This window comes from Curtobacterium sp. AC273, assembly GCF_979253735.1.
The window spans coordinates 163,811-220,735 of record NZ_CEEDDU010000009.1 but is presented as its reverse complement, the minus strand read 5'-3'; the positions used below and the strand labels follow the sequence as shown (position 1 = coordinate 220,735).

45 protein-coding genes, 1 tRNA gene and 17 pseudogenes (2 of these 63 only partly in view) are annotated in these 56,925 nt (G+C 72.1%); 22 read left to right on the top strand and 41 right to left on the bottom strand.

Going from position 1 to position 56,925, the window contains the following annotated elements:
- On the top strand, positions 1-979 hold the 3' portion of the coding sequence (locus ACZ8AI_RS16160) for a sensor histidine kinase (protein WP_175477465.1). 248 nt of this gene lie to the left of the window's left edge; the window shows 979 of its 1,227 coding nt (coding positions 249-1,227); its start codon lies beyond the left edge, outside the window; the stop codon is at positions 977-979.
- Entirely contained in the window at positions 976-1,650 is a 675-nt protein-coding gene (locus ACZ8AI_RS16155) for a response regulator (RefSeq protein WP_464859005.1), read from the top strand. The genes ACZ8AI_RS16160 and ACZ8AI_RS16155 overlap by 4 nt, the downstream gene beginning before the upstream one ends.
- Before the next feature lie 11 nt (positions 1,651-1,661).
- Here the strand turns inward: ACZ8AI_RS16155 and ACZ8AI_RS16150 are convergent, their stop codons facing one another.
- Positions 1,662-2,357, bottom strand: coding sequence for a TetR/AcrR family transcriptional regulator (locus ACZ8AI_RS16150; RefSeq protein ID WP_464859238.1), 696 nt, complete (start codon positions 2,355-2,357; stop codon positions 1,662-1,664).
- Between the two features lie 122 nt (positions 2,358-2,479).
- Here ACZ8AI_RS16150 and ACZ8AI_RS16145 point away from each other — a divergent pair, with 122 nt between their 5' ends.
- Entirely contained in the window at positions 2,480-3,322 is an 843-nt protein-coding gene (locus tag ACZ8AI_RS16145) for an SDR family oxidoreductase (protein ID WP_464859004.1), read from the top strand.
- On the opposite strand, the gene ACZ8AI_RS16140 is transcribed toward ACZ8AI_RS16145, so the two are convergent.
- The 9 genes and pseudogenes from ACZ8AI_RS16140 to ACZ8AI_RS16100 all read right to left on the bottom strand — a co-directional run bounded on the left by ACZ8AI_RS16140 (position 3,315) and on the right by ACZ8AI_RS16100 (position 11,839).
- On the bottom strand, positions 3,315-3,641 hold the full coding sequence (locus ACZ8AI_RS16140) for a triose-phosphate isomerase (RefSeq protein ID WP_464859003.1): 327 nt from the start codon (positions 3,639-3,641) through the stop codon (positions 3,315-3,317). The two genes, ACZ8AI_RS16145 and ACZ8AI_RS16140, sit on opposite strands and share 8 nt — an antisense overlap.
- A gap of 94 nt (positions 3,642-3,735) precedes the next feature.
- Positions 3,736-4,047: pseudogene (locus ACZ8AI_RS16135) on the bottom strand (triose-phosphate isomerase); the annotation flags it as partial.
- A gap of 23 nt (positions 4,048-4,070) precedes the next feature.
- Complete coding sequence (locus ACZ8AI_RS16130) at positions 4,071-5,777, bottom strand: dihydroxyacetone kinase family protein (protein ID WP_464859237.1); 1,707 nt, start codon at positions 5,775-5,777, stop codon at positions 4,071-4,073.
- Entirely contained in the window at positions 5,774-7,165 is a 1,392-nt protein-coding gene (locus ACZ8AI_RS16125) for an MFS transporter (RefSeq protein ID WP_464859236.1), read from the bottom strand. Before ACZ8AI_RS16125 ends, ACZ8AI_RS16130 begins: the two co-directional genes overlap by 4 nt.
- A gap of 193 nt (positions 7,166-7,358) precedes the next feature.
- Positions 7,359-8,048 (bottom strand): annotated as a pseudogene (locus ACZ8AI_RS16120) (SDR family NAD(P)-dependent oxidoreductase); the annotation flags it as partial.
- 11 nt (positions 8,049-8,059) lie between these two features.
- A complete protein-coding gene (locus tag ACZ8AI_RS16115) occupies positions 8,060-9,013 on the bottom strand; it encodes a 3-hydroxyacyl-CoA dehydrogenase family protein (protein ID WP_464859235.1) in 954 nt (317 codons plus the stop codon).
- Between the two features lie 234 nt (positions 9,014-9,247).
- Positions 9,248-9,961: pseudogene (locus ACZ8AI_RS16110) on the bottom strand (sugar phosphate isomerase/epimerase family protein); the annotation flags it as partial.
- Positions 9,962-10,110: 149 nt separating this feature from the next.
- Positions 10,111-10,827, bottom strand: coding sequence for a GntR family transcriptional regulator (locus tag ACZ8AI_RS16105; RefSeq protein WP_071291619.1), 717 nt, complete (start codon positions 10,825-10,827; stop codon positions 10,111-10,113).
- 46 nt (positions 10,828-10,873) lie between these two features.
- Complete coding sequence (locus tag ACZ8AI_RS16100) at positions 10,874-11,839, bottom strand: matrixin family metalloprotease (RefSeq protein WP_464859002.1); 966 nt, start codon at positions 11,837-11,839, stop codon at positions 10,874-10,876.
- 153 nt (positions 11,840-11,992) lie between these two features.
- On the opposite strand from ACZ8AI_RS16100, the gene ACZ8AI_RS16095 reads away from it, so the two are divergent.
- Complete coding sequence (locus ACZ8AI_RS16095) at positions 11,993-13,099, top strand: NAD(P)/FAD-dependent oxidoreductase (protein WP_464859001.1); 1,107 nt, start codon at positions 11,993-11,995, stop codon at positions 13,097-13,099.
- Here the strand turns inward: ACZ8AI_RS16095 and ACZ8AI_RS16090 are convergent.
- The 6 genes from ACZ8AI_RS16090 to ACZ8AI_RS16065 form a co-directional block, all read right to left on the bottom strand.
- Complete coding sequence (locus ACZ8AI_RS16090; protein WP_464859000.1) at positions 13,096-13,293, bottom strand: GNAT family N-acetyltransferase; 198 nt, start codon at positions 13,291-13,293, stop codon at positions 13,096-13,098. The genes ACZ8AI_RS16095 and ACZ8AI_RS16090 overlap by 4 nt on opposite strands.
- 777 nt (positions 13,294-14,070) lie before the next feature.
- Positions 14,071-15,252 carry a DedA family protein gene (locus ACZ8AI_RS16085; RefSeq protein ID WP_464858999.1) on the bottom strand — a complete coding sequence of 394 codons (1,182 nt, stop codon included), beginning with the start codon at positions 15,250-15,252 and terminating at the stop codon, positions 14,071-14,073.
- 10 nt (positions 15,253-15,262) lie between these two features.
- Positions 15,263-16,291, bottom strand: coding sequence for an alpha/beta hydrolase family protein (locus tag ACZ8AI_RS16080; RefSeq protein ID WP_464858998.1), 1,029 nt, complete (start codon positions 16,289-16,291; stop codon positions 15,263-15,265).
- Positions 16,242-17,117: a TolB family protein gene (locus tag ACZ8AI_RS16075; RefSeq protein ID WP_464858997.1), complete on the bottom strand. Its 876-nt coding sequence runs from the start codon at positions 17,115-17,117 to the stop codon at positions 16,242-16,244. Before ACZ8AI_RS16075 ends, ACZ8AI_RS16080 begins: the two co-directional genes overlap by 50 nt.
- 104 nt (positions 17,118-17,221) lie before the next feature.
- Positions 17,222-18,790, bottom strand: coding sequence for an N-acetylglutaminylglutamine amidotransferase (locus ACZ8AI_RS16070; RefSeq protein WP_464858996.1), 1,569 nt, complete (start codon positions 18,788-18,790; stop codon positions 17,222-17,224).
- A gap of 228 nt (positions 18,791-19,018) precedes the next feature.
- Positions 19,019-21,607, bottom strand: a complete 2,589-nt coding sequence (locus ACZ8AI_RS16065) for a glutamate--cysteine ligase (RefSeq protein ID WP_464858995.1) — start codon at positions 21,605-21,607, stop codon at positions 19,019-19,021.
- Between the two features lie 124 nt (positions 21,608-21,731).
- On the opposite strand from ACZ8AI_RS16065, the gene ACZ8AI_RS16060 reads away from it, so the two are divergent.
- Together ACZ8AI_RS16060 and ACZ8AI_RS16055 are read left to right on the top strand one after the other, a co-directional pair.
- Positions 21,732-23,081 carry an alpha/beta fold hydrolase gene (locus ACZ8AI_RS16060; RefSeq protein ID WP_464858994.1) on the top strand — a complete coding sequence of 450 codons (1,350 nt, stop codon included), beginning with the start codon at positions 21,732-21,734 and terminating at the stop codon, positions 23,079-23,081.
- Positions 23,082-23,738: 657 nt separating this feature from the next.
- Positions 23,739-24,665 (top strand): GMC oxidoreductase, encoded by a 927-nt coding sequence (locus ACZ8AI_RS16055; protein ID WP_464858993.1) that lies wholly within the window; start codon positions 23,739-23,741, stop codon positions 24,663-24,665.
- Positions 24,666-24,778: 113 nt separating this feature from the next.
- On the opposite strand, the gene ACZ8AI_RS16050 is transcribed toward ACZ8AI_RS16055, so the two are convergent.
- The 6 genes and pseudogenes from ACZ8AI_RS16050 to ACZ8AI_RS16025 form a co-directional block, all read right to left on the bottom strand.
- Complete coding sequence (locus ACZ8AI_RS16050; protein WP_071291626.1) at positions 24,779-25,657, bottom strand: ABC transporter permease; 879 nt, start codon at positions 25,655-25,657, stop codon at positions 24,779-24,781.
- Entirely contained in the window at positions 25,654-26,568 is a 915-nt protein-coding gene (locus ACZ8AI_RS16045) for an ABC transporter permease (RefSeq protein ID WP_139199835.1), read from the bottom strand. The genes ACZ8AI_RS16050 and ACZ8AI_RS16045 overlap by 4 nt, the downstream gene beginning before the upstream one ends.
- Entirely contained in the window at positions 26,565-27,770 is a 1,206-nt protein-coding gene (locus tag ACZ8AI_RS16040) for an ABC transporter substrate-binding protein (protein WP_464858992.1), read from the bottom strand. Before ACZ8AI_RS16040 ends, ACZ8AI_RS16045 begins: the two co-directional genes overlap by 4 nt.
- Before the next feature lie 5 nt (positions 27,771-27,775).
- Positions 27,776-28,963: an ABC transporter ATP-binding protein gene (locus ACZ8AI_RS16035; RefSeq protein WP_464858991.1), complete on the bottom strand. Its 1,188-nt coding sequence runs from the start codon at positions 28,961-28,963 to the stop codon at positions 27,776-27,778.
- A 23-nt stretch (positions 28,964-28,986) separates the two neighbouring features.
- Positions 28,987-29,646 carry an aldehyde dehydrogenase family protein gene (locus ACZ8AI_RS16030; RefSeq protein WP_464858990.1) on the bottom strand — a complete coding sequence of 220 codons (660 nt, stop codon included), beginning with the start codon at positions 29,644-29,646 and terminating at the stop codon, positions 28,987-28,989.
- Between the two features lie 122 nt (positions 29,647-29,768).
- Positions 29,769-30,412: pseudogene (locus tag ACZ8AI_RS16025) on the bottom strand (aldehyde dehydrogenase family protein); the annotation flags it as partial.
- Between the two features lie 113 nt (positions 30,413-30,525).
- On the opposite strand from ACZ8AI_RS16025, the pseudogene ACZ8AI_RS16020 reads away from it, so the two are divergent.
- The 5 genes and pseudogenes from ACZ8AI_RS16020 to ACZ8AI_RS16000 all read left to right on the top strand — a co-directional run.
- Positions 30,526-30,999: pseudogene (locus ACZ8AI_RS16020) on the top strand (Lrp/AsnC family transcriptional regulator); the annotation flags it as partial.
- 117 nt (positions 31,000-31,116) lie between these two features.
- Entirely contained in the window at positions 31,117-32,448 is a 1,332-nt protein-coding gene (locus ACZ8AI_RS16015) for an aspartate aminotransferase family protein (RefSeq protein ID WP_464859234.1), read from the top strand.
- 2 nt (positions 32,449-32,450) lie between these two features.
- Positions 32,451-33,815: an NAD(P)/FAD-dependent oxidoreductase gene (locus ACZ8AI_RS16010; protein WP_464858989.1), complete on the top strand. Its 1,365-nt coding sequence runs from the start codon at positions 32,451-32,453 to the stop codon at positions 33,813-33,815.
- Positions 33,815-35,251 (top strand): flavin monoamine oxidase family protein, encoded by a 1,437-nt coding sequence (locus ACZ8AI_RS16005; RefSeq protein ID WP_464858988.1) that lies wholly within the window; start codon positions 33,815-33,817, stop codon positions 35,249-35,251. Before ACZ8AI_RS16010 ends, ACZ8AI_RS16005 begins: the two co-directional genes overlap by 1 nt.
- Before the next feature lie 204 nt (positions 35,252-35,455).
- Positions 35,456-36,109, top strand: a complete 654-nt coding sequence (locus tag ACZ8AI_RS16000; RefSeq protein WP_464858987.1) for a hypothetical protein — start codon at positions 35,456-35,458, stop codon at positions 36,107-36,109.
- 12 nt (positions 36,110-36,121) lie between these two features.
- Here ACZ8AI_RS16000 and ACZ8AI_RS15995 read toward each other — a convergent pair whose 3' ends face one another.
- Both ACZ8AI_RS15995 and ACZ8AI_RS15990 read right to left on the bottom strand, forming a co-directional pair.
- On the bottom strand, positions 36,122-36,799 hold the full coding sequence (locus ACZ8AI_RS15995) for an SDR family oxidoreductase (RefSeq protein WP_464858986.1): 678 nt from the start codon (positions 36,797-36,799) through the stop codon (positions 36,122-36,124).
- A complete protein-coding gene (locus ACZ8AI_RS15990; protein WP_464858985.1) occupies positions 36,727-37,038 on the bottom strand; it encodes an SDR family NAD(P)-dependent oxidoreductase in 312 nt (103 codons plus the stop codon). Before ACZ8AI_RS15990 ends, ACZ8AI_RS15995 begins: the two co-directional genes overlap by 73 nt.
- 125 nt (positions 37,039-37,163) lie before the next feature.
- On the opposite strand from ACZ8AI_RS15990, the gene ACZ8AI_RS15985 reads away from it, so the two are divergent.
- The 5 genes and pseudogenes from ACZ8AI_RS15985 (at position 37,164) to ACZ8AI_RS15965 (ending at position 43,531) form a co-directional block, all read left to right on the top strand.
- Positions 37,164-38,006 carry a helix-turn-helix transcriptional regulator gene (locus ACZ8AI_RS15985; protein ID WP_464858984.1) on the top strand — a complete coding sequence of 281 codons (843 nt, stop codon included), beginning with the start codon at positions 37,164-37,166 and terminating at the stop codon, positions 38,004-38,006.
- A 206-nt stretch (positions 38,007-38,212) separates the two neighbouring features.
- Positions 38,213-39,266, top strand: a pseudogene (locus ACZ8AI_RS15980) (nitrilase-related carbon-nitrogen hydrolase); the annotation flags it as partial.
- A 255-nt stretch (positions 39,267-39,521) separates the two neighbouring features.
- The gene (locus ACZ8AI_RS15975; RefSeq protein ID WP_464859233.1) at positions 39,522-40,538 is read left to right on the top strand and encodes an agmatine deiminase family protein; all 1,017 of its coding nucleotides are present in this window, start codon (positions 39,522-39,524) and stop codon (positions 40,536-40,538) included.
- A 216-nt stretch (positions 40,539-40,754) separates the two neighbouring features.
- Positions 40,755-42,100 (top strand): annotated as a pseudogene (locus ACZ8AI_RS15970) (APC family permease).
- Between the two features lie 8 nt (positions 42,101-42,108).
- Positions 42,109-43,531, top strand: a pseudogene (locus tag ACZ8AI_RS15965) (NAD-dependent succinate-semialdehyde dehydrogenase).
- Here the strand turns inward: ACZ8AI_RS15965 and ACZ8AI_RS15960 are convergent.
- Positions 43,503-44,351, bottom strand: a complete 849-nt coding sequence (locus ACZ8AI_RS15960) for an SDR family NAD(P)-dependent oxidoreductase (RefSeq protein ID WP_464858983.1) — start codon at positions 44,349-44,351, stop codon at positions 43,503-43,505. The pseudogene ACZ8AI_RS15965 and the gene ACZ8AI_RS15960 overlap by 29 nt on opposite strands.
- 77 nt (positions 44,352-44,428) lie before the next feature.
- On the opposite strand from ACZ8AI_RS15960, the gene ACZ8AI_RS15955 reads away from it, so the two are divergent.
- Positions 44,429-45,025, top strand: coding sequence for a TetR/AcrR family transcriptional regulator (locus tag ACZ8AI_RS15955; protein WP_464858982.1), 597 nt, complete (start codon positions 44,429-44,431; stop codon positions 45,023-45,025).
- Between the two features lie 32 nt (positions 45,026-45,057).
- Here the strand turns inward: ACZ8AI_RS15955 and ACZ8AI_RS15950 are convergent, their stop codons facing one another.
- From ACZ8AI_RS15950 to gabT, 8 genes and pseudogenes are all read right to left on the bottom strand, one after another.
- Positions 45,058-45,219 (bottom strand): hypothetical protein, encoded by a 162-nt coding sequence (locus ACZ8AI_RS15950; protein WP_464858981.1) that lies wholly within the window; start codon positions 45,217-45,219, stop codon positions 45,058-45,060.
- Positions 45,220-45,353: 134 nt separating this feature from the next.
- Entirely contained in the window at positions 45,354-46,718 is a 1,365-nt protein-coding gene (locus tag ACZ8AI_RS15945; RefSeq protein ID WP_464858980.1) for a flavin monoamine oxidase family protein, read from the bottom strand.
- A 63-nt stretch (positions 46,719-46,781) separates the two neighbouring features.
- Positions 46,782-47,326, bottom strand: a pseudogene (locus tag ACZ8AI_RS15940) (aldehyde dehydrogenase family protein).
- 115 nt (positions 47,327-47,441) lie between these two features.
- Positions 47,442-47,558, bottom strand: a pseudogene (locus ACZ8AI_RS15935) (aldehyde dehydrogenase family protein); the annotation flags it as partial.
- Positions 47,559-47,640: 82 nt separating this feature from the next.
- Positions 47,641-47,685: pseudogene (locus tag ACZ8AI_RS15930) on the bottom strand (hypothetical protein); the annotation flags it as partial.
- Positions 47,682-48,074 carry an aldehyde dehydrogenase family protein gene (locus tag ACZ8AI_RS15925; RefSeq protein WP_464858979.1) on the bottom strand — a complete coding sequence of 131 codons (393 nt, stop codon included), beginning with the start codon at positions 48,072-48,074 and terminating at the stop codon, positions 47,682-47,684. The gene ACZ8AI_RS15925 and the pseudogene ACZ8AI_RS15930, both read right to left, overlap by 4 nt.
- A complete protein-coding gene (locus ACZ8AI_RS15920; protein ID WP_464858978.1) occupies positions 47,959-48,303 on the bottom strand; it encodes a hypothetical protein in 345 nt (114 codons plus the stop codon). Before ACZ8AI_RS15920 ends, ACZ8AI_RS15925 begins: the two co-directional genes overlap by 116 nt.
- A pseudogene (gabT, locus tag ACZ8AI_RS15915) lies at positions 48,300-49,644 on the bottom strand (4-aminobutyrate--2-oxoglutarate transaminase). The gene ACZ8AI_RS15920 and the pseudogene gabT overlap by 4 nt, the downstream one beginning before the upstream one ends.
- Positions 49,645-49,736: 92 nt before the next feature.
- Between gabT and ACZ8AI_RS15910 the strand changes: the two are divergent.
- The 5 genes and pseudogenes from ACZ8AI_RS15910 to ACZ8AI_RS15890 all read left to right on the top strand — a co-directional run.
- A pseudogene (locus ACZ8AI_RS15910) lies at positions 49,737-50,066 on the top strand (PucR family transcriptional regulator ligand-binding domain-containing protein); the annotation flags it as partial.
- A gap of 394 nt (positions 50,067-50,460) precedes the next feature.
- Entirely contained in the window at positions 50,461-50,865 is a 405-nt protein-coding gene (locus ACZ8AI_RS15905; RefSeq protein ID WP_464858977.1) for a hypothetical protein, read from the top strand.
- A 147-nt stretch (positions 50,866-51,012) separates the two neighbouring features.
- Positions 51,013-51,315 carry a helix-turn-helix domain-containing protein gene (locus ACZ8AI_RS15900; protein ID WP_464858976.1) on the top strand — a complete coding sequence of 101 codons (303 nt, stop codon included), beginning with the start codon at positions 51,013-51,015 and terminating at the stop codon, positions 51,313-51,315.
- 9 nt (positions 51,316-51,324) lie between these two features.
- Positions 51,325-51,945: a TetR/AcrR family transcriptional regulator gene (locus tag ACZ8AI_RS15895; protein WP_464858975.1), complete on the top strand. Its 621-nt coding sequence runs from the start codon at positions 51,325-51,327 to the stop codon at positions 51,943-51,945.
- 322 nt (positions 51,946-52,267) lie between these two features.
- Complete coding sequence (locus ACZ8AI_RS15890; RefSeq protein ID WP_464858974.1) at positions 52,268-52,630, top strand: hypothetical protein; 363 nt, start codon at positions 52,268-52,270, stop codon at positions 52,628-52,630.
- Positions 52,631-52,717: 87 nt separating this feature from the next.
- Here the strand turns inward: ACZ8AI_RS15890 and ACZ8AI_RS15885 are convergent, their stop codons facing one another.
- The 8 genes and pseudogenes from ACZ8AI_RS15885 to ACZ8AI_RS15850 all read right to left on the bottom strand — a co-directional run.
- On the bottom strand, positions 52,718-52,957 hold the full coding sequence (locus ACZ8AI_RS15885) for an LPXTG cell wall anchor domain-containing protein (protein ID WP_464859274.1): 240 nt from the start codon (positions 52,955-52,957) through the stop codon (positions 52,718-52,720).
- 48 nt (positions 52,958-53,005) lie between these two features.
- Positions 53,006-53,185, bottom strand: a pseudogene (locus ACZ8AI_RS15880) (hypothetical protein); the annotation flags it as partial.
- A 374-nt stretch (positions 53,186-53,559) separates the two neighbouring features.
- Positions 53,560-54,417: pseudogene (locus tag ACZ8AI_RS15875) on the bottom strand (Ig-like domain-containing protein); the annotation flags it as partial.
- An 88-nt stretch (positions 54,418-54,505) separates the two neighbouring features.
- Positions 54,506-54,676, bottom strand: a pseudogene (locus ACZ8AI_RS15870) (hypothetical protein); the annotation flags it as partial.
- Positions 54,677-54,860: 184 nt separating this feature from the next.
- Positions 54,861-55,232 (bottom strand): annotated as a pseudogene (locus ACZ8AI_RS15865) (Ig-like domain-containing protein); the annotation flags it as partial.
- Positions 55,145-55,756, bottom strand: a complete 612-nt coding sequence (locus ACZ8AI_RS15860) for a hypothetical protein (protein WP_464858973.1) — start codon at positions 55,754-55,756, stop codon at positions 55,145-55,147. The gene ACZ8AI_RS15860 and the pseudogene ACZ8AI_RS15865, both read right to left, overlap by 88 nt.
- Positions 55,757-56,007: 251 nt before the next feature.
- A complete protein-coding gene (locus ACZ8AI_RS15855) occupies positions 56,008-56,550 on the bottom strand; it encodes a hypothetical protein (protein WP_464858972.1) in 543 nt (180 codons plus the stop codon).
- Positions 56,551-56,912: 362 nt separating this feature from the next.
- Positions 56,913-56,925: transfer RNA gene (locus tag ACZ8AI_RS15850), tRNA-Leu, on the bottom strand; it runs 73 nt beyond the window's last position.

The window sequence follows — 56,925 nt, the reverse complement described above, 5'->3', positions numbered from 1 at the left end:
CGTGGACCTGGCGATGTTCGTGGTGATCGGCACGACGGCCGTCGTCGGGAGCCGCGGCGAGGTCGTGGCGTCCGGCGTCCTGGCGTTCGTCGCCGGCGTGAGCGCGACGGTGTACCTCGCGTCGACCGGCTTCCGCTTCCTGCTCCTCATCAACGGGCCGCGCGACCAGGCGTTCCTCGCGATGGCCGCACCCGTCACGGCGCTCCTCGGCGTCTGGGCCGGCGGGATCGCCCTGCGGGCCTTCCGGTCCCGCGACCGTGAGTCCGAACGACGGGCCGATGCCGAAGCCGCAGCGTTCCGCGCCGAGGCCGTCGCGACCGAGGCCGCCGCCACCGCCACCCGTGCGATCGACGAAGCCGAGTCGGAGCGCATCCGGGCGGACATCGCGCGGGACGTGCACGACGTCGTCGGGCACTCCCTCGCCGTGATCATCGCGCAGGCCGACTCGGTGCCGTTCCTCGACGACGAGGCCCGCATCCGCGAGGTCAGCGCCACCATCGCCAGCACCGCCCGGAGCTCCCTCGTCGAGGTCCGACAGGTCCTCGGGCACATCGACGGCTCCGGCACGGACACCGACCCGGGGTCGCTCGACGAGATCGTGCAGGGCATCCGCGAGGCCGGGGTCGACGTCGACCACAGCCGTCGCGGAGCGCTCGTGACGCTCGGCCCGGACAGCGGGACCGCCGCACGCCGTGTGTTGCAGGAGATGCTCACGAACGCGCTCCGGCACGGCGCCCCGGGACACCCGGTGGTCGTCCGCGAGACCTGGCGGAGCGCCGACCTCGTGCTCGAGGTCGAGAACCAGGTCGTCGATTCGGCCGCCGCGGTGCCGAGTACGCGCGGCTCCGGCCGGGGACTCACCGGGATGCAGTCCCGGCTCACCACGCTCGGCGGGTCGTTCGATGCCGCCGTCCTGGACGCCGTGTTCGCCGCGCGCGCCCGCATCCCGTTCGACGTCCATGGGGGGACCATCCGATGACCGATCCGATCCGCATCCTGCTGACCGACGACCAGGCGCTCTTCCGCGCCGGCTTGCGCGTCGTGCTCGACGCGCAGGACGACATGGTCGTCGTGGGCGAGGCGTCCGACGGGGCCGAGGCGCTCGCGCGCATCCCGGAGCTCCGACCGGACGTGATGCTGCTCGACATGCGCATGGCCGGCATGGACGGCGTCGAGACCGTCCGCCAGCTCTTCTCCGGTGCCGTGGACGGTCCGCTCCCGCGCGTGGTCGTCCTCACCACCTTCGGGCTCGACCCTGCCGCGGCCACGGCGATCCGCCTCGGGGCGAGCGGGTTCCTGCTGAAGGACACGACGCCGCCGTTCCTGTTCGCGGCCGTCCGGGCCGTGCACGAGGGCAGCTCGGTGATCGCGCCGAACGACCTGTCACAGCTGTTCGGCGCGGACGTCGAGCGGGCTCCCTCGCCGCAGCCGTCGGAGTTCCAGGCGCTGACCGACCGGGAGCGCATCGTGTTCGGCTGGGCGTCGCGCGGGCTGTCGAACGCCGAGATCGCGGCCAAGGAGTTCGTCACCGAGTCCACGGTGAAGACGCAGATCTCGAGCATCCTCGGCAAGCTCGCCCTGCGCGACCGGGTGCAGCTCGTCGTGTACGCGCACGACCACGGGCTGGCCGGGGCGCGCGGCGAGGCCTGACCCGCCGGACCTCAGCCCGCGGCCGCCGACGAACCTGCGGCCACCCGGTCGAGCCACTCGCCGAGCATCGCGCGCTCGGCGACGGACAGCGCGTCGAGGTCCGACACCGCGGCACGGAGGGTGATGGCCGCACTCGTGATCGCGTCCCCCGCTCCGGCCGGGGCGGACCCGGGTACCAGGATCCGTCCGAGCACCGCCTGGAACGCCTCGTCCGCCAGCCCGGGATCGCGGTCCTCCGGCGCAGTCGCCAGGATCGCCAGCACCGCGCCGGTCCCGGCGGCGTGCACGAGGTCGACCGCGCGGCGCTCCGGAACCGCGAGCCGACCGGCCTCGGCGACCCGCCGCACCCGTTCGGCCAGCAGTGCCGTGCCGGCTCGCACGGCGACCGAGCGACGTCCGCGTTCGGGATCGGCGAGCAGGACGAACAGGTCCGGGTTCGCCAGACCGAAGGCGATCGTCGTCTCCCACCCGGTGCGGAAGTCCTCGACGGGGTCGGTGTGCTCGATGCGTGCCGCCCGGACGGCCTCGGCTTTCTGGGCGGAGAAGGTCGTCATCGCGTGCTCGGCGACGGCCTCGAGCAGCCCGTCCTTGTCGCCGAAGAGCCGGTAGATGGTGGGCGCCTGGACCCCGGCACCGTCAGCGACCGCACGTGTGGTGACGGCAGCGGCGCCCTGCTCGCGGAGCATCGTGCCCGCGACCTCGACGATCCGCGTTCGGGTCCTCGTCGCGCTGCGTGCCCTGCTCGATCACGGAACAACGATAACAACTCCGCGCTATCGCTGTGTTACCGTCGTAAACACAATAGCGTTACCAACGATACGGAGTCAGCATGATCGTCATCACCGGAGCCACGGGAGCACTCGGCGGCCTCACCACCGACCACCTCCTCGAGCACCTCGCCCCGCACGAGCTCGCCGTCGTCGCCCGCGACCCCGGGAAGGCCGAGCGGTTCGCCGCCCGCGGGGTGGAGGTCCGCCACGGCGACTACGCCGAACCGGCCACGCTCCCTGCGGCGTTCGCCGGCGCCGACCAGCTCCTCCTCGTGTCGTCGAGCGACCCGAGCGCCGACGCGGTCGCCCTGCACCGCGCGGCCGTCGACGCCGCCGTGAGCGCCGGCGTCGGACGCGTCCTGTACACGAGCCACCAGGGCGCGGCCCACGGCTCCCCGTTCGGACCGGCCGACGACCATGCCGCGACGGAGGACCTGCTCCGCGACTCCGGACTGCCGTGGACAAGCCTGCGGAACGGCTTCTACGCGCACAGCAGCGCGTGGCTGATGGGGCCGTGGCAGCAGACCGGTCTCGTGTCCGTGCCCGCCGACGGACCCGTGTCGTGGACCGCTCGAGAGGACGTCGCCGAGGCAGCGGCGCGGATCCTGCTCGCCGACCGCACGTTCGACGGACCGGTCACGCTCACCGCGTCCGCCGCGCCGACCTTCGCCGACCTGGCCCAGTACGCGTCCGCGGCCAGCGGTCGGCCGGTCGGCTTCGAGGTCCTCGGCGAGGACGAATGGCTGGACCGCGCCGTCGCCGGTGGTCAGGACCGGCACATGGCCGCGTTCCTGCTCGGGATGTACCGGGCAGCGGCGCAGGGCCTGTTCGCCGGGACCGACCCGCTGCTCGCAGAGCTCCTCGGTCGCGAACCGCGCCCGGTGCAGGACCAGATCAGCTGAGGCCGACGACCTCGTCGAGGATCGACTCGACGGCAGCCGGGTCGTGCGCGAACCGGCCGAGGAACAGCCCGCCGATCCGCCCCTGGCCACGCGTGAGCAGTCCCGGACCGGCACTGCCCCCGTAGACGACCCGCGAACCGGCCAGCTCGGGTCGCGTCGTGAGGTGCGCCGACACCCCGGCCAGCACCTCGACGACGTGGTCGTCGGGGGCCGGGGCCGGGGCGCCGATCGCCCACACCGGCTCGTACGCGACGGTGAGCGGTCCGGCCTGCCCGGCGGCGACCGCCACCGAGACGGCACGGTCGAGCTGCGCCGTCACGTCCGCGATCGCCTCCGACCTGGAGGCGCGGGTCGCCTTCGCCGACGCAGACCAGCGGACGCAGGTGGTTGCGGTACGCCGCGTGCACCTTGCGCGCGACGTCCTCGTCCGTCTCGTGGAACAGGGAGCGCCGCTCGGCGTGGCCGATCTCGACCAGGTCGACCCCGATCTCGCGGAGCTCGGCGCCGGACACCTCGCCCGTGTACGCCCCCTCGTCGGCCCACGCCAGGTCCTGCGCGCCGAGCAGCACCGGGGCGTCGCCGAGGACCTGCCGGACGGGCACGAGCGCGGGGAACGTCGGGATGACGAAGAGCTCGGCCGCACCGGAGCGCACCGCGGGGTGTCGCCGGGCGATGTCCCCGACGGCCGCCGCCCACGACAGGGTGCGGGCGTGCGAGAAGTACATCTTGAGCGACACCCCGACGGTGATCACCGCGCGACCGCCGCCACGATGAGCGCGAACGACACCGCACCCGGGTCGGCCGTGCCGACGGCCTGCTCGGCGTGCGTGCGGGCGCGGCCCTTCTTCGGCATGAGTGCGGCCGTGCCGTCGGCGGCCTCGCGGGCGGCGGTGACCGCCGCTGCCCAGGCCTCGGGGAGCGCGGAGCCGGCGTCGACCCGCTCGCGCAGCACGTCGTCGAACGGGACGAGCGCGTCGACCATCGTCTTGTCGCCCACGGTCGCTCCGAAGGCGAGGACCGCCTCGGTGGCGGCGTGCACCGCGTCCGCGACCTGCGCCGACGACGGACGGGACTCGTCGCCGAGGACGCGACCCAGTGCCTCCAGGGCGGCTCCCCAGATCGCGCCGGACGTGCCACCGGCCTTGTCGGACCAGGCGTCACCGGCGATCCGGAGGACGGATCCTGCTCCGGCCCCGTGCTCGAGGGCGTCGGCGGCGGCGGTGTCGGCCGCGTGCGCGCCGCGCTGCATGCCGATCCCGTGGTCGCCGTCACCCGCGATCGCGTCGATCCGGCCGAGTTCGTCGGCGTGCTCGTCGATGACGGCGCGGACGGCTGCCAGGCCGGACGCCACGCGTCCGGCGACCGCTCGCGACTCGTCGCTGGCCGGGCCGATCGCCTCGGCCGCTTCGTCGGCCGAGGCGACGGACGGGTCGACCCGCTCCTGCTCGATCGCACCGCCCTTCCGGAACGCCGGGGTGTCCGCGGGCGCTGCCCACAGCTGCTCGAGTTCGTCGTCGAGCCAGAAGAGCGTCAGCGAGACGCCGGCCATGTCGAAGCTCGTGACGAGCTCCCCGACCTCGGGCTCGACGATGACCACGCCCGCGTCGGCGAGCAGTCGCTGCACCGACCGGTAGACGACGAAGAGCTCCTCGTACTTGACGCTGCCGAGGCCGTTGAGGATGGGGACCACCTTCTGGCCGGCGAGCGAGACGCCGTCGGGGAGCTCGTCGAGGAGCTTCCCGACGAGCAGCTCGGCCAGTCCCTCGGCCGTCGGCACGTCGGTCTCGTCGATCCCGCGTTCGCCGTGGATGCCCATCCCGATGGCCATCCGGCCCTCGGGCACCTCGAACAGCGGTTCGTCGGCCCCCGGCAGCGAGCAGCCCGAGAACGCGACGCCGAACGACCGGGTGCGGTCGTTCGCCCGTCCGGCGACGGCGGTGACGGTCTCGAGGTCGTCGCCACGCTCGGCGGCGGCCCCGGCGACCTTGCAGACGCAGAGGTCACCCGCGATCCCGCGCCGTTCGTCCGCACGGTCGGTTGGCGCGGAGACGACGTCGTCCGTCACGCGCACGGTCCGGACGGGGATGCCGTCCGCCTCGAGCGTCCGGGCCGCCGCGTCGAAGTTGAGCACGTCGCCCGCGTAGTTGCCGTAGCTGAGCAGCACGCCCCCGCCGTGCTCGGCCGCCCGTGCCACCCCGGCCACCTGCTGGGCGCTCGGGCTGGCGAACAGGTTGCCCATCGCGGCGCCCGCGGCGAGACCCGGCCCGACGAGCCCACCGAACGCGGGGTAGTGGCCGGAGCCACCGCCGATGACCACGGCGACGGTCCCCTCGGGGCTGGTGGTGGCGCGCGCGACGCCACCGTGCACCTTCCGCACCCAGCGCGCGTTGGCGGCGACGAAGCCGTCGGTGGCCTCGTCCGCGAAGTCCGCGGGTTCGTTGAACAGTCGGGTCATCGGCCCGTCTCCTTCCGGTCGGCCGTGGCGACGTGCGAGGTGTCGAGCAGCTCGTCCGCCTTCGCCCCGCGGAAGAACTTCGTGCAGAAGATCATCACCGCGGCCACGAACGCCAGCACCCCGAGCGACACGATGCCGAACGCTCCGCTCTCCGTGGGGACGACCTCGTTGATGGCGGTGCGCATGATCGGTGCCACGAACCCGCCGAGGTTGCCCAGCGAGTTGATCAGGCCGATGCCCGCGGCGGCCGCGGCACCCGTGAGGAACGCCGTCGGGTACGCCCAGGTGATCGGGCCGACGGCCAGGAAGCTCGCGACGGCCAGGGTGATGAACACGATGCCGAGGATCGGCTGCCCGTTCGCGCCGGCCCACGCCGACCCGAGGATCGACAGGCCGGTGGTGATGTAGAACATGGAGCCCCAGCGACGACGGCGACCCACGGTGTCCGCCCGCGAACCGACCAGGTAGCAGGCGACGAGACCGACGAGCCACGGGATGGCCGCGACGAGCCCGACCTGCCAGCCGACGTCCTGCCCGAGCAGCGCGGAGACCTGCTGCGGCAGGTAGAACGTCGTGCCGTACACGGCGACCTGCAGGCAGAAGTAGATGATCGTGAAGTACCAGACGCGGCCGCTGGCCATCGCCTTCCAGATGCCCGTCGGGCCGTCCTCGCTGCGCGCCGTGTCCTCGCGGGCCATCGCCGCGGTGAGGGACTGCTTCTCCCCCGGCTCCAGCCACTTCGCCTGCTGCGGACTGTTCGTCAGGAACACGAGCGCGGCGATGCCCGCCAGCACGGCGAGGATGCCCTCCCCCGCGAACATGACCTGCCAGCCGTGGAACGGGGTGGCCTGGTCGCCGAAGCTGATGAGGCCGCCGGACAGCGGTGCGCCGATCATCTGCGAGAACGGCTGCGCCAGGTAGAAGATCGCGAACATCCGCACGCGGACCTTGTTCGGGAACCACTCGGACAGGTACATGATCACGCCCGGGAACAGCCCCGCCTCGGTCACACCGAGGATGAAGCGCAGGATGATGAACATCGTGTCGTTCGTCGTGAAGGCGAACAGGGCGGCGACGATGCCCCACGTGACGGCGATGCGGGCGAGCCAGAAGCGCGCCCCGAACCGCTTGAGCAGCAGGTTCGACGGGATCTCGAAGATCGCGTAGCCGATGAAGAAGATGCCGGCGCCGAGCGCGAAGGCCGCGTCGGAGATGCCGCGGTCGACGCTGAGCGCCTCCTCCGCGAAGCCGACGTTGGTGCGGTCGAGGAAGGCGACGAAGTACAGGATGACGAGCATCGGCATCAGGTGCTTGGTCGCCTTGCCGATGGCGGACTTCAGGCCGGGGTCGTTCGTCGACCCGAGCGCTGGTGCAGGGGGAAGTGACACGGGGTTCGCTCCTTTGCGAGCACGGTGCGGTTGCAGGGGCGTCCGCCGGCTGGTCGGCCGGCCGGACAGGAGGCACGGATCGCGTCGCGCGTTCGGCGCACGATCCGCAGGCGGCCGGGCCTAGGTGCATGTACAGGCCGCCGTCGACGTTGAGGGTCTGACCGGTGACGAACCCGGCGTCCTCGCTGATCAGGTAGGCGATCGCGGCGGCGATGTCGCGCGGGGTGCCGATGCGGGGCAGGACCCCGTCGGCGGCCATCTCGGCCTTCCGTTCCTCGGAGAGGGTGCCGCCCATGATGTCGGTGTCGATCGGCCCCGGAGCGATCGCGTTCACGGTCACGCCCTTCGGCCCGAGCTCGCGAGCGAGGCCGCGGGTGAGGCCGATCACGCCGGCCTTCGCCACCGTGTACGGCGTCTTGCTGAACGTGCCGCCGCCGCGCTGCGCGGAGACGGAGGACAGGTTGACGATGCGCCCGTACCCGTTCCGCACCATCGACTCCGCCGCGCGCAGGCTCGCGAAGTGCACGCCGTCGAGGTTGATCGACAGCACGCGGTGCCACTCCCCCTCGGGCAGGTCGAGGTAGGCGTGCGCCGAGGACACCCCGGCCAGGTTCACGAGCGCGGTCACCGGTGGCAGCTGCGACTCGATCGTGTCGAACGCCGCCCGGACGGCGGACTCGTCGGCGACGTTCGCACCCGCGCCGACGGCCTGCACGCCGTACTGGTCGCGGAGTTCGGCGGCGACGGCCTCGCTCGCGGCCTGGTCGAGGTCGATGACGCCCACGTTCCACCCGGCCTCGGCGAGGTGGTGGGCGGTCGCCCGGCCGATGCCCCGCGGTGAGGCGGCGCCGGTGAGGACGACGGTGCGGTCCTGGTTGCTCATGCTCGTGCCCCTCAGTGGATCGGCGCCGGGCCGAGGTCGTCGAGGAGCTTCTGCATGGCGACGTAGGCCTTGTTGCGGTAGGCGACGAGTTCCGGCGTGCGGTCGGCCGGCACCTCGAGGTAGCCCGCGCCGGACTTCGTGCCGAGCTCGCCGGCGTCGACGTGCTGCTGCAGCGAGGCCGGGGTCGCGAAGCGCTCGGGCCACCGGGTCTGCAGCGACTCGAAGCAGAACGCGTAGACGTCGAGGCCGGCCATGTCGGCGATCGCGAACGGGCCGAAGAACGGCAGGCGGAAGCCGAAGGTCGTGCGGACGATCGTGTCGATGTCGTCGGGGCTGGCGATGCCCTCGTCGACGATCTTGGTCGCCTCCTCGAACAGCGCGTACTGCAGGCGGTTCAGGACGAAGCCGGTCGAGTCCTTCACGCGGGCGGACTGCTTGCCGGTGGCCGCGACGACGGCTTCGCCGACCTGGATCGCGTGCTCGCCGGTGGTGGGGTGCGGGATGAGCTCGACGCCGGGGATGAACGGCGCGGGGTTCGAGAAGTGCACCCCGAGGAAGCGTTCCGGGCCGGTGACGGCCTCGGCGAGGGACTCGATGAGGATCGTCGACGTGTTCGAGCCGATCACGGCATCGGGACGGGCTGCCTCGCTGATGCGCCGGAGGGTGGCGTGCTTGATCTCGAGCTTCTCCGGCACTGCCTCCTCGATGAAGTCGGCCTGCGCGACCGCTTCCTCGATGGACTCGGCGGCGCTGAGGTGCGCACGCACGCGCTCGACAGCGTCCGCGGGGAAGAGCCCGTCGGCGACGAACTGCTCGGTCTCCCCGATCAGCCGCGCGAGGTTCTGCTGCGCGATCTCCGCCGAGACGTCGGCGATGCGGACGGTGTGGCCGGCGAGGGCGAGGACCTGGGCGATCCCGCCGCCCATGTAGCCGGACCCGACGACGGCGATGTCGAGGGTGCTCATCGAGTTGCTCCTTCGTGCTTCGTGCCCACGCTCGTGGTGGCGAGGACGGATCGGATGTACTGCTGGTTCGTGGCGCAGACGCCGAGGCTGTCCCCGCCGTACTGCTCCGTCATGAGGATCCCGCGGAACCCGTCGGCGACGGCGTCGCGGAGGACCTGGCGGTAGTTGATGAGGCCCGTCTCCATGGTGCTCGGCACGCTCGTCGCCCAGCTCCCCGTCGGCGGCCTCGTCGCGCGTGTAGTTCTTCACGTGCAGGTAGTTCGTGACCGGGAGCGTCTTGGCGAACAGCTCCTTCCAGTCCTCCACCGGGCGGTGCAGGCGGATGAGGTTCGCGACGTCGGCGTTGAGGCCGACGTTGTCGAGCCCGATCTCCTCGATCAGCCGGACCGCGCTGTCCGCGGTGCCGAGGTAGGTGTCCTCGTAGAGCTCGAGCGCCATCGGCAGACCGACCGACGCCGCGTGCTCGCCGAGCTCGCGGAGTCGGGAGACCGCCGCCGCGCGGACCTCGGGGTCGTCCGGGTCCTTCGGGCCCTGCGCGGTCCAGAACCACAGCGCCCGCTGCTGGTCCTCGTTGAACGGCTGGTGGAGTCCGGTCGAGAAGACCTGCATGCCCCACTCGGCGGCCGCGTCGATGGTGCGGTGGGCGTACGCGAGGTTGTCCTCCTCGTGCCCGGGCTGCACCACGCTCTTGCGCTGCAGGTGCACCGACGGGATCCCGACGCCGTGGGCCTTCGCGATGGCGAACAGCTCGTCACGACGGGTCCGCTCGAGGTCGGCCGGCCGGATGTGGCTGTCGGCGAGCTCGGCGAGCGAGAAGCCGACGGCCTCGATCTGGGCGAAGACGTCGTCCCAGACCTCGGGGTCGGCGTCGTGGAAGGCGACGCCGTCGCGGGTGACCGGGGGAACCCGTGCAGGCAGGTGGCGATCGGCCAGGTGTCCGACGTCCAACTGGTGGGGTTCCAGTCCTGGTCGACCCAGTCCTGTGGTGTGCTCACGGAATGCTCCCTTGCATGTGTCGGTTCGGCGATGAACCTCTTTCCTATAGGAAAGATACTCGTATGACGATCCGGCGCAAGCCGGGTCGCGTGATCTGGTGTCTAGCCGGTGTGCGTCGCGTCCGCACGCGAGCGCAACCGAACCGCGTCGATGTGGTGCCGCATCGCCGCGACCGCTTCCGCCGGCCCCGTGCCGAGCGCGTCGAGCACGGCGCGGTGCTCGTGCACGGCCCGGTCGGTGTCGTCCCCGCCACCCTCGATGATCTGGCGCATCCGGTGGACCCGAGTGGTGATGATCTCGGACATCTCCTCGAGGAAGGGGTTCCGCGTCGCGTCGAAGATGAGCTGGTGGAACTGCCAGTCGCTGCGGAAGAACCGGGCCATCAGCTCCTCGGACGCCGACCCGACCCCGACGGCCGCGATCTCCTCGGCCACCGCGGACTGCTCGGCCAGCGCGGCGGTGAGTCGTTCGCGCAACAGGTCGACGTCACCACGGGCGGCGAGTTCGACGGCGCCGCTCTCGACGATGAGCCGGGCGTCGAACAACGCCTCGAGCTGGTCGCCGGCGAGCGGCGGGGACACCCGGTACCCCTTGTTCGCCTCGCGGGTGACGAGCCCGGTGCGTTCGAGCTGCACGAGGGCTTCGCGCACCGGGGTCGGTGAGACGCCGAGGGTCCGGGCGAGGCCGTCGATCGACAGGCGCATGCCCGGCTCGACGTCGTGGCCCATCAGGACCTCGAGCACCCGGTCGTAGACGCGGTCCCGCAGCCCGAGCTGCGTGATGCGCTCCGTCCCGAAGCCCGGCATGGTCGTCGACATGTGTCGATCCTAGAGAATCGACGATCCGACATCGTTGCGCGCGGGCTCAGTAGACCGAGTCGATCCCGAGCACGTCGCCGAGCCCGAGGGTCCGCTGCCCGGTCTCGCACGTGGTCGACGCCGGCTTCATGACGAGGCCGCTGTTCTGCGCCGTGTGCCCGAGGCCGAAGGCGTGCCCCCACTCGTGCGTGGCGACCCCGCGCAGGTCGAAGCGGGCGCCCGAGCACGTCGTCGCGACGGACCACTGCTGCCCCGTCGTGTACCGCTGGTCGACCTCGACGGCGACGCCCGACCGCGACCACACGCACGTGACGGCGAGGGTGCCGGACGGCAGGGAGCCCCACCCGACGACGCTCGCACCGCTCGACCCGCCGCAGCCCCCGGTCGCCGTGACCCCGCTGGTCCTGTTGGTGTTGCCCGCCAGGCGCTCCCCGGCCGACGTGGTGACCTTCTTGCCGCAGGAGGCGATCCCGCCCGTCCAGGCGTCCGCCCCCGCACGGATCGCCGCCGCCCCGGAGACCTTCTGCCCCGCGGGGTTGTAGCTCCAGTTCACCGGCGCGGACCACTTGAACCCGAGCTTCGAGTAGGTCTTGTTCGTGCAGCTCGACGGCTTCGCGGCCGTCGTGGTCGTGGCGGCCTGCGGGGTCGCGGCGAGGCGTGCGCGCAGTGCGGTCCGCTCCTGTCGGACGGCCGCGGGCGAGCCCTTCCAGACCTCGTCGACGTGTACGGCGACCCCGGCGCGTCCGGTGTTCGTGATCGCGACGTCCCCGTCGTCCGACGCCCCGGTCGCCGCCACCGGCAGCGCGGCCACGGTGGTACCGGGCGCGGGGAGGGCGAAGTGCCGACCGTCGGGCAGGACGACCGTGCCCGAGGACACGGCGCAGCCGGTCGCGAGGTCCGCGACCGTGATGCGCTCCCCACGGCAGGTCGGTGCCGCGGATGCCGGCGCCGCTCCGGTCGACGTGACGACCGCGACCAGCGCGATCCCGAGTGCGACCGCCCCTGCGGTCACGGACGACGTCCGCACGATGATGCCTCCTGATCCGGGCGCCGAGCCCGCTCGGCACAACGGAAGACAGTGTGCGGAGCGTCCGGCGCGGGGGTCAACCCCCCGAACTGGCCTGAGCACGAACCCGGGGAGTGTGCCGTCCGGCAGGATCGACGCATGGGATCACGCTCCGTCGTCGTCATCGGGTCGGGCATCGCCGGCGCCGCCACGTTCTTCGCGCTGACACGACGCGGGGCCGAGGTCACACTCGTCGACGACGGTGCCACGGGCCAGGCGACCGCGGCGAGCGCCGGCATCCTGCAGCCGTGGTCGTCGGCGGTCGAGGGCCCGTTCGCCGACCTGTACGTGCGCGGGGCGGCGTTCTGGCCGGAGGTCATCACACGCCTGGCGGAGGTCGGCGTCACGCACACCGACCACCGCCGGAGCGGAGCACTGGTGGTGAACGCGGACCCGGCCGAGGTCGACGCCGCCGAGGCGCGGGTCGAGCGGCGTCGGGCGGCCGAACCAGCGGTGGTGGGACGCGTCGAGCGGCTCCGCGGTGACCGTGCACGCGAACTGTTCCCGCCGCTCGCCGCGGGGCTCGACGCGCTCTGGATCGAGGGCGGCGGCCGGGTGGACGGCCGCACCGTGCGGGACGCGCTGCTCGACGCCGGGGAACGGCTCGGCGGTGCGCGTCGGAGCGGGCGGGCCGTCCTCGAGGGAGCCGATCGAGTCCGGGTCGGCGGCGAACTGCTCGAGGCCGACGCCGTCGTCGTGGCGGCCGGCGCCTGGACGAACGACCTGCTCGACGCCCTCGGTCTGCGGGTGCCGGTCGCGCCGCAGCGGGGGCAGATCACGCACCTGACGCTGCCCGGGGTCGACACCACGCACTGGCCGTCCGTGCACCCGTTGTCCCACCACTACCTCGTGGCGTTCGACGGCTCGCGGATCGCGGTCGGGGCGACGCGCGAGACCGGCAGCGGCTTCGACGCCCGGGTCACGGCCGCCGGGCAGCTGCAGGTGCTGCGCGACGCGCTGTCGATCGCCCCGGGCCTCGCCGACGCGACCGTCCTGGAGACCCGGGTGGGACTCCGCCCGCTCGCCGACGACGCGATGCCGATCGTCGGAGCGGTCCCCGGTCACCAGGGGCTCTTCGTCGCCACCGGGTACGGCGCGGCCGGCCTCACGATGGGGCCGCTCCTCGGGGACGCCCTCGCCCGGCTGGTCCTCGGCGAATCCGCCCCCGAGCTCGACGCCCTGCAGCCGGAGCGCGGACGCGGCTAGGGCACCTGCATGAACCGCGGCGCTCCCCGGTCCCGCAGCCGGAACCCGAGGTGCTGGTACAGGCCGATCGCCCCGGTGTTCCCCGCGGCGGCGTGCATGAGCGGGACCTCGCCGCGCTGCCGGATGCCGTACGCGACGTCGAGCACGAGTCGACGCCCGAGCCCCTGCCCGCGGAACGCCTCGTCGGTGCACACCGCGCTGATCTCGGTCCACCCCGGCGGGTGCAGCCGCTCCCCGCCATCGCGATGAGCCGCCCCTCGCGCTTGACGCCGACGTACCGCCCGAGTTCGATCGTGCGCGGCAGGAACGGCCCGGGCTTGGTGCGGGCGACGAGCTCGGTCATCTCGGGGACGTCGTCCGCCGTGAGCTCGACGGCCTCGGCGTCCGGGGCTCCCTCGATCGCCTCCCCGGTGAGCTGCACGCCGCCGGAGCCCTCGACCGCGTGCCACCCCTCCGGGACGGCGACGGAGGCACCGACGCCGAACACGGCCCCGGACCCGATGAGGGCGCGGACGTCCTCCCAGTCCTCGCCCGTCGGGTGTTCCGGGATGCCGGTCCAGACGGACACGTCGGGCAGGTAGCGGGCGATCTCCCCACGGCGTTCGGCGAACCGGGCGTGCTCCCCGTTGAGCGAGGCGAGCGCCGGGTTGTCGAGCAGTCGGGTCGGGGTGCCGTCATCGGCGATCGTCAGGTCCAGTGTCCGGAGCGCCGCCCCGCGGGGGTCGCCGCCGCGGAACCCGAGGTCCTCGAGCCGTCGTCGGTCCCCGTCGGCCCACCCGGTCGTGTCGGCGAGCACACCGGCGGCGTACCGGTTGCGTGCGCGCTCGACGACGTCGCCCACGTCGGCCACCGTCGCGAGGACGACCTCACCGGGTCGCGTCAGGGTGGTCGGACGGGCGCTGGTGGTCATGCGTCCATCTTCCGTCCGCCGGCGCGGCCGCGACGAATCGTGGCAGCGGTGCCGGCCGGCGTCAGTCGGCTCCGGGGACCGCGACGGCGATCGTGCTCGCGCCGGCTCGTCGGCGCAGGTTGACACCGGCCGCGACCGCTCCCACGACGACCACGGCGAACGACAGGACGGACGCGACGGCCACGAGCGCGGAGAGCGGCCCCCACGCGTACGGTGCCGCGTCGATCGCGAACGCCCCGAACGCCATCGCGAGCACGATCCGTTCGAGTGGGCGCAGCGCACCGCCGACCGGACGCGTGAGTTCGACCGCGAAGAGCATGCCGACGACCACGAACGCGATGCTGAACGGCAGGGCGTGGACGGCCGTGAGCGCCGAGGCCGCGGCGGTCGCGATGCCGAGCCGGGCGACGACGGCGACGACCGTCGTCCCCGTCGCCAGGGACGGGGCGTGCGGGACGACCAGCACCCCGACCCAGCCGAGGACCGCGACACCGGCGAGCGCCGCCACCACCCACGAGTCGGAACCCACGGCGGTCAGGACCACGGCTGCTGTGAAGGCCGCGGTCGCGACCACCTGCACCACGGCACCGACCAGGCGCGGCGCCGACGGCGGGACGAGCGGCAGCCCGGCACGCCGGCGGCTCCGGATGCCGCGGACGAGCAGCACCACGAGGACCACGGTGCCGATGACGGCGAGGACCACCCAGGTGCTCTGCCCGAGGATCTGCTCGGCCAGCCCGAGGGACGACCGGAGGAGGAAGCCGGTGCCGCCCCACGCGATCGACCACGTCAGGCTGCCGATGAGCGACGCCACCGTGAACCGCGGCTGCGGCATCCCGCTGACCCCGGCAGCGATCGGGGTCAGGGAACGGACGACCGGTACGACCCGGGTGGAGACGACGGCCCACGCCCCCCGTCGTTCGACCACACCGATCGCAACGTCCCACTTCTCGACACCGATGGCCCGGACGAGTCGCCCCTTGCGGAGTCGGGGTCCCACCTTCCGGCCGAGCAGGTAGAGGACGTGGTCACCGGCGGAGGCGCCGACGGTCACGCCCGCGATGAGCAGGAGCAGGCCCGGCACGTCGTCGAACGAGGCGCCGAGGAAGAGGACCGCGAGCTCACCGGGGAAGAAGGGCCCGAGGCCCATGACCTCGAGACATGCGAAGACCGCGGCGATCCCGGCACGGAGTGCTTCCGGGGTGTCGCTCGCGGTCTGCGTGATCCAACCGAGGATGTCCATGGCCCCCAACTTATCGCATGTGAAATACCGAAACGTCAGTCGGAGGGATGACCCTGCCCGAGCCGGTCCGCCACGAACTCGACCATCTGCCGCACGAGCCGAGCCCGCGACGACGCCCGTCGGTACTCGTGCCCTCGCCCTCGAGCTCCAGGTACGACACGTCGTGCGACCGGGCCCGGAGCGCCGCCACGACCTGGTGCGCCTCACCGACGGGCACGTTGGTGTCGAGTTCACCGTGCACGACGAGCAGCGGCGCGGTGACGTCCGCGATCGCCCGCATCGGCGACAGGGCCGCGAGCAGTTCGGCGTCGTCCACCGGGTGCCCGTACTTGGTGGCGGCGGCGGCGGCGATCCACGGCTCGGTGTCGCGGTAGAACGTCGCGAAGTCGCTCATCCCGCACACGGCCACGCCGGCCGCGAAGACGTCGGGCGTGAACGCCAGGGACGCGAGGGTCGCGTAGCCGCCGTAGGACCGGCCCTCGACGGCGACGCGGGTGCGGTCCGCGTACCCGTTCGACACCAGGAACCGTGCGCAGTCCACGACGTCCGCGAGCGCGTTCCACCGCAGCCCGAGGTCGTCGGCGTGCACGAAGTCGCGTCCGTAGCCGGAGGACCCGCGGATGTTCGGTGCGAACACCGTCACCCCCGCGGCGGCGAGCGCCTGGTGCTGGGGCGAGAAGGTGGGCCGTTCCTGGGACTCCGGTCCGCCGTGCAGGTGGACGAGCGCTGCGCGCCGGCCGGGAGGCACGGTGCCGGTCGCGTCGTCCGCCTCCGCCGGCGGGACGGTCGGCTCCACGGCCCGGTACAGCCAGCCGGTGATCTCGAGTCCGTCACGCGCCGCGAAGCGCTCGAGGGTGGGTTCGACGAGCGGCACGTCGGGCAGCTCCGGCACGCCGGTGACCCGGCTCCAGGTGAGCGCGTTCGTGTCGAGCCGCCACAGCTCTCGCGGACGTGCGGGCCCCTCGACGGCGAGGATGACGCTCCGGCCGTCACGGCTGAGGACCGGGTCGGTGACGACGTACCCGGGCAGGTCCGGCACGGGGGTGCGCGAGGCGTCGTGCGTGTTGATGAGGTCGAGCTCGCTGCGGCCGTCGACGTTCCAGCCGAGCAGCAGCGTGCGCCCGGCGTCGTCGGCGTCGAGTGATTCGAGCTCGGCGTCGGGGCGCTCGGTGATCGGCCTGGCCCTGCCCCGCCAGCCGTGCGGGCCGACCGGCTGTGCGATGAGCCCGCGGCGGGGCATGCCCGACTCGGTCGCGACGTAGGCGACGAGCGGACTGGTCCTCGCTGGCGGGGGCCGGGCGGAGGAACGCGATCTCGGCCGACCCGTCGGGCTGGTCGGACAACAGGGCGTGGCTCTCGTCCGTGAGGCGGTCGACCGCGACGACGAACTCCTGCCCGCGCTGCCCGTCGCGGAGCACCACGAGGCGCTCCTCGACGGAGAGGTCGAGGATGTGGATGAGCTCCCCCACGGCGAGGTCGTCGCGGTCGCCGGACACCGGGTCGACCAGGTACGAGCGCGCGGGCTGGTCGGCCTCGGTGGACGGCAGGGTGATGACGACCCGGTGGCCGCTGCGGCTCCACGGCCCGAGCTCGGCGTGCTGGTACCGCGAGCCGGCGACCTGCGCGGCGTCGGAGCCGTCGGGGCGGACCACCCAGACCTGCTGCTTCACGCCGCCGTCGGTCGCGATGGCCACGGCCAGCCACTCGCCGTCGGACGACCACGTGACGCGGATCACCGGGTCGTCGGACAACCGGATCCTGGTCGGCTCCGGCAGCGCGCCGTCGACCACGACGTCCTGCACGAACACCTCGGGGGTGCCGTGCCGGTCGCTGACGAACGCCACCCGCCGGGCGTTCCGGGTCATGGTGGGACCCCACGATCCCCAGGCCGCGGCGAGGCGCTCGCCTAGGCCAGCCGCCTGCTCGACGCGGGCCGACGGGCGGGCGTGGGTCGTGCCTCCAGGCCCGCTCACCGCACCCCCTGGTGCTGCAGCCACATCTCGATGAGGCCGAGCTGCCAGAGCGCGTTGGCGCCGATCTCGGTCCGCGTGCTGTTCGGGTCCTGGAGCATCCGCTCGACCGTACCCGGGTCGAACAGGCCGCGCTCCCGAGCCTCCGGTGCGTGCAGTGCCTGGCGGACGCGCTCGAGGTACGGACCCTCGAGCTGCCGGATCGCCGGCACCGGGAAGTAGCCCTTCGTCCGGTCGATGACGGCATCCGGGACGATGCCCCGGGCCGCGCGCTTCATGACGCCCTTGCCGCCGTCCGCCAGCTTCAGCGACGGCGGGATCGCGCCGGCGAACTCGACGAACTCGTGGTCGAGGAACGGCACGCGCGCCTCGAGCCCCCACGCCATCGTCATGTTGTCGACGCGCTTCACCGGGTCGTCGACGAGCATGATCGTGGTGTCGCTGCGGAGTGCGGCGTCCACGCTCGTCTCCGCGCCCGGCCGGGCGAACTCCGCGTCGACGAAGGCCGACGGGGTGTCGTCGTCGCTGCGCCAGCGCTCCCCGAGCAGCCCCTGCAGGGCGGGCCAGCGACGGTCCATGAACACGGAGCGGTAGACCTCGGCGGCCTGGTCGCGCGGTGTGGCGGCGAGCGGCGGGTACCAGCTGTACCCACCGAGCACCTCGTCCGCACCCTGTCCGGACTGCACCACCTTGACGTGCTGCGAGACCTCCTGCGAGAGCAGGTAGAACGCGACGCAGTCGTGGCTGACCATCGGTTCGCTCATCGCCTGGATGGACCCGTCGATCCCGTCCAGCAGCCGCGACGACGGGATCCGGATCTTGTGGTGGTCGGTGCCGAAGTGGCGGGCGACCTCGTCGGAGTACTCGAACTCGTCGCCGGACTCGCCGCCGGCCGACTCGAAGCCGATGCTGAACGTGGCGAAGTCCTGCTGGCCGGCCTCGGCGAGCAACGCGACGACGAGGGACGAGTCGATGCCGCCGGAGAGCAGCACCCCGACCGGCACGTCGGCGACCATGCGGCGTTCGACGGCGGTGCGGAGCTTGTCGGTGAACGCCTCCTGCCAGTCCTGGTCGGACCAGTCGGCCTTGCCGGGGTCGCGCTCGAAGCGGGGCTCCCAGTACGTCTCGTCGTGGGAGCTGCCGTCGGGTTCGATCACCCCGACCGTCGCGGGCGGGAGCTTGCCGACGCCGGACAGGATCGTCCGGGGTGCCGGGACGATGGAGTGGAAGGACATGTACGAGGCGAAGGCGACCGGGTCGATGGACGTGTCGACGCTGCCGCCGGTCCCGTTCCCGGCCAGGATCGCCGGCAGGGACGACGCGAAGCGGAGCCCGCCGGGGACCGGTGCGACGTACAACGGCTTGATGCCGAGCCGGTCGCGCGCCAGCACGAGTCGTCCGCTGGCGTGCTCCCAGATGGCGATCGCGAACATCCCGATCAGGTGCTGCACGAAGTCGGTGCCCCACTCGGCGTACGCGGCGACGATGACCTCGGTGTCCGACGTCGAGTCGAACGTGTGCCCCTTGCCGTGCAGCTCGTCGCGGAGCTGACGGTAGTTGTAGACCATGCCGTTGTAGGCGATCGTGGAGGCCCGCGCGCGGCACCACCATCGGCTGCGCGCCCGCGGTCGACAGGTCGACGATCGACAGCCGGCGGTGCCCGAGCGCGACCGGCCCGCGCGCCCAGAGTCCGTCGCCGTCCGGGCCGCGGTGCACCATGCACCCGGTCATCCTGGCGACGGCCCCGACGTCCGGTGCCGTCCCGTCGAAGCGGATCTCGCCCGCGAGTCCACACATCAGTTGTCTCCCTCGGTGGTGCCGGTGCCGGCGCCTGCGGCCGTGCCGGGCTCGGGTCCGACGATCCAGGTGTCCTTCGCGCCGCCACCCCGTGAGGAGTTGACGACCATGCTGCCCTCCGGCGCGACGCGGGTGAGCGCGACGTCGGCGAGGTGCGTGTCGCCCGGACCGGTGCCGGTGACGTACACGAACGCCCGGAGGTCGACGTGCCGCGGGTCGAGCCCCGCGGGTCCGATCGTCGGGTGCGACGAGAGCTGCACGACCTCCTGCCCCACCCAGCCGGCGGGGTCCGCGGCGATCTGCCGACGTCGCTCGGCGACCTCGGGGGCGCTGGCACTCGGGCCGATCAGGACGTCCCGCCCGCCCTCGCCGTCCACCGGCTTCGTGACGAGTTCGCCGACGCGGTCGAGCACGGAGAGCCGTTCGCCCTCGATGCTCGTGCGGTACGTCGGCACCGACTCGAGCAGGGGCTTCTCGTCGAGGTAGTACCAGATGAGGTCGGGCACGTTGACGTACATGGCCTTGTCGTCGACGAGCGCGTTGCCGGGAGCGTTCGCCAGGTACACGGTGCCGGCCTCGGCCGCGTCGAGGATGCGGGCGCCGAGGTCCGGCGCGTGCTCGTTCGACAGGGCACTGGCGTCGCGGTCGACGCGCAGGTAGAGGGCGTCGAGCACGTCACCGGTCGCGGCCTCGACCACGCGTCCGTCGCGGACGTCCAGGTCGGACTCGGACAGGAGGCGCATCCCGGCCCCGTCGGACAGCCGTCGGTGCTCGTACCAGGCGCCGGCGGCGGGGCCGTCCGACACCAGTGCCAGGACCGGGTCCGGGTTGCCGGTGACCGCGGTCGCGTCGGTGCGGAGGGTCTCGCGCAGGCGGTCGAGGACGGTGTGCGGATCGCGGAGCCGCGCGGGACGCGGGGCGTCCGGCACCACCTCGTCCATCAGCTCGCGGAGGGCGAGACCGTACGCGACGCCGGAGGGCGACCGGACGTTGTCCTCGAGCACGCGCCACCCGCCGAACTCGTTGCGCACGAGGTCGAACCCCATCACCGGCGCGCGGACCGCGGTCTCGGGCAGCCGTGCGGCGTCCGGGTCCCAGCCGTTCGCACCGACGAAGTCGTCCGCGTCCATGGCGCCGTCGGCGACGATCCGCCGTGGTCCGTAGGCATCGCGGAGGAACAGCTCGATCGCCCGGGCACGCTGGGCGAGCCCGGCCTCGAGCTGCGCCCACTCGTACGCGCTCACCGTGCGCGGGACGAGGTCGCAGCCGAAGACCTGCACGCCGCCGTCGACCACGAAGCCGACCTCGTGCTCGCGGGTCCAGACGTCGCGCACCGCACAGCGGTCGATCGTCGTCTCGGCGTCCCAGCCGCGGAAGAAGGTCGCGAGCTCGCGGAAGGCCGGACGGGGACGGGCACCGGGTCCGACGGCCTCGTCGCCCGCGCGGACGCGGTAGGCGGGGATCGCGACGACCGGGTGCTGGTCACGGCCGGACGGCGTGCCGGCGGTGTCCTCGACGACCTGCGTCACGACGTCGTCGAGGTCGCCGCGCTCGGCGTAGGCGGTGCGCTGCCGGTCGGTGGAGTTGCCGCGCGCGAGGGTGTCCTCCAGTAGCTCGCTCACCGTGCCCCAGTCGCCGAGCTCCTCGAGCTCCGGGCGCAGCCGTGACACCAGCTGCCGGACGGCGACCTCGGCCGGGAACCGTTCCGGGTGCTGCCCGAGCCCGAGCAGTTCGCCGCTCAGGCCGCTGCGCGCCGCCTGCCACATCGCCGCGCGGTGCAGGGGCTCGCTGCGCGGGTGCCACGCGGTGCCGGCTTCCACCGCGATCTCGGCCTTGCGCACAGCGGCGCGGAACAGCCCGGCGATGAGGACCGCGTCGTCCACCACGGGGGTGGCGTCGCAGACCCGGAGTTCGAGGGTGGGCGCGTGCGAGGACGGCCGCACGTCGAAGTAGGCCATCTTCTTGTCGGCGATGACGCCCGAGGCGATGAGGTCGTCGAGCACCTTGTCGTACTCGGCCGCGCTCTCGACCCGGCCGAAGCTGCCGGCGGACGGCCAGCGCTGCCAGATGATGCTCCGGAACGAGGCGTACCCGGTGTCCTGCCCGTTCCAGAACGGACTCGAGGCGCTGAGGGCGAGCAGGACCGGCAGCACCGGGGCCACCCGCTGGGCGATCTGCACCGCCAGGTCGCGGTCGCTCACGCCGACGTGCACCTGCAGGCCGCAGATGAGCTGTTCGTCGACCAGCATCCGGTACTGCTCCTGCATCCGCCCGTAGCGGCCGCCGGAGGTCAGCTCGAAGTCGGCGTACTCGGACCGGGGTGCCGTGCCGACCGCCGCGATCGTGACGCCGGCCGGGGCGATCGCCGCGCTCAGCTCGCTGCGGAGGTCCACGATCACCCGGCGCAGGTCGTCGAGGGTCCGCACGACGGGGGTGTTCGTCTCGATGGTCGTGCGCTGGAGCTCGGCGCCGAACCGGTGGGCGGGCAGTCGGGGGAGGAGGCGCGGGGCCTTCGCGGACAGTCGGCCGGACTCGAGGTCGATGAGGTGCAGCTCTTCCTCGGCGCCCAGCGTCAACTCTGCACTCATGTACGGAACCTACTGCTGCGAGCCGCGGGTCCGCCCGCCCCGGGCGAGATCGTCGCACGCCCGAAACAATCCGCGGGGTACACGGGGCTGTGAGCGGGCGCGGCCGGCACCGTAGGAACGAGGGATGCCGACCACCGTGTTCTGCCTCCACGCCCTCGGGTCGAGCTCCGAGGAGTTCGTGGGCCTGCGCACCCGGCTCGCCGGCACCCTCGACCTGGTGGGCATCGACCTGCCCGGGTTCGGTCGGTCGTCGTCCGCGACCGGCACGACCGTCGAGGAGATGACCGAGCTCGTCGAGCGCGCGATCGGGCGGAGCGGCGCGACGGAGTGGGCGCTGATCGGACACTCGATGGGCGGCAAGGTCGCCTCGATCGTCGCCGCCCGGACCGTCGACGGCTCGAACGGGCTGTTCGGGCTCCGCGCCGTCGTCCTGCTCGCCGCCTCTCCGCTGTCGCCCGAGCCGATGAACGAGGAACGACGCGCGACGATGCTCGGCTGGGCAGCGGACGGCGAGATCGGACCGGACGAGGCCGAGACCTTCGTCGACGCCAACACCGCGGCACGCCTGCCCCCCGAGCCGCACGCCCTGGCCGTGCACGACGTGGAGCGGGCCGTCCCGCAGGCCTGGACGGACTGGCTCGTCCGGGGCAGCCGCGAGGACTGGTCCTCCGCGTACCCGCCGAACCCGGTGCCGGCGCTCGTGCTCGCCGGTGCCGAGGACGGCGACCTCGGGCCGGACGCCCAGCGCGAGCTGAACCTGCCGCACTGGCCCGCCGGCGAGTTCGCCGTGGTCCCCGGAGCAGCGCACCTGCTGCCGTGGGAACAGCCGGACTCGGTCGCCGAGCGCATCCGCGACTTCTGGGACCGTCGCGTCGACCACGGACCGGTCGTGCCGGAGGACACCGCGCGACTGATCGCGTCGCCCCGGGTGAGCGCCCGCACCCGCGGGATCCTCGCCGTGCGGGCACTGCCGGACGATCCGGACCGTGCATCCCGAGCCCTGAGCCGCGAGCAACTCGACACCCTGCGCGCCGTCGCCCGGGTCGTCGTGCCGCAGCCCGGTGACCGGACCATCGACCTCGCGCTCCGCGTCGACGACCAGCTCGCCGACGGCCTCGGCGACGGATGGCGGCCCGACGGACTGCCCGCCGACGTCGACGCCTACCGGGCGGCACTCGACGCACTCCGGGCTTCGGCAGCGAAGGGCGACGACCACCTCGCCGATGTCCTCGCGTCGATCGACGCGGGCGAGTACACGCCGGCGTCGGGCGGCCTGGATGCCGCACAGCTGCAGGCGTGGGCCGAGGACGCCGGCGTGGACCTCGCGAAGCAGTGGGTCGCCCACCCGGCGACGATGGCCGAGATCGACTACGACGGCTTCGCCAACGGTGGCGACGGCCTGCGGAAACAGGGCTTCCTGCTCCTCGGAGCCGGACAGCGCGAAGCATGGGAACCGGCAGGAGCCGAACGATGAACCTCTCCGGACAGCGCCACCACGACGAGGACGACGTCGTCGACGTGGTCGTCGTCGGCACCGGTGCGGGCGGCGCACCGCTGCTCGCGACCCTGGCACGCTGCGGCCTGCGGGTCGTCGCGCTCGAGGCCGGACCGAACACCGAGCCGGGCGACCACACCCCCGACGAGGTCGCGGCACCCGGCGACATCAACTGGATGGACGAGCGCATCAGCGGCGGCAGCGCCCCGACCGCCTTCGGACCGAACAACAGCGGGACCGGGGTCGGCGGCTCGACGCTGCACTGGGGTGCCTTCACACCCCGGCCGAACCGGCACGACATCCACCTGCGCACGGACTCGGGCGAGGGCGAGGACTGGCCGATCGACCACGACGAGCTCACCGGCTGGATCGAGCAGGTCGAGCACGACGTCGGCGTCGCCGGACCCGCGCACTACCCGTGGGACCCGGCCCGCCGCTACCGGATGGGTCCGCCGCCCCGGAACGCCTCCTCGGACATGATGATCCGCGGAGCCGCCGCGGTCGGGATCACCGCGACCGACGCACCCGTCGGGCTCACCACCGAGGACCGGCACCAGGAGCACCACGGCCTCCGGCAGGCGTGCGTGTCCTGCGGGTCCTGCCACCAGGGGGTGCCGCAACGGCGCGAAGGTGTCGATGGACACCACCTACCTGCCCGCCGCCGTCGCGTTCGGCGCCGAGATCCGCGCCGAGGCGTTCGTGCACGGCATCGAACTCGACGCCCGGGGCGAGGTCGAGGCCGTCGTCTACCGCCAGGGCGGACGCGACCACCGGCAGCGCACCCGTGCGCTGGTGCTCGCCGCCGGGGGGATCGAGACCCCGCGGCTCCTGCTGCACACCGGTCTGGCGAACAGCAGCGGCCAGGTCGGCCGGAACTTCACGGCACACGGAGCGACGCAGGTGTGGGCGACGTTCGACGAGTCGATGCGCTCCTACCGCGGCTACCCGTCGTCGATCATCACCGAGGACTTCGTCCGACCGTCCGACGCCGACTTCGCCGGCGGGTACCTGATCCAGAGCCTCGGCGTGCAGCCGCTGACCCTCGCCACGTCGCTCGTCCGTGGCGGAGGGCTGCGGGGCGCGGCGCTCGTCCGGGCCATGCGCGACTACCCGAAGATGGCCGGGGTCGGCATCAACGCCGAGTGCCTGCCGTACGACGACAACCGCCTGGTGCTCGCCGACGAGGTCGACGCGAACGGGGTCCCGAAGGCCCGGGTCACGTTCTCCCCCGGCTCGAACGAAGCGGCCATCACCCGGCACGCCGTCCGCACGATGACCGCGATCGTCGAGGCCGCGGGCGGGCGCGACGTCCGGGTGCTCGACCGGACGGCGCACACCGTCGGCACCGCCCGGATGGGTACCGATGCGGCGAACTCGGTCGTGGACGCCGCCGGTCGGTCGTGGGACGTGCCGAACCTCTGGGTCGTGGACAACTCGGTGTTCCCGAGCTCCCTCATCGCGAACCCGGCGCTGACGATCATGGCGCTGTCGCTCCGCACCGCCGACCGCCTGCTGCGCGACGACGCCCGCGCCGACCGCGACGCCGCCCTGTCCCTGGCCTGACCCCCTCCCCCGGCAAGACGCAACGTTGCCGGTTCCTCGCAGCGACATACCGCTGCGAGACTCCGCCGACGTTGCGTTTTGCGGGAGGAAGGGCGGGGCGAGCACGTGGGGGGTCAGCCGCGGGTGCGGGCCAGGCGGCGGTTGAGCGCGCCGTTGAGCAGCGCGACGAGGAGCCCCACCGCGAACACCAGCGTGCCGAAGCAGAGCACCTGCGGCGGCATCCCGGCCTTCGCGGCGCCGTACACGAACAGCGGGAACGTCACCGAGGGTCCGGCGACGAACGACGTGATCACGTAGTCGTCGATCGACATCGCGAGCGCCAACAGCCCGGCGGCGAGCATGCCCGGCGCGAGCAACGGCAGGGTGACGAGTCGGAACGCCTGGAACGGCGTCGCTCCCAGGTCCCCAGCGGCCTCCTCGAGCGCCCGCGAGGTCCCCGCGATCCGCGCCCGGAGCACCACGACCACGTACGCGACGTCGAACGCCACGTGTGTGATGAGCACGGTGAGGAACCCGGTGCCGAGCCCGATCGACAGGAAGAACGACAGTGACGCGGACCCGACGACGATCGACGGCGCGGCGATGTCGGCGAACACGACGGCGTTGACGGCACCCCGCCCGGGGAACTTGTACCGCTCGAGCGCCAGGGCGAGCGGCAACCCGATCGCGACGGACACGATCGCGGCCAGGAACGCGATGACGACCGAGGTGACGAACGCCGCCCCGAGCCCGGAGACGTTCACGAGGTTGGCGTACCAGTAGGTCGTGAAGCCGTTCCAGGCGAAGGACAGCCGGTTCGTCGGGGCGTCGTTGAACGAGTACACGATCATGTAGACGATCGGCACGAGGGTGATCGCGATGACCACCCAGTACACGATGGCGAGCCAGGGCCCGCGGCGGTTCACCCCGTGCCGACGCGGGCGGCCGGCGACGGAACCGGTCACGGGCGAGGCCGGACCGGCGGCGGTGCGGGATGGTGCGACGGCGGTCATACGAGGTCCTCGAGGTCGTCGGTGCCGGACACACGGGCGTAGATGAACAGGATGATGCCGAGCACGACCATGAGCACGGTCGACAGGGCGGCGGCGACGTTGTACTGCTGGTTGCCGGAGTAGGCGTCCTGGATCGCCTGGCCGATCGTGTACGTGTTCGTCCCACCGAGCAGCGCCGAGTTCACCGGGTCCCCCACGGAGTCGATGAACACCAGCAGGACCCCGGCGAAGATGCCCGAGCGGGACAGCGGCAGCGTGGTGTGCCAGAACGCCCGGAACTTCCCCGCGTACAGGTCGTTCGCCGCTTCGCCGAGCCGTGGGTCGATGCGCTCGAGCGCGGCGTAGATCGGCAGCACCATGAACGCGAGGTCGTTGTACGCGTCGCCGAAGATCACGGCGCCACCGGTGCCGAGGATGTGGAAGTCCTTGCCGGCCAGGCCGATCGCCTGCAGCGTCGAGACGACGGGGCCCTGCGACGCCAGGACGAATGCCCACATGTCGGTCCGGATGATGAACGACACCAGGAAGCTGACGAACACGAGCATGAGCAGCGGGTTCTTCCACCGTGGCGACACCCGGAAGGCGATGAAGTACGCCACCGGGTACCCGACGATGATCGTGACGACGGTGGCGGCCGCGCCGTACCAGAGCGAGCGGAGCAGGAACGTCAGGTAGGGCACCTGCGGGTCGACGAACAGGGCCGAGTAGACCCCCCAGTTCCACGTGAACGTGTAGCCGTCGTCCGGGTTGCCCGACATGAGCGACACGATGAGCCCGGACACCAGCGGGATGACGAAGAAGACGCAGAGGTACGCGGTGCCGACGAGCGCGAGGAAGAACGGCGTGCTCCGACGCCGCCCCCGGCGGACGGGTGCCGGCGCAGCGCCCAGCCCCGGTGCGAGCGCCGTCACGACTGCACCACGGCGTTGAAGACCTGGTTCCACTCGGAGTACTCGTCGTAGTTCTCGAACACCCGGAACTCGTGCGACTTCTCGAGGACTGCGTCCGACGGGAACACCAGGGGGCTGTCGGCGACGGTCGGGTCGTCGAGGACGTCACGGACGTAGTCCTCGGCGCCGGGCACCGGGCAGACGTAGTTGACGTAGTCCTCGACGATGCCGGCGGCCTTCGGCGTGTAGTAGAAGTTCATCCACTCGAGCGCCGACACCGGGTTCGCCGCCTGCCGCGGGATGAGCATGTTGTCGTGCCAGGTCATCTGCCCCTCCTCCGGTGTCACGAACTCCAGGTGCGGGAAGCCGGACTGCTGCGCCTGGAACACGTCGCCCGACCAGGCCTGGGTGATCCAGGTGTCGCCGTTCTCGAGCCGGTTGATGTAGCTCTGGTCGTAGAACCCGGTGACGCTCGGCCGGAGCTTCCGCAGCCAGTCCTGCGCCTTCCGCCAGTCCGCGGGGGTCGACGTCTCGGGGGCGATGCCGAGCGCGAGGAGGCCGAGCGAGCCGAGCTCGGTGTTGTCGCTCATCAGCCCGATGCGGCCGGCGAACTCGGGGTCGAGCAGGTCCTGGAAGGACGTGATCTTCCGACCGGTGTACTTCGGGTTGTACGCGAGTCCGGTGAACCCGGTCTGCCACACGACGGAGTGCTCGTTGCCGGGGTCGTAGATCGGGTCCTTGACCGACTCGGAGGCGTGCGCGGCGAAGTTCGGCAGCCGCGAGTGGTCGAGCTTGCAGACGAATCCGTTCTTGATCATCTCGGTGAGCTCGTACCCGTTCGTCATGACGACGAGGTCGTACCCGGTGGCGCCGTGGGCCCGCAGGATCGGGGAGACGGTGGCGTAGAACGTCGCGTTGTCCTGGATGACGGCCTGGTAGTCGACGTCGATGCCCGTCTCCTTCCGGAACAGCGCGAGCGACTCGGACTTGCCGTGGTCGGAGTCGATGTAGAGCGGCCAGTTCGCGAACTTGAGCTCCTTCGTCGCCTTCGCGTCCTTCCAGAAGCGCTTCCAGTCCACGGTGTCGTCGGCCGACGCCGCCGATCCCTTGATGCTGCAGCCGGCCAGCAGCGCCGCCATCGCGGCTGCACCGCCGCCGGCGAGCAGGCCGCGTCGGCTGACGCGTGCCGACGTCAGTCCGCGGAGGACGTCGGGACCGGGCACGCGACTCACGCGACCGCTCCTGCGGTGGCCGGTGCGGACTGGAGGCGCGGGTCGGCTCCGGCGGTGACGGTCGCGTCGGACGCGGGGTGCGCCTCCAGGCCGAAACCGTGGTCGACGCCCCACGTGAGCCAGACCTCGGTGCCGGTCGCGATCCGCGGGCCGCCCTTCGAGTTCTGCGCGAACACCGAGACGCGACCCGCGCCGGGCACGTCGACCAGGTACTGGGTGCTGACCCCGGAGAACGAGACGTCGACCACGCGGCCGGGGCCGAGGATGTTGCGGCCGGCCTCGGGGGTGGGCTCAGCCGCCCGGATCTTGAGCTTCTCGGGGCGGACGCCGACGACCACGCGACCGGAGGTGGCGACTGCCCGTGCAGCCGGGACGGCGATGGTGCCGGCCGCGGTCGCGACGACCAGGAGCTCGCCCTCGGTCCCGCGCACCTCGCCCTCGAGCAGGTTCGACTGCCCGAGGAAGTTCGCGACGAACGCGGTGCGGGGCAGTTCGTACAGGTCCTGCGGGCTGCCCATCTGCTCGATCCGGCCGCCGTTCATGACGGCGACCGTGTCGGCCATCGTCATCGCTTCCTCCTGGTCGTGCGTGACGTGCAGGAAGGTGAGCCCGACCTCGGCCTGGATGGTCTTCAGCTCGAGCTGCATCTGGTGGCGGAGCTTCAGGTCGAGCGCACCGAGTGGTTCGTCGAGCAGCAGCAGGGCCGGCCGGTTCACGATGGCCCGGGCCAGGGCGACCCGCTGCTGCATGCCGCCGGAGAGCTGCGCGGGCCGCTTCGACGCCGACGCCTCGAGCTCGACGAGCCGAAGGGCCTCCTTCGCCTTCGTCATCGGGTCCGGGATGCGGCGGCGCTTCAGCCCGAACGCGACGTTGTCGAGCACGCTCATGTGCGGGAACAGCGCGTAGTTCTGGAACACCGTGTTGACCGGCCGCTGGTACGGCTTCGTGTCGGTGACGTCCTGACCGCCGATCGTGATCGTGCCGCTCGTGGGCTCCTCGAGTCCGGCGACGAGCCGCAGCGTCGTGGTCTTGCCGCAGCCGGAGGGACCGAGCAGGGCGAAGAACGACCCAGCCGGCACGGTGAGGTCGAGGGCGTCGACCGCGGTGTGCCCGGGGAAGGACTTGGTGATCCGGTCGAGCCGGAGGTCCGCGCCGGATTCGGCGAACGTGCCGGTCATTGCCATGGTGCCTCCAGGAGGTGTCGGGTTCAGCCGATGTAGGACATGACGTGCTTGATGCGGGTGTAGTCGTCGAACCCGTACTGGGACAGGTCCTTGCCGTAGCCGGAGTGCTTGAAACCGCCGTGCGGCATCTCGGCGACGATCGGGATGTGGGTGTTGATCCACACGCACCCGAAGTCGAGGTCGCGGGCGAAGCGCATCGCCCGCGCGTGGTCGGTCGTCCACACCGAACTCGCCAGCCCGTACGCGACGTCGTTCGCCGCGCGCAGGGCGTCCGCTTCGGTGGCGAACCGCTGGACGGTCTGCACGGGGCCGAAGACCTCCTGCTGGACGATGCGGTCGTCCTGACGGAGGCCGGACACGACCGTGGCCTCGTGGTGGAAGCCCCGGTCGCCGAGTCGGTGGCCCCCGGCCTCGACGATGGCGTGGTCGGGCAGCGTGTCGAGGAAGGAGCGCACCTGGGCGAGCTGGGCCGCGTTGTTCACCGGGCCGAAGTACGGGTCGGCCGCGTCGGGGCCGGTCTGCGCGTTCGTCCGGGTCGCGGCGGCGAGCTCGGCCACGAACTCGTCGTGGACCCCGTCCTGCACGAGCAGCCGGGTCGCCGCGGTGCAGTCCTGCCCGGCGTTGAAGAACCCGGCGGCCACGATGCCGGCCACCGCGGACGGGACGTCGGCGTCGTCGAACACGATGACCGGAGCCTTCCCGCCGAGTTCGAGGTGCGTGCGCTTGAGGTCGCCGGCGGCGGCGGGGCGACCTCCATGCCGGCGCGGACGGACCCGGTGATCGACACGAGCTGCGGTGTCGGGTGGTCGACCATGGCGGCGCCGGTGGTGCGGTCCCCCACGATCACGTTGAGGACGCCGGGCGGCAGGAACTCCGCCGCGACCTCGGCCAGCAGCAGCGTCGACAGCGGGGTGGTGTCGCTCGGCTTGAGCACGGTGGTGTTGCCCGCGGCGAGCGCCGGTGCGAACTTCCACACCGCCATGTTGAGCGGGTAGTTCCACGGGGTGACCTGGGCGACGACGCCGATCGGCTCGCGCCGGACGAACGACGTGTGGTCCGTCATGTACTCGCCGGCGCTCCGGCCCTCGAGGTTGCGGGCGGCCCCGGCGAAGAAGCGGATCTGGTCGACGGACAGCAGGATCTCGTCCTCGACCAGGGTGGCCCGGGGCTTTCCGGTGTCGAGGGACTCGAGGTCCGCGAACTCCGACGCCCGCTGCTCCATCGCGTCGGCGATCCGGAACAGTGCGAGTTGCCGTTCCCGGGGGTCGTGCGCCGCCAGGTCTCGAACGCGGTGCTCGCGGCCGTGAACGCGGCGTCGACGTCGGCGGCCGTGGACACCGGCGAGGTGCCGTACACACGCTCGTCCGTCGGGTCCACCAGATCGAAGGCGGTGTCGGCGCGGGACGCGACGGAAGCACCTCCGACGAAGTTCTGCACGGTGTGCGGCATGGCGGCGATACTGGCACGGATACCGGCGGTTCGGAAGAGTTGTAACAACGGAAATCGTCGCGAAACACGGTGTTCACAACGGAATCCCTTGCATTTCCGTGAAGGGCGCTGCCATGCTGTCCGGCATGGCGGCAGCACCACGACGTCCCGGTCCGATCGACGACATCTCCAAGCGCATCATCGAACAGCTCCAGGCGGACGGCCGCCGTCCGTACGGGGAGATCGGCAAGGCCGTCGGACTCAGCGAGGCCGCCGTCCGGCAACGGGTGCAGAAGCTCACCGAGACCGGCGTGATGCAGATCGTCGCCGTGACCGACCCGATGCAGCTCGGGTTCCACCGGCAGGCGATGATCGGCATCCGCGTGAACGGCGACACCCGGAGCGTGGCCGACGCCCTCGAGCAGCTGCCCTCGGTCGACTACCTCGTGATGACCGCCGGCAGTTTCGACCTGATGGTCGAGGTCGTCTGCGAGGACGACGACGACCTCATCGAACTGCTCAACGGCACGATCCGGGCGATCCCGGGCGTGACCGCGACCGAGACCTTCGTCTACCTGCAACTCCGCAAACAGCTCTACGACTGGGGGAACGCGATGACCATGTCCGACCAGAAGACCGAACAGCCCACCCGCCTCGGCTCGTACGACCCGTTCGCCCCGGTGGACGACGCCGCCCTGCAGCAGAAGTCCCGCGACCACCTGTGGATGCACTTCGCCCGGCACGGCGCGAACCAGGCCGGCGCCGACGTGCCGATCATGGTCCGCGGCGAGGGCCACCACGTCTTCGACAGCCACGGCAAGGGCTACATCGACGGGCTCTCCGGCCTGTTCGTCGTCGCCGCTGGCCACGGCCGGAAGCGCCTGGCCGAGATGGCCGCGAAGCAGGCGGAGACACTGTCGTTCTTCCCGCTCTGGTCGTACGCGCACCCCGCGGCGATCGAGCTCGCGGACCGCCTGGCCGACCACGCCCCGGGTGACCTCAACAAGGTGTTCTTCTCGACCGGTGGCGGCGAGGCCGTCGAGACCGCGTTCAAGCTCGCGAAGTACTACTGGAAGCTCCGCGGCAAGCCGATGAAGCACAAGGTGATCTCCCGCGCGGTGGCGTACCACGGCACCCCGCAGGGCGCCCTCGCGATCACCGGCATCCCGGCGATGAAGCAGATGTTCGAGCCGCTCACCCCCGGCGGACTCCGTGTCCCGAACACGAACTACTACCGCGCCGACGAGATGGGCTTCGCCGGGCAGAGCGAAGAGGAGTTCGGCTTCTGGGCGGCCGAGCGCATCCGCGAGATGATCGAGTTCGAGGGGCCCGACACCGTCGCCGCCGTCTTCCTCGAGCCGGTGCAGAACTCCGGCGGCTGCTTCACCCCGCCGCCCGGGTACTTCCAGCGGGTCCGCGAGATCTGCGACGAGTACGACGTGCTGCTCGTCTCGGACGAGGTGATCTGCGCCTTCGGCCGCATCGGCACCATGTTCGCGTGCGACACCTACGGCTTCGTGCCGGACATGATCACGTGCGCGAAGGCGATGACCTCGGGGTACTCGCCGATCGGCGCGACGATCATCAGCGACAAGCTCTTCGAGCCGTTCTCGAAGGGCGACACGACCTTCTACCACGGGTACACGTTCGGCGGGCACCCGGTCTCCGCCGCCGTCGCGATGGAGAACCTCGACATCTTCGAGGAAGAGGGGCTGCTGCAGAACGTGCAGCAGAACGCCCCGCTCTTCAAGGCCGAGCTCGACACCCTGAAGGACCTGCCGATCGTCGGTGACGTCCGCGGTGCCGGGTACTTCTACGGCATCGAGCTCGTGAAGGACAAGGCCACGAAGACGACCTTCGACGACGGCGAGTCCGAGCGGCTGCTGCGCGGGTTCCTGTCGAAGGCGTTGTTCGACGCCGGCCTGTACTGCCGCGCCGACGACCGTGGCGACCCGGTCGTGCAGCTCGCTCCGCCGCTGACCATCGGGCAGCCGGAGTTCCGCGAGATCACCTCGATCCTGCGGAGCGTCCTGTCCGAGGCCGCGTCGAAGATCTGACCGTGACCGGCTACCGGGGCGTCTCGTTCTGGCTCGACCAGCTCGTGGCCACCGGCCGCGACGACCTGACGCCCCGGCCGCCCCTGGACGGCGACACGACCGCCGACGTCTGCATCGTCGGGGGTGGACTGACGGGTCTCTGGACCGCCTGGTACCTGCACCAGGCCGACCCGCGCCTCCAGATCGTCGTCGTCGAACGCGAGATCGCGGGGTTCGGTGCGTCCGGACGGAACGGCGGATGGTGCTCGGCCCTGTTCCCCCGGTCCGCCGCGTCCGTCGCCGAGGAGCACGGCCGCCAGGCCGCCCTCGCCCTCCGCGCAGCCATGCGCGACACGGTCGACGAGGTCGGTCGCGCCGCGGAATCGGCCGGCATCGACTGCGACTACGTCAAGGGCGGCACCGTCCTCTACGCGAGATCCGCCGTGCAGGAACGCGCCGCCCACGACGAGGTCGCGGCCTCGTCCGAGTGGGGTGACGACATGACCTGGCGCCCGGCGCGTCCGGGTGACGCCGCCGGGTCGGCCGGCGTCGCGTGGACCCCGGACTGCGCGCGCGTCCAGCCCGCAGCGCTGGTGCGTGGCCTGGCGGCCGCCCTGGAGGCACGGGGCGTCCGGATCGCGGAGCACACGCCCGCCGTGTCGTGGGCTCCAGGGCACGTGGTCACCTCGCGCGGGACCGTCTCGGCCGGCGCCGTGGTCATCGCGGTCGAGGGCTACGGCGCGCAGCTGCCGCAGACCCGTCGGCGGGTCCTGCCGCTGTACTCGCTCATGATCGCCACCGCTCCGCTGCCCGCCACCGTGTGGGACCGGATCGGACTCGAGCACGGGCAGACGTTCTCCGACTACCGGCACCTGCTCGTCTACGGGCAGCGGACCGCCGACGACCGACTGGCCTTCGGTGGACGCGGCGCGCGGTACCACTGGGGGTCCGCGATCACGCCGGGCTACGACCGGGTGCCGCGGGTCTTCGACCACCTGCGGCGGTCCCTGGTGGAGCTGTTCCCCGCCGTCGCCGACGCCCCGGTCACGCACACGTGGGGCGGCCCGCTCGGAGTCCCGCGCGACTGGTGCGCGTCGGTGACGTGGGACGGGCACGTCGGCACCGCCGGCGGCTACGTCGGCGACGGGCTGTCGACGACGAACCTGGCCGGGCGGACGCTCGCCGACCTCGTGCGCGGGGTCGCCTCGCCGCTGACCGCGTTGCCGTGGGTGAACCACCGCTCGCCCGACTGGGAACCGGAACCGCTCCGCTTCCTCGGGGCGAACGCCGGGCTCGTGGCGACGGACCTCGCCGACCGCGAAGAGGCACTGACCGGGCGTCCGAGCCTGGCCGCGCGGCTGCTGGCGCCGCTGACGGGAGGGCACTGATGGACGTCGACGTCGTCGTCGTGGGGGCCGGAGTCTCCGGGCTCGCCGCCGCCCGCGCGCTCGCACTCGCCGGCCGGTCCGTCGTCGTGCTCGAGGCCCGCGACCGGATCGGTGGGCGCACCTGGACCGACTCCGCGCTCGGGGTGCCCGTCGACCTCGGGGCGTCCTGGATCCACGGCGTCGACGGCAACCCGCTCTGGGCCCTGGCACCCCGGTTCGGCATCGACACCGTCGAGTTCACCGTCGGCAGCTTCCAGTTCGACGGCCGACCGATCGCGTGGCACGGCCCGTCCGGCGCGCGCCTGTCGGCGGCCGACGCGGCGTCGTTCGTGGCCGACCTGCACACCGTCGACGCGGCCCTCGACGCCCTGGTCGCGTCCGCACCGCCACCCTCGACCTACGCGGCCGCCGTCGACACCGTGCTGCGGTCGCTGCAGTGGCAGGGCGACCGCGCCGCGCGGGTCCGGGAGTACATGGCGCACCGCTCCGAGGACCTCTGCGGCGCACCCGTGACCGTCCTCGACGCGCACGGGTTGGAAGAGGAACACGTCCCCGGCGACGAGGTGGTGTTCCCCGGCGGGTACGGGCAGTACGCGGAGGCCCTGTCGGCGGGGCTGGACGTCCGGCTGTCGTCGGTGGTGCGGTCCGTGTCGCAGTCCGACACCGACGTGGTCGTCGGACTCGCCGACGGGTCGACGATCACCGCGCAACACGCCGTCGTGACCGTCCCGCTCGGGGTGCTGCAGGCCGGCGACGTGATGTTCGACCCGCCGCTGTCCGATCCGGTGGTCGGTGCGATGGGACGCCTCGGCATGGGCGCGTACGACAAGGTCTTCCTGCGCTTCCCCACCCGGTTCTGGGACTCGTGGGTCGTGCGGCAGCAGGGGCCGGCCGGGGTCGACTGGCACTCCTGGTACGACATGTCCCGGGTGACCGGCGAGCCCGTGCTGGCGGCACTCGTCGGCGGGGCGGGGGCACGACGGCTCGAGACGCTGCCCGACGCGATGGTCGTCGACGAGGGGCTCGCCGCGCTCCGGAGGATGTACGGGGAGTCGGTCCCGGAGCCCGAGGCGTACCGGATCACACGCTGGGCGGCCGACCCCTTCGCGCGCGGCTCGTACTCGGTACCTGCACGTCGGGGCGTCGGCCGACGACCACGACCTGCTCGGTACGCCGTCCGGGCGGGTCCAGCTCGCGGGCGAGGCCACGTGGGGCGACGACCCCGCGACGGTGCACGGGGCGCTGCTGTCCGGTCTGCGGGCGGCGTCGCGGCTGCTCGGCACCGAGGTGGCCGCGTCGATCCTCGCGGAACCGCTCCCGACCGCCGTCGCCATCACATCATCGATTCCTACGAGCGACGGCGACTCCTAGCGTTGCTGCATGCACCAGCGCCCAGTGGCAGATCCGCCGGCGCAGACAAGAATCCCCCCCGCTGAGCGAGGGGATTCCGGGGTATGCACGTCAGTCCAAGCCTGACGCTCGTGACCATCACGATACAACCCTTCGGTCGCCAGCTGCGCGGAGCCCCTGCGACGACTCATCCGTGAGGACCCACGCCGAGCTCGCGGCGACCTGCGACGCTGAACCGACTCGCCGCACGCTGTCAGGCCCGCCGACGGCGAGTGCGCGACACTCCCTCCGTGAGCACTCCGCGGCCTCGGCCCCAGCACGAGCACCGGGCTCCCGTCGCCGTGGCGGTCCTGGTGAACCTGGCGCTCAGCCTGTTCCTGCCGAGCGAGGTGCTGTTCTTCCCGTCGTGGGTCGTCCCGGTGCTCGGTGTCCTGCTCCTCAGCCCGCTCATCGTCTTCAACCCGCGGCGGTTGACGCGGGAGACGACCTGGTCGCGGTGGCTGTCCTTCGCCCTCGCGATCCTGCTCACCGTCGCGAACCAGCTCACGGTGGTGCGGACGATCGAGGTGCTCCTCGGCGGCCACGCCGACGGAGGTGCCGTCCTGCTCACCGCGCTGCAGGTGTGGGTGAGCACGATCATCGCGTTCGGGCTCGTCTACTGGGAGCTCGACCGCGGTGGTCCGGTGGCGCGTCGTCGCCCCGAACTCTGGTCGAGCGACGAGGCCGACTTCCAGTTCCCGCAGGAGACCGACGCGAAGACCGCGGCCTGGCGTCCGGTGTACCTCGACTACCTCTACGTCGCGATGACGAACATGGTGGCCTTCAGCCCGACCGACACCATGCCGATGACGGTCCGCGCGAAGATGATCATGGCGTACCAGGCACTCGGGGGGTTCATCCTGCTCGCCCTCGTGATCTCGCGAGCGGTCAACATCATCAGCTGATCGACACCCCCGTCAGCTCCTCGGAGACGGTCCAGAGCCGGGCAGCCGCCTCGCGTGATCGCGCATGGGCGCCCACGGCTCCTGCGGCGCTGCCGGCCCGCCGACGTTCCCGCGCCAGGCCGGACCGGTGAACCCGCCGTCCAGCTCGGGCGAGGTCGCGGCGAGCAGCGCCGGTTGCCCCGCGGTCTCGGCCGTGCCGACGAGCAGCCCGCGTGCCGAGAGCCACCGGATGACCCGGACCTGCGTGGTGTCACGACCACGGCCGACCTCGGGACGAGCCGCGAGGAGGCTCGTCGGTGCGACCCCGGGGTGGCTGACCGCGGCCGCGACACCCCAGCCGGCCGAGCGACTCCGGCGGCTCAGCTCGAGCCCGAAGAGGGCGCACGCCAGCTTCGACGCCCCGTACGCGCGCATCCCGTCGTACGCGTGCTCGGACTGCAGGTCGTCCCAGGGGATCGACGCGCGGCGTGCGGCGATGCTCGTCTGCATCACGACCCGGCCGCCGCCGTCCCGGAGGAGCGGCATCACGGCTCCCACGAGTGCGAAGTGCCCGAGGTGGTTGGTGCCGAACTGCAGCTCGAAGCCGTCGGTGGTCGTCTGGCGTTCCGGCGGGGTCATCACCCCGGCGTTGCCGACGAGCAGGTCGACCGGGGCGCCGTCCGCGGCGAGCCGGTCGCCGAGGGCGTGCACCGACGCGAGCGACGACAGGTCCAGGTCCTCGAGCCGGGTCGTGCCGCCGGGTGGCGCTCGCGGATGCGGTCGACCGCAGCCTCGCCCTTCCGCCGGTTCCGCACCGGCAGGACCACTTCGGCACCGGCACCGGCCAGACGCGCGGCGATCCCCAGTCCGATGCCGTCGCTCGCACCCGTCACGAGGGCCAGGCGGCCGGTCAGGTCGGGCAGGGGCAGTTCGTCGACGTGTCGGGGCATCAGGTCCTCCTGGGTCATCGGGCCGCCGGTGCGATCCGTCGAAACCAGACTGCGGCCGTGCACGATCGACATCCACGGCCTGACGATCCGTGGCTCCGGCGACGCGTGGGCGCGATGATGGCACGGTGATCGATCGATCGTCCCTGGCCGACTTCCTCCGCGGCCGACGCGAAGCCCTGCAGCCGGAGGACGTCGGCCTCCACCGCGGGCAGCGTCGGCGGACCACCGGCCTCCGTCGCGAGGAGGTGGCACTGCTCGCCAACATGTCGGCCGACTACTACGCGCGCCTCGAGCGGGAGCGCGGCCCGCAGCCGTCCGAGCAGATGCTCGCGGCGATCGCGCAGGGGCTGCGACTGTCGATCGACGAGCGGGACCACCTGTTCCGCCTCGCCGGACACCAGCCCCCGCAGCCCGGCCCCGGTGGCGACCACGTGAGCCCCGGCATGATGCGCATCTTCGACCGCCTGGTGGACACCCCGGCGGAGATCGTCACTGAGCTCGGCGAGACGCTGCAGCAGACGCCGCTCGCTGCCGCCATCACGGGCGACGCCGCGGAACGGTCCGGGGACATGCGGAGCATCGGCTTCCGCTGGTTCACCGACCCGGCCGCGCGGGCGTTGCACCCGGAGGAGGACCACGAGTTCCTGTCCCGCATGTACGCCTCGGGCCTCCGTGGCGTCATCGCGCAGCGTGGTCCGACGTCACGGGCCGCCCACCTGGCCGCGGTCCTGCTCGCGGAGAACGCGGAGTTCCGGGAGGTCTGGGCCCGGCACGAGGTCGGGATCCGCCCCCGAGAGGTCAAGCACTTCCGTCACCCCGAGGTCGGGCTGCTCACGCTCACCTGCCAGGTCCTGCTCGATCCCGAGCGCTCGCACGCCCTGCTCGTCTACACGGCGGAACCGGGGAGCGAGAGCGCCGACCGGCTGCGCCTGCTGTCCGTGATCGGGACGAGCGTCCTCCCCGGCTAGTCCGCCCGACGGGCCCTCGGGCCGGATGGCGGGCACCCCGGGTCTCAGCCCTTGCGGAACAGCTCGTGCAGGAGCCGGGCCACGGTCACGAGCAAGCCTCGCGATCCCCAACCACGGCACCGGACGGCCGCGACGCGGTTCGTCGTCGTGCGACATCGGACCACCTTCGTGTCAGCGCCGGCGGACACGAGAGTGCAGGCCGAGGGATGCAACTCGCTCGAGGAGCGGGTTACACTGGATCCGAGTTTCAGGCTCGGGACCCGTTGCGTCCCTCGTTCTCCACTCGGAGGACAAATCGAAGCCCACCACTGTTCCTGCAGTGGTGGGCTTCATCCTTGTCCGGGCCGTCATCCAGCGTGACTCCGGCCCGCAACCAGCATACCGATATTCCGGTCACACACCCGGGGCTTGTGCTCGTTGATCGGTTGATCAACAATGGCGCCATGGACGTCATCACCGGCTCGACGCCGCGGTCACCCCTCTACCAGGACACCGGTGCCCCTCGCCGCACCGTCCGCGTCGCCCTCGTGCAGACACGATGGCTGGCGGACCCGGAGGAACACCGGCGACAGCTCGCGGACGGCATCGCCACGGCAGCCGCGAACGGCGCGACCGCGGTGTTCCTGCAGGAGCTCACACTGCTGCGCTACCCGGGCGACACTCCCGCGATCGGCGCTCCGAAGGACCTCGCCGAGTCGCTCGAGGACGGCCCCACGATCACGTTCGCCCGCGTGCAAGCGCTCGAGCACGGGGTGTTCGTGCACGCGTCGCTGTACGAGCGCCCCGCCGACGACGATCAGCCCGACGACCCCCGCGGCTACAACACGGCGATCCTCGTCGCTCCCGACGGAGCACTGGTCGGCCGGACCCGCAAGACGCACATCCCGATCAGCGCCGGCTACCACGAGGACACCTACTTCCGCCCGGGCCCCGACGCCGACGCCTTCCCCGTGTACGAGCCGCCGGGGCTCGGCTGCACGGGTCGGGCTGCCGACCTGCTGGGACGAGTGGTTCCCCGAGGTCGCGCGGTCCTACGGCCTCGCGGGTTCCGAGGTCCTGGTGTACCCGACGGCGATCGGCTCCGAACCGACCTTCCCGGACTTCGACACCGCGCCGATCTGGCGGCAGGTCATCGTGGCGAACGGCATCACCGCCGGGCAGTTCATGGTCGTGCCGAACCGGTGGGGCGACGAGGGTGACATCACCTTCTACGGGTCGTCGTTCATCTCGGACCCGTTCGGCCGGGTCCTCGTCGAGGCGCCGCGCGATGCCGATGCGGTGGTGGTCGCGGACCTCGACCTCGACGCCCGCGTCGAGTGGCTCCGCCCTCTTCCCCTTCTACGTGACCCGGCGACCCGACCTGTACGGCGGCCTGGTGCAGGAGGTCGACCCCGTCCGCGACGGGTACGGCGCGCACGAGGCGATCCGCGCCTCCAGGCCGGACCCGCCGACCGACGGCCGCTGGACGGAACCGACCGGCACCACCCGACCGACGGTGCTGTCGTGAGCTGGCGGATGCCGGCGGAGACGGCTCCGCAGGACCGCACGTGGATGGCGTTCCCACGGCCCGGCGCCACCCTCGGCGACGACCCAGAGAGCTCCGAGGCCGCGCGGATCGCGTGGGCCACGACCGCGAACACGATCAGCGAGTACCAGCCCGTCACGGTCGTGGTCGACCCGGTGGCACGGGCCGATGCGGACCGGTTGCTCTCCGGCGACGTCGAGGTGCTCGAAGCGCCCTCGACGACTTCTGGATGCGGCGACATCGGGCCGACCTTCGTCCTCGACGACGAGGGCGGCCTCGGCGCCGTGGACTGGGTGTTCAACGGCTGGGGCGCGAACGCGTGGGCGACCTGGACCCGTGACGCCGAGGTCGCCGCGACCGTGGCGCACGCCGCGGGTGCAACGCGGATCCCCTCGCTCCTCGTCAACGAGGGCGGTGCGATCCACGTCGACGGCATGGGGCGGGTGCTCGTGACGGAGACGGTGCAGCTCGACCCGCGGCGGAACCCGTACGCCGACCACGGCCGTGTCGAGGAGGAGCTGGCCCGGACGATCGGGGCGACGGACGTGATCTGGCTCCCCCGCGGGCTGACCCGGGACTACGACGGGCTCGGTACCCGGGGCCACGTGGACATGGTGGCGACGTTCCCCGAGCCCGGTGTCGTCCTGCTGCACGCCCAGCCCGACCCGGCGCACCCCGACCACCTCGTGATGCCGCTGATCCGTCGCGCGCTCGAGCAGGCGGCCGACGTGACGATCGTCGACCTCCCGGCCCCGGCGACCCTGACCGACGACGGTGGTCCGGTGGACTGGAACTACGTCAACCACGTCGTCGTGAACGGCGCGGTGATCGCGTGCGGGTTCGGCGAACCGGCGGCGGACGACCGGGCCCGGGGCATCTTGGCGGACGTGTACCCGGGGCGCGAGGTCCGCACGGTCGACGCTCGCGAGGTCTTCGCGCGCGGCGGCGGCCTGCACTGCATCACGCAGCAGCAACCGGCACGGCCGACAGAGCCCCCGACCGCCTGATCCGCACCCGACGCGGTGTACATCGTCTCCGACCGCCCTGTACACCGCGTCGGGTCCGCCGGGCACGAGCGCGTCGGTATGGTGCTCGAACCGAACGGCCCGGGCACCGACGCCCCGGCCCCGATCCAGCAGGGAAGTCAACGCATGGCATCACCCACCGTGGTCACCGCCCCGACCGGTCCGGCGCGGCGTGGATCGCTGCAGCGGAGCCTCGGCCTGTGGGCGATCGTCGGCCTCGGGCTCGGGTACATGACCCCGACCGTCGTGTTCGACACGTTCGGCATCGTCTCCGACGAGACGAAGGGGGCCGTGCCGAGCGCGTACCTCATCGCCCTCGTGATCATGCTCCTGACCGCGGTGAGCTACGGGAAGATGGTCCGCGTCTACCCCGCCGCCGGGTCCGCGTACACCTACGTGCGCGAGTCGATCCACCCGAACGCGGGCTTCATGGTCGGCTGGGCATCGCTCCTCGACTACCTGCTCCTGCCGATGGTCAACGCGCTCATCATCCGGCTCTACCTCGAGCAGGTCTTCCCCGCCCTGCCGGCGTGGGTGACGGTCGTGGTCTACACGGCGTTCGTCACCACGGTGATCTGCCTGTCGATGCGCGGCACCTCGAACCTCAACATGGTCCTGCTCATCGGTGCGATCCTCGCGATGATCGCGTTCGTGGTCTTCGCCGTGATCGAACTCGTCCAGGGCGCCGGAGCGGGGACGCTCGTGAGCACGCGGCCGTTCGTGCACGACGGGGTCACGATGTCCGCGCTCCTCACCGGCGCGACCGTGGTCTGCTTCTCGTTCATCGGGTTCGACGCGGTGACGATGTACACGGAAGAGGCGAAGTCGGTCCGGATCATGCCGAAGGCCATCCTGATGACGGTCCTCATCGGCGGCCTGATCTTCCTGGTGTCGTCGTACTTCGCCCAGCTCCGGTTCCCGACCAACGCCCCCTTCGGCGAGTTCACCGACGACCCGCTCCCCCAGATCGGTCTGCTCGTCGGCGGCCGCGTGTTCCAGGCGGTCCTCGTCGCCGCCGGGTTCATCGCCGCACTGGCGTCGGGGCTCGCCTCGCACGCCAGCGTCGCCCGCATGCTGCTCGTGATGGGCCGGAACAACGTGCTGCCGAAGCGGGTGTTCGGGCACGTCAGCCCTCGCACGCGCACCCCGATCCCGAACGTCGTCTTCGTCGGTCTGGTCACCCTGCTCGCGATGTCGTTCTCACTCGACACGATCTCGTCGTACATCAACTTCGGCGCGCTCATCGCGTTCACCTTCGTCAACCTGACGGTGATCGTGCACTTCGCCTGGCGTGAGGGTCGCCGCCACACGGTCCGCGACCGCTTCACCTTCGTGGTGATGCACGGGCGTCGCGATGCTCCTCACCGGTGTTCTCTGGTCGCAGCTGCACGCCGACGCCCTGATCGCGGGCGGCGTGTGGGCGGCCATCGGGTTCGTGTACCTGCTGGTCATCACGAAGGGGTTCCGGGTGCAGCCGAAGGGGCTTCGACGAGAACCAGCCGGTGACCGGCGTCAACAAGCAACTGACCGACGAGCAAGGCTGAGGAGCACCATGACCGACACCACCAGCACCGCGACGGACCCCACCAGCACCGCCAGCACGACCGCCGGCACGCGCTACGCCGTCACGGACCCGGCATCCGGCGAGGTGCTCCGCACCTTCCCGACGATCACGGACGACGAGCTCCGCGCGGCGATCGACACCGCCGACCGAACCCACGCTGCCGACCAGAGCTCCGTCGCCGACCGCGCGGCCCTGCTCCGCCGCGTCGCCGAGCTCTACCGGGAGCGCCGCGACGACCTGGCCGCCACGATCGTGCGCGAGATGGCGAAGCCCATCGACCAGGCCGTCGGCGAGATCGACTTCTGCGCCGACATCTACGACTACTACGCCGACCACGCGTCGGAGTTCCTGGCGGACCAGCCGATCACCCTGGCCGCCGGCAGCGAGAGCTCGGCGTTCATCCGGAAGTCCTCGATCGGTGTGGTGCTCGGCATCATGCCGTGGAACTTCCCGGCGTACCAGATCGCCCGGTTCGCCGGTCCGAACCTGCTCATCGGCAACTCCGTCCTGCTGAAGCACGCTCCGCAGTGCCCGGAGTCGGCGCTCGCGATCGAGCAGGTCTTCCACGACGCCGGCTTCCCCGAGGGGGCGTACACGAACGTGTTCGCGTCCAACGACCAGGTCGCCGACGTCATCGCCGACCCCCGGGTGCAGGGCGTCTCGCTGACGGGCTCGGCCCGCGCGGGTGCCGCGGTCGCGGAGATCGCCGGCCGGAACCTGACGAAGGTCGTGCTGGAACTCGGCGGGTCGGACCCGTTCATCCTGCTGTCGACCGACGACCTCGACGCCGTGGTCGAGTCCGCCGTCGCCACCCGCCTCGAGGGCAACGGGCAGGTCTGCAACGCCGCCAAGCGGTTCCTGGTCGCCGACCACCTGTACGACGACTTCCTCGAGCGGTTCACCGCGGCGATGGCCGCCGTCGAGCCGACGGACCCGACGACCCCCGGCGCGGAGCTCGGCCCGCTGTCCTCGCCGACCGCCGCCGACCGCCTCGAGGAGCAGCTCGCGAGCGCCCGCAGTCAGGGTGCGACCGTCGTGACGGGTGGGGAACGGCAGGGCAACGCGTTCACCCCGACCGTACTCACGGGCGTCACGCCGGACAACGACGCCTACCGCGAGGAGTTCTTCGGCCCGGTCGCGGCCGTGTACCGCGTCGAGGACGAGGACGCCGCGGTCACGATCGCCGAACGACACCCCGTACGGCCTCGGCTCGTACCTGTTCACGACCGACGCCGACCAGGCACTCCGCGTCGCGGACCGCATCGAGGCCGGCATGGTCTACGTGAACATCGTCGGCGCGGACAGCCCGGAACTGCCGTTCGGCGGCGTCAAGGCGAGCGGCTTCGGCCGGGAGCTCGGCCCCCTGGGGGCCGACGAGTTCGTCAACAAGAAGCTGATCCGCATCGGCTGACCGCCGCTCTGTGCCCGGCTCCACGGCGGACGGGAGGCGCGGTGCCAACCGGCACCGCGCCTCCCGTCCGTGAGCCGGTCCGGTTCAGACCGCGATCCGCCCACCGTCCACCGGCAGGACCGCACCGTGCACGAACGACGCCGCGTCGGTCGCCGAGGAACACGATCGCCTCGGCGATCTCGGACGCCGTCCCCGGACGACCGGCGGGACCCGCCGCGGCCAGTGCGTCGAGGCTCTCGCCCATCGCCGCGGTGCCCTCGGTGCGGGTCGGACCGGGGCTGACGGCGTTGACCCGGACGCCGGACGGGCCGAACTCGGCCGCCCACGACTTCGTGAGCAGCACGAGCGCCGCCTTGCTCGAGCCGTAGAGGGCCATGCCCGCCGCACCGAACTCGGCGACCATCGTGGTGACGTTCACGACGGCGCCGTCACCCCGCTCGGCCATCGCGGGTGCGAGTGCTGCGACGAGGAAGTACGGTGCCTTGACGTTGATGTCGAAGACCTCGTCGAAGCCCTGCTCGCTGGTGCCGGCCGTCGGGCCGAACGGGAAGACCCCCGCGCTGTTCACGAGGACGTCGACGTGGCCGCCGCCGAGTTCGGTCGCTCGGGCGGCGAGCTCCTTCGCGCTCGCCTCGTCGCGCAGGTCCGCGGCGACGAAGTCGGCACTGCCGCCTGTGGCACGGATCGCCTGGACGACCGCGTCGCCGCGCTCGGCGCTGCGGCCGGAGACGACGACGTGCAGGCCGCGGGTCGCGAGGAGCTCGGCGGTCGCGCGGCCGATGCCGCTCGTGGCGCCGGTGATGAGGGCGGTCGTGGTCATGGTGGACGTCCTGTCTGAACAGATCGGTTCGGTTGGGGTGCTGGTAACTGTACCGATCTGTGCGGTATTGTCAAACCATGTCCGACCAGACCCCGCCACCGACCGCACCACGGACCCGGCGCCGCCCCGCGTACGAACGCGCGGTCGCCACCGCGGACCGGCTGTTCTACGAACAGGGCATCCACGCGGTGGGGGTCGACCAGGTCGCGGCCGAGGCGGAGATCTCGAAGGCGAGTCTCTACACGCACTTCCGCACGAAGGACGACCTGGTGGTCGGGTACCTGCAGGGCCGCAGCCGGTCGTGGCAGGAGCACGTCGCGGCGGAGCTCCCCGGACGCGCGGGAACGCCTCGCGAGCGGATCCTCGCGGTCTTCGACATGCTCGGCGAGTGGTTCGACGAACCCGAGTACCGCGGCTGCCCCTTCATCAACGTCGAGGCCGAGTACGGCGACGGGCACCCCACGCACCAGGTGACGCTCGACCACCGCGCGTGGGTCCGCGAGCTCTTCGAGTCACTCCTCACCGAGGCGGGCGACCCGGACCCGACCACGACGGCGCTCCCGTTGTGCGTGCTCTACGACGGTGCGATGGCGAGCGCGCAGGCCGATCCGTCACGGCCGTGGGCCGCGGCCGCGCGATCGGCGGCTGCTCGGCTCACGGCCGCGACGGACTGACGCGTCGGACTGATCCGTCCGACTGCGATCGATCAGGCCTGCGGGTCCGCGGGCTCGCCGCCCGAGTCGACGTCGCTGTCCTGCTCCGGGTCCTCGGTCGCGTTGCCGGTGGACGAGCCGTCGGGCAGGTCCTCCGTGTGCTCGCGCTGCTCGTCGGTGGGCTCGCTCGAACCGTTCGCTGGGGTGTCGCTCATGGCCCGGACGCTACGCGGGCGCATCGAGGTGGCCGCTCAGGCGGGCGGGCGCGGACGCTGTCGACCCGGCCACACGACGGACGGGAGGCGCGGTGCCAGCCCGCGCCGCGCCTCCAGTCCGCGTCAGTGGGTGTCTACCGCACCGCCGGCTGCGGCAGAGCGGCGAGGATCTCCGCGGCCGCTTCGCGGCCCATCCGCACCGCACCGTCGACGTGCTGGTACCCGTGCCCGGCGAGGTCGCTCGACGCGAACCGGAGCGGACCGACGGCCGCACGCTGGTCGGCGCCGTACCGGACCAGTCCACCCAGGTCGAAGCTCGCCGCGTAGGCGCCGCGGGTCCACTCCTCGGTGCCCCAGTCGCTCTCGTAGTAGACGACGGGCCGGAGCGCCTCGTCGCCGTAGTAGTGCGCGAGCGACGTGAGGACGCGGGCCTTGCGCTCCTCGGCGGACAGCGCGAAGACGTCGTCGGCGTGCACGTCCGAGACGAAGCCGACGAGCGTGCCCTGCTCCTGCCCGTGCGAGGTGTTGTCGTACGCCTCGTGCACGAGCTCGTACGGGCTGAAGGCCGTGCCGGACAGCCCGGCACCCCGCCAGAACGGCCGGTCGTAGACGGCGTGCACCTTGATCACGAAGCCCATCGACAGGTGCTGGTGGAGCTGGTGCTGCCGACGGGGCAGCGGCGGCTCGTAGGAGATCCGCGAGTACAGGGGCGGCGGCACGGCGACGAGCGCCTGGCGCGCGTGGACCTCGATGCCGCGGTCGGCGAGCGCGGTGACGCCCTCGTCGTCCCACCGCAGCGTCCGGACCGGTGCATGCAGGTGCACGTCCGCACCGAGGCGCGCGGCGAGCCGCTCGGAGACCTGCTGCATCCCGCCGACCACGCGCTTGTCGAGGATGAAGTCGGCGTCGACGAGGTTCGAGAAACTGCCGGCCGACGCCGCCATCAGGAGCGCCTGCAGCGCCGAGAAGGCGTGGGCGGGCTTCGTCAGCATCGCGCCGGCGATGAAGAGCTCGACGTTGTCCGTCGCGACCCGGTCGTCGCTGAGGTCGTGCAGCCACGCGCGGAACGACGTCTCGTCGAGCCGTGCGGCGTCCGGGGCCTCCACGGACGCACGGGGTCCACCGTCGCGACGTACTCGTCGACGGCCACGAGCTGACTCGATCTCGGCCGCGGTCGCCTCGGGCAGGGGGAAGATGTCGCCGGTGTACTCGGTGCGGGTGCCGTGCTCGTCCACGTAGACGCTGGAGCCCTCGCGGTAGCGGTCGTACGTCTCGAGTCCCAGCTCGTCGAGCGTCTCGAGCAGCGCGGTCTGGTCCGGCGACACCCACTGGCCGCCGATCTCGAGCATGACGCCCTCGATGTCCTCGGTCCAGGTGCGGCCACCGACCCGGTCACGCGCTTCGAGCACGGCGACGGTCTTCCCCTCGGCGACCAGGCGTGCTGCGGCGGTGAGGCCGGTCACGCCGGCGCCGATGATGACGACGTCTCTCTCGATCATCGTGCTGCTCCCTGTCCTGTGGTGGTGCTGGCCGAGGGCCCGGAACGGGTCGGTGTCAGCGTGTCACATGGTCTCGAGGTACTCGGCGATGCCCTCGCCGCCGCCCTCGCGACCGAGGCCGGACTGCTTGACCCCGCCGAACGGTGCCGAGGCGTTCGAGACGACCCCTGCGTTGAGACCCAGCATGCCCGTCTCGGAGAGCCGCTCCATGAGCCGCTGCCCGCGCGCCGGGTCCGACGTGTACGCGTAACCGACGAGACCGTACTCGGTGTCGTTGGCGGCCGTCACCGCGTCGTCCTCGGTGCGGAAGGTGCTGATCGCCAGGACCGGACCGAACACCTCGTCGCGGAGCAGGGCACTGCCCGGCTGGACGTCGGTCAGGACGGTCGGCGCGTAGAACGTGCCGGTCCCTCGACGGCGTGGCCGCCGGTCCGGACCACCGCGCCGCGCTCCACCGCGTCGGAGACCAGGCGGTGCACCTTGTCGACGGCTCGGGCGTCGATGAGCGGACCGATCGCGACGCCGTCCTCGGTGCCGCGACCGACCGGCATCGCCTCGACGCGCTCGGTGACCCGGCGGGCGAATTCCTCGGCGACGTCCTCGTGCACCAGGAAGCGGTTCGCCGCCGCGTGCAGGCCTGCCCGGTGTTCCGGAACTTGGCGAGCAGAGCACCTCGACCGCCGCGTCCAGGTCGGCGTCCGCGAACACCAGGAACGGCGCGTTGCCGCCGAGCTCCATGCTCGTCCGGAGGACCGTGTCCGCCGCCTGCCGGAGCAGCGTCCGGCCGACCGGGGTCGATCCCGTGAAGGAGAGCTTGCGGAGCCGCGGGTCGGCGATCACCGAGGCCGGACACGTCGGCCGCCCGTGTCGTCGGGACCACGTTGACGACGCCGGCCGGCGCCCCGGCCTCGAGCAGCAGGTCCGCGAACAGCAGGGTCGTGAGCGGGGTCAGTTCGGCGGGCTTCACGACGACGGTGCACCCTGCGGCGGGAGCGCCGGGGCGACCTTGCGGGTGACCATCGCGAGGGGAAGTTCCAGGGGGGTGATCAGGAACGAGGGCCCGACCGGCTTGTGGGTCACGATCGCGCGACCGGTGCCCTCGGGGTTCGTGCCGTAGGAGCCGCCGATGCGGACCGCCTCCTCGGAGAACCAGCGGAGGAACTCGCCGCCGTAGGTCACTTCGCCGCGGGCCTCGGCGAGGGGCTTGCCCATCTCGAGCGTCATGAGGAGCGCGAACTCCTCACGGCGGTCCTGCAGCAGGTCGAAGGCCCGACGCAGGACCTCGGCGCGCTGCCGCGGAGGCGTGGCCGCCCACCCCCTTCGCAGCTGCTTCCGCGGCGTCGAGGGCCGTGACACCGTCTTCGGGGGTTGCGTCGGCGATGTGCAGGAGCGTCGCACCGATGGCCGGGTCGACGACGGGGAACGTGCCGCCGTCGGCCGCCGGTCGCCAGGTGCCGCCGACCAGGAGGCCCGTGGGGACCCGGTCGAGGACCGCCTGTTCCGCGGCCGGTCCGGTGGCGTCGGGGACGCTGGGCCACCCGGTCGCCGTGTACGTCGCGCTGGTCGCGGGGTGCGTCGCGGTCATGCTGTGGCCAGTCCTTCCAGGACGACGTCGAGTCCCTCGCGGAGCAGGTCGTCGTCGATCGCGAGCGGGGGCAGGAAGCGCACGACGTTGCCGTAGGTGCCGGCGGTCAGCGCGATGACCCCGTGCTCGTAGGCGTACCGGACGACCCGTCCGGTCAGCCCGGGGTCCGGATCGCCGGTCGCCGGGTTCACCGGCTCCATCGCGACCATCGCGCCACGCCCACGCACGTCGCCGATGCGCGGGTCACCCGACTGCGCGGTGCGGAGGGCCTGCAGGACGACCTCGCCGATCACCCGCGCCCGTTCGACCAGGCCGTCGTGCTCGAAGGCGTCGATGGCGGCGAGCGCGGCGGCGCACGCGACGGGGTTGCCGCCGTACGTTCCGCCGAGGCCCCCGACGTGCGCGGAGTCCATGATCTCCGCACGCCCGGTCACGGCCGACAGGGGCAGCCCACCGGCCATGCCCTTCGCCGTCGTGACGACGTCGGGGACGATCCCCTCGTGCTCGCTGGCGAACATCGCACCGGTCCGGGCGAACCCGGTCTGCACCTCGTCGGCGATGAAGACGACGCCGTTCGCCGTGGTCCACTCGGACAGGGCGGCGAGGAACCCGGGGGCCGGCACGACGAAGCCGCCCTCGCCCTGGATCGGCTCGATGAGGACGGCCGCGGTGTTGGCCGCGCCGACCTGCTTCTCGATCTGGCTGATCGCACGTTCGCCGCCTCGGCCCCGGAGAGACCGTCGTGGAACGGGTAGGACATCGGCACGCGGTACACCTCGGGGGCGAAGGGACCGAAGCCGTCCTTGTACGGCTGGTTCTTCGCCGTGAGCGCCATCGTCAGGTTCGTCCGACCGTGGTACGCGTGGTCGAACACCACGACGGCCTGCCGACCGGTGTGCTTGCGCGCGATCTTCACCGCGTTCTCGACGGCCTCCGCGCCGGAGTTGAACAGTGCCGTCCGCTTCTCGTGGTCGCCCGGGGTCAGCCGGTTCAGGGCCTCGGCGACGGCGACGTACCCGTCGTAGGCCGCGATGGTGAAGCACGTGTGGGTGAAGGCCGCGACCTGTTCGGTCACGGCGGCCACCACCCAGGGTGGGCGTTGCCGACGCCCGTCACGGCGATGCCGGAACCGAGGTCGACGAAGGAGTTCCCGTCCGCGTCGACCACCACGCCACCACCAGCCGCGACGACGGCGATCGGCACCGCGACCCCGACACCGGCGGCCACCGCGGCGGACTTCCGGGCGAAGAGCTCGCGGGAGCGGGGACCCGGCACCTCGGTAACGAGCCGCCGTTCCTGGGGCAGCGAGGGGCCGCCCGCGGCGGCTGGTCGTGGGTGCAGCGGTGGAGGACATGCGGCGATGGTAAGAGGACGACCTCGCCACGCCCACTGTCCGCCGTGTACACCGACGGTGGGCACGATCGCCGCAGCGGATAGGGTTCCCCATACCCGCGACGCTGCGCTCCCTGCTGCACCGAGCCGACCTGCACCTCCGGCTGCTCACCAGCGCCGACACGGATGCCCTCGACGCCCCGCTGTCCTGGCTGCACAGCTCCGACCTGGCCGACCCGACGCCGTTCCTGGCGGACGGTCAGGGCCTCCTGACGACGGGCACGCAGTTCGGGGTCGACGCCGACGTCCCCGAGGGGTTCGCCGACTCGTACGTCCGGCGGCTGCGGGAACGGGGTGTCGTCGCGCTCGGCTTCGGCACGGAGGTGGTCCGTGCGGGCACCCCGGCCGAGCTCGTCGCCGCGTGCGAGGCGCAGGGATTCCCGCTGTTCGAGGTGCCCTACGAGACCTCGTTCATCGCCGTCGCCCAGGCCAACGCGGACGCCGTCGCCCGCGAGGCCAACGCCCGGAACGCCTGGGCCCTCGCCGCCCAGCGCGCGATCTCCCTCGCCGCGATGCGACCGGACGGCCTCGGCGCCACGATCGCCGAGCTGTCGCGGCAGCTGGACTGCTGGGTCGGGCTCTTCGACGTCTCCGGACGACTCGACCGCGCACACCCGGTGGACGGAGCCCCGTCCGACGGGATCCCGACGGAGGACCTCGACCTCCTCCGGACCGAGTCCCTCCGGTTGCGCCGCGCCGGCCAGCGCGCGAGCCTGCCCGTGACCACCCGGCACCGCACCGGCTTCACGCTGCAGACGCTCGGCAGTGGCGGCCACCTGGAGCGGGGTGCTCGCGATCGCGAACGGTGGTGCACTCGACCGCGCCGGGCGCGAGGTCGTCACCGCCGTCATCGCCCTCGCCGGACTCGCGCTGCAGCAGAACCGCGAGCTCGCCCGCGCCGGGGACTCCTGCGGACCGGACTGCTCACGATGCTCTCCGTCGGCGACCCCGACGTCGTCGACAGCACCTCCCGCGAGGTCTGGGGCCCGCTCCCCGCCGAACCCGTCCGGATCGCCGCCGTCGAGGTCCCCGACCAGGACCTCGACACCGTGGTCGACCTGCTCGAGCTCTGGGTGCAGGACCGACCCGGGCACCTGTTCTTCGCCGTCGACGACGCCCTCTTCCTCTGCGTCAGCGCCGACGACACGGCGATCGTCGACGAGCTCGTGACCCGGTTCGACCTCCGGGCCGGGCTCTCCGACGGCGCCTCGTACCGCTACTTCGGACGCGCCCGCACCGAGGCCGTGCAGGCCCTCGACCGCCGCCGCGAGGGCCGCCCCGGCACCACCGAGTTCGGCGATCTCGCGCCGGGAGGGCGTGCTCGCCCACCTGGCCCACGTCGACGTCGACGCGGGTGCGGTCGCCCGGGCGTTCCTCGCCCCGCTGCGGGGACACGACCGGGAGGCGGGCACCGACCTCACCCGGACCGTCCGCACCTGGCTCGAGCAGAACTGCGAGTACGACCGCACGGCGCAGGCGCTCGGCGTCCACCGGCACACCGCACGCGCCCGGGTCGAGCACGCCGGGCGACTGCTCGACCGGGACCTGTCGGCCTTCGCGACCCGGGCCGACCTGTGGGCCGCGTTCGTGGTCGAGGGCGGCCCGGCGGGCGCCGAATAGGCTGACACCGTGCCGACGACCCCGGCCCGCCGGCGCCTCAGCCCGGCCGAACGCGAGGCCCAGATCACCGCGGCCGCGATCGAGGTCGCCCGTGCCGAGGGGCTCGCCGGCGTGACCCTCCGCGGGGTGGCCGCCGCCATCGGGGTCGCCCCGTCCCTCGTCGCCCACTACCGGCCGGCGATGGAGGAGCTGGTCGGCGAGACCTTCCGGACCGTCGCGAGCGCCGAGGTCGCCGAGGTCCGGTCGCTCGTCACCGCCGTCGAGGACCCCGTCGGACAGCTCCGTACCCTGCTGGCGTGCATCGCCGACCCCGAGCGCGACGACGTCGCAGCCCTGTGGGCGGACGCCTGGAGCATCGGTCGGACGAACCCGTCGCTGGCGACCGCGGCGCGTGACGTCATGGACGACTGGCAGCTCCTGGCGACCGCCGTGGTCGGCGCCGGGGTCCGCGACGGGGTCATGCGCGCCGAGGACCCCGACGAGGTCGGCCGGCTCCTGTTCGCGCTCGTCGACGCGACGAACGGGTACGCCCTCGTCGACCACCTGGACCGACCGACCCGCGAGGGACTGGTCCGCACGACCATCGCCCGCGCCGTCGGCCTCGACCCCGCGGCCCTCGCAGTCGGCTGATCCCTCACTTCCGTCATCCCTTGATGAGGTTTGGCCTGGAAACCTCAACAACGGGTCCTCCGCCCGGGCAACTCGAAACGCCGCAACCGCATCTGGGTGAACCTCGAGGTGGTGGATGCACTCGACGCGTTCGCTACTCGGAGCGGACGACGGCAACACCCCGCGTACTGACGCCCGGCAGACAGAGGAGCTTCTCTGCCTCGCTTCCGCGCGTCGGAGCGGTCGGCACTGCTCGTGTCGTCGCACAGGGAGCGACGGGGAACGAGGCGGACATGACCACGACGGACGAACTCGACGATCGCGACGGACCCGCCCGCGGGCGGTGACGGTCTCGATCGTGCTCTGGGCGGTGTGGCTCGTCGTCGGCGTGGTCTCGACGGTGGTCATCGCCACGCTCGGCTGGGGACTCCCCGGATTCGGCGGGGTCGCGGCGCTCGTGGTGTCGTTCGTCCTCTGGGCCCTCGTCGCGGCTGCTGTGCTGCAGGTCCTCCGCGGATCGGGGGTGGCACGCGTCGTCCTCGTCGTGATCGCGGCGTTCCGGGCCGCGCTGAGCATCACGACGGGTGGCATCTCGCTCGCGATGGTGCTGCTGTCGGTCGTGGCGGCGGTCCTGCTGTTCCTGCCCAGCGCCCGACCCTGGTTCCGACGCGACGAGCGCGTCGTCCCCGACGAGCCGGCGAGCTGACGGCTCTGGTGGAGACCACCTGACGGACTGGAGGCGCGGTGCCGGCTGGCACTGCGCCTCCAGTCTGTCGACGGGTCAGGCCCCGGATCAGACGTGGCGACCACCGCGGCGGCGTCGCGTCAGCAGCAGCACGCCACCGGCCAGGAGCATGGCGAGTCCACCGAGGCCCGGCCAGAGCAGCTCGGCGCCGGTGAACGCGAGCCCGCCGCGGGGTACCGCTGCCGGAGTCGCCGTCGGCGCCGTCGGGGCAGGGGTCCCGGTCGCGGTCGGTGCCGGAACAGCCGGGGTCGACGCGGTCGGGTCGGCCTCTGCGTACGTGACGCTCACCGTCGCCGTGGTCGCTTCGCCCGACGCGTCCCACACGGTGTACTCGACGCTCGACGGGTTGCCGCTGAAGTCCGCCTCGGGGACGAAGGTGTCGCGACCGGTCGTGGTGTCGACCGTCCAGGTGCCCTCACCCTCGACCGCAAGTGACGTGACCGGGGTCCCGTCGGCGGCGAGCAGGCGCACGGTCGCGGGGTCAACGTTGCGGGAGTCGTTCGCGGTGACGTCCACCGACACCGTCTGACCGGTCGCGTGGTCGAGCGGACGAGTCGTCGGCCGCGAGGGGCAAGTAGCGGACGGTGACGAGCGCCGTGGTGGTCGCACCGTCGGCGCCGGTCGCGCTGTAGCGGACCGGGGTCGGGTTCCCCGTGAAGCCGTCGAGCGGCGTGAAGGTCAGCTTCCCGTTGGCCGTGTCGACGGTCCAGGTACCCTCGCCGTCGACCACGAAGCCTCGTCTGCGAGTTCCGGTCGCGGTCGAGCAGCCGGACGGAGGCCGGGTCGACGTTCGCGGAGTCGTTCGCCGCGACATCGACCGTCACCGGCTCGCCGAGCGCGTTGCCGCCGGAGACGTCGTCGACGGCTGCAGGCAGGTAGGTGACGTCCACGTCGGCCGTGGTGGTGTCGCCGCGACCGTCCTGCACGGTGTACCGCACGGCGGTCGGGTCGCCCGTGAACCCGGTCTCGGGCGTGAAGGTCACGGTGCCGGCGCTCGAGTCGACCGTCCACGTCCCCTCGCCGCGCACGGTGCGGGTCGTGACCGGCTGTCCGTCGGCGTCGAGCAGACGGAGGGTCGAGCGGTCCACGTTCGCGCTGTCGTTGCCCACGACGTCGACCGTGACGGCCGAGCCGGGTGCGTTGCGACGGGACACGTCCTTCGTCGCGACCGGCGCGTACGCCACGGTGACGACCGCGGTGGTCGCGTGACCGGCAGCGTCCTGCACCGAGTACCGCACCGGTGTCGGGTCGCCCGTGTACCCGGCGGCGGGCGTGAAGGTGACGGTGCCCGTGGCCGTGTCGACCGCCCACGTGCCCTGGCCCGCCACGGGCAGCTCGGTGACGAGGGCGGAGCCCTGCACGAGGCGCACGTTGGACGCGACGACGTTCATCGAGTCGTTCGTGGTCACCGCGACGGACGCCGGGGAACCGACGGTGTTGCCGGTCGAGCCGTCGGCGGCGGCCACCGGCAGGTACGAGACGGTGACGGTCTGCCGGACGCCGCGCTCGAACGCGTCGCCCGCGGTGTACGCGATGGGCGCCGGGTTGCCCGTGAAGCCGCGCTCGGGCGTGAAGGTCACCACGCCCGTGGCCGCGTCGACCGTCCAGGTGCCCTCGCCGTCGACGACGAGCTCCAGCGTCGCGTCGCCGGCGCCGTCGACCAGGTGGACGGAGGCGCGCTCGAGGCCCGCCGAGTCGTTCGCGAGGACGGGGACCGACACGGGCTCGCCCGGGGTCGGCGCGACCACGGCGTCCGCGCGCGACCGGACGGTAGGCAACCTGGACCGGGGCCGTCGAGGTGTGCCCGCTCCCGTCGCTCACCGTGTAGGTGACCGGTGCGGGGTTGCCGGTGAAGCCGGGCAGGGGTGTGAAGGTGACACTGCCCGTCGTGGCGTCGACCGTCCACGTGCCCTGGTCGGCGATCGGCAGGGTCGAGACCGGCGTGCCGTCGGCATCGAGCAGCTGCACGGTCGTCCGGTCGACGTTCGCCGAGTCGTTCGCCGTCACGTCCACGGTCACCGTGCTGCCGACGGTGTTGTCGCGTGCGTCGTCGGCAGTGCCCGCGGTGGCGTACCCGACGGTGATCGTCGCGGTCGCCTTCGCACCACTGCCCGTGGCGACGCGGTAGGTGACGGGAGTCGGGGTTGCCCGTGAAGTCGCGCGCCGGGGTGAAGGTCACCCGGCCCGTCTTGGGGTCGACGGTCCAGGTTCCCTGACCAGCGACCGGCAGCGACGACCTCGGCGTGCCGTCGGCGTCGAGCAGCTGGACGCTCGTCGGGTCGACGTTGTCCGAGTCGTTCGCCGTCACGTCGACCACGGCCGGGCTGCCCTGCCGGACGGCCGAGACCGTGTCGTCGGCGGCGGTCGGCTGGTACGTCACGACGACCTGCGCGCCGGTTTCCAGCCCGCGGCTGTCCCGCACGGTGTAGTCGACGGGGGCCGGGTCGCCGGTGAACCCCGCGGCCGGCGTGAACGTCACCGTGCCCTTCGTGGTGTCGACGGTCCAGTCGCCCTGACCCTCGACGTGGAGTGCGGTGGTCGACTTGCCGTCGGCACCCGTGATGCTAGGGTGGAGGGGTCGAGGTCACCCGCGTCGTTCTTGACCACGTCCACGGTGACGGCCTCCTGGGCTCGCTCACCGCGGCTTCGTCCGTCGTGGCGACCGGCTTCGGCTTCACCGCGTTCGTGAACGAGCAGTCGACCGAGGCGACGCCCGCCGGGATCGTGAAGGTGCCCGTCGTGCCCGTTCCGGTCAGGATCGGCGTGCCTGCCCGTCGCCGGGTCCGTGCAGCTCCAGGTCGTCGTGTAGTTCGCCGGGTTCGTCGACGACGATGCCGGGGTCTGGGTGATCGTGTACGGCTCCGGCTGGTCCGGGAGCAGCAGCAGCGGGCCAGCGGTGGCCGTCGGGGTCGACGACGTCGTCGTGGCCGAGTTGTTCTTCGTGACGCCGTTCCCGGTCAGCGTGACGGTGAACTGGTCGTCGGGGTCGAACGTGGTCGTCGGCCGCTCCACCGAGACGGAGCCGGTGTACGGCAGGGCGTTGCTCGCGAGGTCCAGGAGCGCCGCACTGACGTTGGACCGCTGCATCACGTCGCCGGTGATCGGGTTGACCTTGAGGAACGCGTTCGTGCCGCTTGCCGGCCACGTAGAGGTAGCCGTCGTCGCCGAACGCCATCGACGTCAGGCCCGTCCCGGCGGCGATCACGTCGCCGACCTTCTCGGCCGACACGGTCTGGGAGCCGGCGAGGTCCATCGCGTCCACGCGGAAGATCTGTGCGTTCTTCGTCTGGGTGTCGCTCTTGACGAAGTACATGTTGCCCTGGCCGTCGAAGGCGAGGTCACCGTTCGTCCCGGCGAAGTTCGACGCGTTGACCGTCACGACCGCCTTCGTGTTCGCGTGGTTCGACGGGTCGTAGCTCGTGAACTGCAACTGCGCATCGTTGCCGCTGACGTTGCCGCCGTACCAGTAGCGGCCGCTCTTCCGGGTCGACGCCGCCCATGTTCGTCGGGAGCGACGCGTAGCGAGTCGTCTTGCTGACCGACTCCCCGGTGACGTCGTACTCGTACACGTTCGCCGAGTCCGTGAAGAAGACGGTCTTCCCGTCCATTGCGAGACCGAGCTGGTTGATCGACGACGTCGCTCCGGACGGCACCGGAATCTTGAGCTCGTACGAACCGTTCGTCCGGTCGATGGCGACGACGCCCGCACTGCCGGAAGGACCGGAGGTGGCGCCGTAGAGCACCGTCTTCGAGAACGGCTCGGCGGCGGAAGCGGCCTGGGGCAGCACGACGACCGCGCCGGCGGTGACGAGGGCGGCGACCAGGGCGGCGCCTCCGAGACGGAGGGCGGGCGGGCACGACGGACGTGCAGCATCGGGCATGCGCAAGGGAGGGGTCCTGACGGAGGGTTCGGGTTCGGGTCAGCCGCGGGCGAGCAGTGCTCATGCCCGGCGTGCTGTCCGCTCATCGTGACCGAAGCCGACCCTTCGCGGGGGTGAAAACCCCGGACTGGGGACGATCCGAGCAGTCCCCCCTTTGTGGGGACCCGTCAGAAAACGACCCGCGTCGCACCCCGGGGTCCGACGCATCCACTGGATGAGGTGGGTGGCATGACGGGGCCGCGCCGTGCCTCCAGGCCCAGCCGACGCCGTCGGCCCAGCGAATGCAGACGGCCCAGCGAATGCAGACGGCCCAGCGAATGCAGAAGGCCCCCGGATCTCTCCGGGGGCCTTCCTGTTCTGCCTGGTGCGCGAGGG

What these genes read in the sequence shown, in the direction of transcription:
- ACZ8AI_RS16155 (WP_464859005.1), top strand. Translation starts at nt 976, where the DNA reads ATGACCGATCCGATCCGCATCCTGCTGACCGACGACCAGGCGCTCTTC.
- ACZ8AI_RS16145 (WP_464859004.1), top strand. Translation starts at nt 2,480, where the DNA reads ATGATCGTCATCACCGGAGCCACGGGAGCACTCGGCGGCCTCACCACC.
- ACZ8AI_RS16130 (WP_464859237.1), bottom strand. Translation starts at nt 5,777, where the DNA reads ATGACCCGACTGTTCAACGAACCCGCGGACTTCGCGGACGAGGCCACC.
- ACZ8AI_RS16115 (WP_464859235.1), bottom strand. Translation starts at nt 9,013, where the DNA reads ATGAGCACCCTCGACATCGCCGTCGTCGGGTCCGGCTACATGGGCGGC.
- ACZ8AI_RS16105 (WP_071291619.1), bottom strand. Translation starts at nt 10,827, where the DNA reads ATGTCGACGACCATGCCGGGCTTCGGGACGGAGCGCATCACGCAGCTC.
- ACZ8AI_RS16095 (WP_464859001.1), top strand. Translation starts at nt 11,993, where the DNA reads ATGGGATCACGCTCCGTCGTCGTCATCGGGTCGGGCATCGCCGGCGCC.
- ACZ8AI_RS16085 (WP_464858999.1), bottom strand. Translation starts at nt 15,252, where the DNA reads ATGGACATCCTCGGTTGGATCACGCAGACCGCGAGCGACACCCCGGAA.
- ACZ8AI_RS16075 (WP_464858997.1), bottom strand. Translation starts at nt 17,117, where the DNA reads ATGACCCGGAACGCCCGGCGGGTGGCGTTCGTCAGCGACCGGCACGGC.
- ACZ8AI_RS16070 (WP_464858996.1), bottom strand. Translation starts at nt 18,790, where the DNA reads ATGGTCTACAACTACCGTCAGCTCCGCGACGAGCTGCACGGCAAGGGG.
- ACZ8AI_RS16065 (WP_464858995.1), bottom strand. Translation starts at nt 21,607, where the DNA reads ATGAGTGCAGAGTTGACGCTGGGCGCCGAGGAAGAGCTGCACCTCATC.
- ACZ8AI_RS16060 (WP_464858994.1), top strand. Translation starts at nt 21,732, where the DNA reads ATGCCGACCACCGTGTTCTGCCTCCACGCCCTCGGGTCGAGCTCCGAG.
- ACZ8AI_RS16055 (WP_464858993.1), top strand. Translation starts at nt 23,739, where the DNA reads ATGGACACCACCTACCTGCCCGCCGCCGTCGCGTTCGGCGCCGAGATC.
- ACZ8AI_RS16050 (WP_071291626.1), bottom strand. Translation starts at nt 25,657, where the DNA reads ATGACCGCCGTCGCACCATCCCGCACCGCCGCCGGTCCGGCCTCGCCC.
- ACZ8AI_RS16035 (WP_464858991.1), bottom strand. Translation starts at nt 28,963, where the DNA reads ATGGCAATGACCGGCACGTTCGCCGAATCCGGCGCGGACCTCCGGCTC.
- ACZ8AI_RS16015 (WP_464859234.1), top strand. Translation starts at nt 31,117, where the DNA reads ATGCACTTCGCCCGGCACGGCGCGAACCAGGCCGGCGCCGACGTGCCG.
- ACZ8AI_RS16005 (WP_464858988.1), top strand. Translation starts at nt 33,815, where the DNA reads ATGGACGTCGACGTCGTCGTCGTGGGGGCCGGAGTCTCCGGGCTCGCC.
- ACZ8AI_RS15990 (WP_464858985.1), bottom strand. Translation starts at nt 37,038, where the DNA reads ATGCCCCGACACGTCGACGAACTGCCCCTGCCCGACCTGACCGGCCGC.
- ACZ8AI_RS15975 (WP_464859233.1), top strand. Translation starts at nt 39,522, where the DNA reads ATGCCGGCGGAGACGGCTCCGCAGGACCGCACGTGGATGGCGTTCCCA.
- ACZ8AI_RS15960 (WP_464858983.1), bottom strand. Translation starts at nt 44,351, where the DNA reads ATGACCACGACCGCCCTCATCACCGGCGCCACGAGCGGCATCGGCCGC.
- ACZ8AI_RS15955 (WP_464858982.1), top strand. Translation starts at nt 44,429, where the DNA reads ATGTCCGACCAGACCCCGCCACCGACCGCACCACGGACCCGGCGCCGC.
- ACZ8AI_RS15950 (WP_464858981.1), bottom strand. Translation starts at nt 45,219, where the DNA reads ATGAGCGACACCCCAGCGAACGGTTCGAGCGAGCCCACCGACGAGCAG.
- ACZ8AI_RS15945 (WP_464858980.1), bottom strand. Translation starts at nt 46,718, where the DNA reads ATGATCGAGAGAGACGTCGTCATCATCGGCGCCGGCGTGACCGGCCTC.
- ACZ8AI_RS15920 (WP_464858978.1), bottom strand. Translation starts at nt 48,303, where the DNA reads ATGACCGCGACGCACCCCGCGACCAGCGCGACGTACACGGCGACCGGG.
- ACZ8AI_RS15860 (WP_464858973.1), bottom strand. Translation starts at nt 55,756, where the DNA reads ATGCAGCGGTCCAACGTCAGTGCGGCGCTCCTGGACCTCGCGAGCAAC.
- ACZ8AI_RS15855 (WP_464858972.1), bottom strand. Translation starts at nt 56,550, where the DNA reads ATGCCCGATGCTGCACGTCCGTCGTGCCCGCCCGCCCTCCGTCTCGGA.